We start from the raw sequence: 53,256 nt of genomic DNA on the forward strand, positions 1-53,256 counted from the left end.
CAACCGGATCCGCGCCCGGCTGTGGCTGGCCGGGTCGTTCGCCGAGGAGGCCGGTCGACTCGCCCTCCGCACCACCCGGGTGGTGCTGCGCGGGCCGTCCGGCGCCGAGGCCGTGGACCTCGACGCGTTCACCGCCGCCACCCCCGATCCGCTCGCCGCCGCAGAGGCCCGGCTGCTGACCCACCTGGCCGATGCCCACCCGGACGCCGTCGAACGCCTCACCCGGCTCGTCGAGCCCGCGAGCCTGCACGCCGCGACGCGAGTGGTGCCCCTCGCACTGGACCGGTACGGACTCACGCTGCGCATCGAGCGCAGCCGGAGCCACGCCGACGTACGGCTGCCGTTCCACCGGCCCGCCGACGACCTCGGCCAGCTCGGCGAGCGTGTCCACGCGCTGCTCGGCCGGGCGGCCACGGCCGCCTGCCCGCGCGCCCTACAGCGGCAGCGCGCAGACGGCGACGGGTGAGGGGAACGGTTTTCCCGCGAGCCGCAGTCCGCCGTCCTGCTCGTCCACGTGAAACACGCTCACGGTGCTGGAGCGCTGGTTCGCCGCGAACAGCAGCCGGCCGTCCGGTGAGAAGGCGATCTGCCGCGGGAAGTCGCCCGACACCGGCACGGTGTCCAGCAGCCGCAGCCGGGCGCCGTCCCTCTCCACGGCATAGCGCGCGAGCGAGTTGTGCCCGCGGTTGGCGAGATACGCGAACGCGCCGTTCGCCGTGACCAGGATCTGCGACGGGTAGTTGGCGCCGGAACCGGCGCCGGTGGACTGCGGCGCACCGATCGTCAGCCGCCCGGTGTCCCCGTCGTACTTGCACACGGCGACCGTGTTGTCCACCTCGTTGGCCAGGTACGCGTACCGGCCGCCCGGGTGGAACGCGAGGTTGCGCGGGCCGGCGCCCGGCCGGGCGTGCGCGCGCTCGACCGCGGTCAGGGTGCCCCGCCCCAGGTCCAGCCGGTAGCTGTACACGCTGTCGGTGCCCAGGTCGACCGCGAGGACGTGGTTGCCGTCGGGGCCGGTGACGAACTGGTGCGCGTGCGGTCCCTGCTGGCCGGGGCCGGGCGGACCGGCGTCGGTGACCAGGGCGGTGCGTTCGCCGAGGGCGCCCGAGGCGGCGATGGGATGCACCGCCACGCTGCCCGACCCGTAGTTGGCGGTGAGCAGCCAGTGCCCGCCCGGGTGCACCGACACATGGGCGGGAGCCGCGCCGCCGGTGCTGCGGGAGCCGAGGATCCGCCGGTCGCCGGTGCGGACGGCGGTCACGGTGCCGTTCGTGCGCTCGTCGACCGCGTACAGGGTGCGGCCGTCGGGATGAATGGCGAGGTAGGACGGGTCGGCGACGCCGCTCAGGGTGCCGGACCGGGTGACTGCACCGGTCGCCGGGTCGTAGCCGGCCAGCCCGATGCCGGTGCCGCCGCCCTGCGCGGAGGTGTAGGTGCCCAGGTAGAGGGGGCGGGAGCCGGACGGCTTCGCCGTGCGCCGGGAAGCGGCGGACGGCTCGGATCCAGGGCTCTCGGGCTCGCCGGCCGGCGCCGCCGGAGCCGGCAGTCCCACCGCCGCGGCGCCGCCCGCCAACGCCCCTACGAACCGGCGCCGGCTCCAGCCGCCGCCTGACGATTCCGCATCACTGCCCATGTCCGCACCTCGGAAGTTCGGCTCGGTCCTGACAGCCACCATCGCGCGGACCACCCCGCGAAAGCAAAAGCTGACCACCTTGCGAAGGCGGAACCGGCCATGGCCCCCGCCCGCCGGCCCGGGGTCACGATCATGGCCCGGCGACGCCTGATCACGGCCGAGGCCGGGCCGTCCGCACGGCCGCCCGACCCCGCGACCGCGGTGCGATCACGCCGCGGGGTACGGCCGTGCCGGCCATGCGTGCGCCCCGCCGCCCGGCCTCTCCGGTGTCCGCTGCCCGTCACCGCGGGCGTCCGCCGCCTGGGCGGCCGCGGCGCAGCCGCCGTGGCAGGCCCACCCGCTCCCGGACGCGGGGCAGCCGGTCCTGCTGCTCCCGGGAGACCCGGTCCAGCTCGTCCAGCAGGCGGCGCGAGCGGTGCCCGGTGTCCAGCTCGTCGATGATCCGGTCCACCTCGGTCAGTGCGGCGCCGAGCAGCTGCCACCGCCGCGGATCCCGCTCGGCCTCCTCCCGCAGCAGCAGGGCCACCTTGTCGCGGGTGCCCGCGGCCGTGCGCAGCCCGGCGGTCAGCCGCGCCTCCGCGGAGTCGGCGCTGACGCTCACATCGGTGGTCACCAGCACCGCGAAGCTGACCACCGCGTCGGCGACCTCGGCCAGCAGCCGCTGCACGGCGGCGCCGGCCTGCGGCGGGAACAGCGGATCGGGACCACGGGACTTCGCCAGGTCGGTGAAGGTCCGCGCCAGCACCCGCAGGACGACCGTGCAGATCTCCAGGGTGTCCAGACCCGTCCGCAGCACCACCCGGTGCAGCAGGCCCTCCTGCACGCGCGGATTGAGCCGCAGGCTCTCCTCGGCCTGCCGCAGGTCCGCGTCGACCTCGGCGACGTCGTGGTCGAGCCGACGCGCCTCGTGCAGCCGCTCGGCGGCCAGCTCCCACGGCACGCGTCCGGCGGCCTCCTCGCCCAGCCGCAGCATCAGCCGCCGCTGCCGCCTGGCCAGCTCCTCGATCGACTCCCCGGCCTCGTCCACCCAGACCGGGGGAGGCAGCAGCACATTGCACGCCAGTCCGACGACCGCGCCGATCAGCGTCTCCACCACCCGGGCCCAGGCCGTGTTCCCGATGGCGGTCACACCGAGCACCAGCATGGCGCTGATCGCCACCTCGGGTACGTACTCGTCCACCCGTACCAGGCGCCCGACGGCCAGCGCCGCCACGATCAGCAGGGCCAGGCTCCACCAGGTCAGCCCGACCAGCAGGCTGAAGGCGATGGCCACCAGGACCCCGGCCACCACGGAGGTCACCCGGCGCACGCCATTGGTGAGCGTGGCGTAGAGCGTGACCTGGACGACCAGCAGAGCGGTCAGGGGCGCGGTCAGCGGCACGGACTCCGGCCGCAGCCGCAGCGCGACGACGTACGCGATCGTCGCCGCGGCGGCCGATCGCAGCGTCTGGACGACAACGGGGTCGTGGCGGTGCTCCAGGAATCGCCTCGGCCCCGCACCCCATTTTCGTATGTATGGCATCTTTTGGGCCTTTCCCCGTGTGTGGGGTCGCCGAACGTGTTGTGACGCCGGGCCGGGGCGCGCGCAAGGGGGCCGGCCCCCGCCCGGGACGGAGGCAGGCCGGATGGCCGCGCGGCACCGCCGGACGCGAGCCTCACAGGCATGAGAACGAGCCTCGGACCCACCGGCGCGAGCCCCGAATGCGCGGAAGCGAACTCCGCGCACGCGGACGCCGACCCCGGACACCCGCAACCGAACGGGGCCCACCGGACCAGGAGACGGTCGCGGGCCCCGGTCGTACTGACCCTGCTCACCGGCCTGCTGGCGGCCACCGTCGCCGTGCCCGGGGCCGCTGTGGCGGCCCTCCCGCCGCCGGACCCGGTGGTCGCCGCCCTCGACCGCGCCGCCCACCCCCTGCGGACCGTCGAGCCCGGCGGCGGCACCGCTGACCTGCGCGCCCTGGACCGGATGATCGGCGGCGCCCGGGTCGTCGGCCTCGGCGAGGCCACGCACAGCTCGCACGACTTCTTCGCGTTCAAGGACCGCGTCTTCCGCCACCTCGTCGAGGAGCGGGGCTTTCGCACGTTCGCCCTGGAGGGCAGCTGGAGCACGGGCCGGCTGCTCGACGCGTACGTGCTGCGCGGCGAGGGCGACCCGCGACGCATCATGAGCGAGGAGTTCCAGCGTGACTACCTCTGGTGGAACAACACGGAGTATCTGCGGCTCATCGAGTGGATGCGTGCGTACAACCTGCGTCACCCCGCCGACCCGGTCCGCTTCATGGGCGACGACACGGCCTGGTCCGGGCCCGAACTGTACGACGCCGTCACGGACTACGTGGCCCGCACGTACCCCGGGCTGAGCGCCCGCCTCGCCGCGCTCTACCGGGGGCTGCGGCCCACCGTGGCCACCGGCGAGTACATCGAGGAGTACCTGAGCAAGCCGTACGCCGACCGCAGGGAGATGGCTGAGCGCACCGGACGGGCGCTGGCGTTGCTGCGGACGCAGCGCCCGGGCGCCGACCGGGCCGCGTACGACCTGGCCGTGCAGAACGCGGCGGCCGTCGACCGGACCGCCCGGCAGTACGCCTTCGACTTCGAGGACCCCGCTCAGGTCGCCGCGAGCATGCGCTACCGGGACGAGACGATGGCCGCCAATGTCGACTGGTGGCAGCGGCGCACCGGAACCAAGGTGCTGCTGTCGGCGCACGACGCGCACGTCGCCTACGAGCCCCAGGACCCCGCCCACTACCCGAAGATGCAGGGCGCCTTCCTGCGCGACCGCCTCGGCCCCGGCTACCTGAGCGTGGGCCTCACCTTCGACCGCGGCGCGTTCAACGCCACCGGACCGGACGGCGCCATCCGTCGCTGGACGCTCCCGGCGGCGGGCCCGGGCACCAACGAGGCCACCCTCGACCGGGTGCGGTACCGCGACTACCTGGTCGACCTGCGCTCCGTCGGGCCGCCCGCCCGCGCCTGGCTGGAGCGGGCCAGGCCGACGCGCAGCATCGGTACGGACTACCCGGACGGCCCCTACGACGTCGCGCTCGCCCGCAGCCACGACGTCCTGGTGCATCTGCACCGGGTGACGGCGGCCCGGCTGCGCCAGGAGTGACCGCGGCCCGGCCCCGTCCGCCGCGGGGCCCGCCGGGTCAGACCCCGAGATTGTCGAGGAACGCGGACAGGTTGCCCGTCATGCGGGCGATCTGTTCGTCCGTCGTGAGGCTCTCCTCGATGCGCAGACCGGATTCGGGCACCTTCCTGCCGCGCACGTACAGCGAGCAGGCCAGGTCCGTGCACATGTACACGCCGACCGAATTGCCCTCGCGGCCCGCCGCCCCCGCCTTGCGTGCCGTCATCAGCGAGACCCCGCCCCCGTGGTGGGTCGTCAGGCACACCGAGCACATGCTCCGGTGCAGGAAACCGCGCTGTGCGGACGGGAAACGCAGGGCGACGCCGGCCGGCCGGCCCTCCCGCTCGGCCACCACATAGCAGCGGTCGGGCGCCCCCGGATCGCGCCAGCCGAGGAAGTCCAGGTCGTCCCACGGTCGTTCGCCGAGATCACGGGGTACCGCCAACCGCTTGGCCTCGCCCTTCGAGCAGTTGACAAAGGAGTTGCGGATCTCCTGTTCGTCGAGTGGTCTCATGGGGAGTCCCTTCCGGAGGTACGAGAGGCATGAGGGCCGCGAAACAAAAACCTAGGGGCTCTAGGTTTTGGTCAGGGTAGGCAACCAGGGGCAGGGAGAGCCAATGGATTTCCGGTACACCGGCCCGGCGCGGGCGCAGGCGGCGCTGCGCCATGTCGCCCGCGGCTGCGCAGGCCCGGCTCTCCCCGCCGACCTGCGGATCACCCTGAACTTCCACCCCGACCGGCACTCCGGCGGCCTGCCGATCCTCGGGGCACTGGCCCGCGACGGCGTCTACCACTCGCAGTTCGTCACCGGCACCGGCAACGGCGGCCTCACCGCGTACCCCGGCGGCGACCGCACCCGCTGGGAGAGCCGGATGTTCGGCGGGGTCTACGACGACGCGCACCCGGCCGAACGACCCGTCTACGGCGGGTTGAACTTCCGGCGCCAAGTCGTGGGCGCCGCACCGCGGTTCGGCTCCTCGCACCTCCGGCTGACCGGCGCCGCCCTGGCCCGTGCGACCTTCTGCTACCCCGACAGCGCGGCCGGACCGAGCGACTTCGGGGTGGCGGCCGGCACCCATCTGACCGCGCTCGCCGAGAGCGACGTACGCGACGCCCTCGACGACTACATCGAGGCACACGTGCACGGCGGGGTGCTGCTCGCCCGGGACGTGGAGGCGCTGGTCCTCGACGCGAGCTACCGCGGCACCCCCGTCGAGGCCGCGGCCCGCCGGCTGCCCTTCCCGCTCGAATGGCACGCCGGCTACCGGCTCACGGTGCCCGAACTGCACCGGCGCGCCGCCTTCCGCGGGCGGCGGTACACCGACCTTGGCGCCCGGCTGGCCCGCGACGGGCTGCTCGATCCGCGGATCATCGGGGATGCTGCGCGCACCGGCCGCCACGAACCCCAGGACCTGAAGAAGGTGTGGCACACCCTCGCCCGGTTCGGAGCGCCGGAGGGTGCGGGCACCGCGCGTGCCCCGTCCCGGGCGCCGGACGGGACCGGCAGTTCACCCCCCACCTCTTAGCTCATAGCGTGAACTAAGGGTTGGGAGAATGTCGCGCCGGGCCCGTCCGCAAGGGTATGTTGCAGGTCGGGCTGGGTTCGAAGGGAGCGACATGGCGGGGCGGAACGGGCGCACGGTACGCGACCTCAGACGGGGCAACCGCACGGCCGTGCTGCAGCGGCTCTATTTCGACGGACCCCTCAGCCGGTTCGAGCTGGGCCCGGCGACCGGCCTCAGCTCCGGCTCGGTCAGCAACGTCGTCGCGGACCTGGTCGCCGACGGCCTGGTCGAGGAGGCCGGCAGCGTCGACTCCGACGGTGGCCGGCCGCGCACCCTGCTGCGCGTCGCCCCGCACAGCGGACACATGATCGGCGTCGATGTCGGCGAGACCCGGGTCCGGGTCGAGCTGTTCGACCTGGCGCTGACCGAACTCGCCCGGGTGGAGCGCCCGTTGGCCCCGCAGCGGTACGACGTCGACGTCATCGTCGGCCACGTCCGCGACGGTGTGGCCGAGGTCCTCGCCGCCGCCGGGACGGAACCCGCTCTGCTGCTCGGAGTGGGCGTCGGCGTCCCCGGCATCGTGGAACGCACCGCCGAGCGGGGCGCCGTCGTGCACGGCCAGACCATCGGCTGGGACGCCGTCCCGCTGGAGGCGCTGCTCCGCTCCGGCTCCCAGCTCCCGGACACCGTCCCGTACTTCATCGACAACGGGGCCAAGACCCTGGGCCAGGCCGAGATGTGGTTCGGCGCCGGGCGCGGCGCGCGCAACGCGGTCGTGGTCCTCTTCGGTTCCGGTGTGGGCGCCTGTCTCGTCACCCCGGAGGTGGAGCACGGCCGGGCCGTCGAGTGGGGGCATCTGACGGTACGGGTGCGGGGCCGGCGCTGCCGCTGCGGAGCGCTCGGCTGCCTGGAGGCGTACGCGGGCGCGGAGTCCCTGCTGTCCCGCTGGCGCGAGGAAGGCGGACGCCCGCCCGAGGGCACCGACGAGGAGACGGCGCTGACGGCGATGCTGGCCGCCGCGTACCCGCCCGGGGGCGGCACCGCCGACCCGGTGGCGCTCGCCGTCCTGGAGGAGACCGCCGAGTATCTGGGCGCCGGCCTGTCCGACCTGATCAACCTCTTCCAGCCCGAACGGATCCTGATCGGCGGCTGGGCCGGACTGCAACTCGGCTCGCGTTTCCTGCCCGCCGTCCGCCGGTACGCGACCATGTACGCGCTGCGCCACCCGGCCGAGAAGGTGACGGTCGACCTCGGCCGGCTCGGGCCCGACGCGGTCACCGTGGGCGCCGCGATCCTGCCCCTGGCCGACTTCTTCAACCGCGGCGGACACCGCGCACCACCCGCGGCCGAGGACCGGCTGCCGGCCTGGCGGGCGGCCCTGGAGGACCGGGCACCGCGCTGACGGCAGCGGGGGAGCGGCGGGACCGCGATGCTCCCGCGCACGGTCGTCGGCGGTGCCACGCCGTCGTCTCGGCGCGGCACCCGGGACAGTCCGGCCGAGCGCTCAGCCGGCGAAAGCGTTCACCCCCGTCAGCTCGGCGGACAGTGTCCACAGGCGGGCGGCCTGCTCCGGGTCGCACGCCCAGTCCTGCACACCGGTCCGCTCCCCGTCCGCGGGGGCCGGTTCGGCGATGTCGCAGTCCTCCAGATAGACCCCGCCCAGGCCGTCGAGGCGGGGCGAGGTGGCCGCCCACACCTGGGTGGCCGCTCCCTGCTCCGGGGTCTTGAAGCCCTCGGGGTTCAGCAGATTGCCGTGCTCGTCGATCCAGCCGCGCTCGATCATCTCCTCCCGGGGAAGGTAGCGCTGGAGCGGGGTGAGGATGCCGCCCGGATGCAGGGAGAACGCGCGGACCCCGGCGTTGCGCCCCAGCCGGTCGAGGTGGACGGCGAACAGCGCGTTGGCCGTCTTCGCCTGCCCGTACGCCTCCCATTTGTCGTAGTCCCGGCGCCAGTGGACGTCGTCCCACCGGATGCCGGAGAAGTGGTGGCCCCGGGAGGAGACGGAGACGACGCGCGCGCCGCCGCGCTCGATCGCCGGCCACAGCCGGTTGACGAGGGCGAAGTGACCGAGGTGGTTGGTGGCGAACTGAGCCTCCCAGCCGGGCCCGACCCGGGTTTCCGGGCACGCCATGATCGCGGCGCTGTCGATCATGAGGTCGACGCCGCGTCCGGAGGCGAGGAAGCGCTCGGCGAAGGCGCCCACGCTCGCCAGGTCGCCGAGGTCCAGCTCGTCCACCTCGACCCCGTCAAGGCCGACCAGCGCCTCCCGGGCGGCGGCGGGGCGCCGGGCCGGCACGACCACCCGGGCACCGGCCCGGGTCAGCGCCCGGGTGGTCTCCAGGCCCAGACCGGAGTAGCCGCCCGTGACGATGGCGAGCCGTCCGTTGAGGTCGATGCCCGTGAGGACCTCGTCCGCCGTGCTGGTGGCGCCGAAGCCCGAACCGATCTTGTGCTGTGCGGTAGTACTCATGCTCGGAACGCTACGAATTGGAGTGCTCTCGAAGTCAACCGGAACCCGTGCGGATCCCGGACGTCCGGGATCCGCGGCCCGGGGCGGGGCCGGACAGGGAAAGCCCCGGCCGCGACGGGGGAATCACGGCCGGGGCGGCCAAGCGGTGGGTGCGCACGGCGGTCGCCTCTCGGCGAAAGGCTCCACAGGGCTTCAGCCGAACGATCGTCCCTGTGGGCGGAAGGTGAGGCCCGGGGACACTGTTCCGTCCGCACCCACGGTTTGTTCAACGGGCAACGATTGTGGAGTGTTCCATCCGGAGGCCCTGCGTCATGGTGATCCGCGTCACCCTCGTGGCGGTCGTCGGTGCCGCGCCGGCCGTTCCGGAATCCTCCGGTTCTCCCCGGTCCGGGCCGGCGGTCACCCGGCGGGCATGGGATCCGCCGTCGCTCCGTACCGAGGGTCCAGCCGGGCGCGACGGCGCCGCACGACGCCGGGTGGGCGTCGTGCGGCGCGCGGTGGCCGGCTGAGCGGACCGCTCGATGGAGCGGTACATATCCGGCATATGCGATTTACGCTCGATGGTATGACCGAGATAGCGAGCCCCCATATCTCCACCCCTCGGATTCTGGTCCTCGGGGTGATGCGGGGCAGGCCGGGCAGCCTGCCGTTCCGCATCATGGAGATCGACGGTCAGGTGGTCGGCGCCGCGCGGGCCGTCACCGATGTCCTGGAGACCGCGGCCGCGTACGGCATCACGGTCCATGACCTGGACGATCCGGAGGTGGTCCGCTGGGTGGGCGGCGACAAGTTCACCTGGTGGCCGCACTGAGGGTGCGCCGGCCCGGCCTCAGCCGAGGGTCCACTTCTGGTTGGCGCCGCCCGAGCAGGTCCAGATCTGCAGCCGGGTGCCGTTGGCCGAGTTGTTGCCGGTGGCGTCCAGGCACTTGTTCGCCTGCGGGTTCACTATGTCGTGCGCCGCGGACACCGCCCACTTCTGGTTGGGGCCGCCGGTACAGTCCCACAGCTGTACGGTCGAACCGTCCGTCGTGCCGTTGCCGGTGACGTCCAGGCACTTGCCGAGCGCCCGTATGGTGCCGTCCGGACCGACCGTCCACTGCTGGGCGGCGGTGCCGTTGCAGTCGTAGAGCTGCACCGGCGTGCCGTTCGCAGCGCTCGCCCCGGCCACGTCCACGCACTTGCCCGCCAGGCCCTTGATCGTGCTGCCGATCGTGGTGTCGCTGGTCGTCACCGACACCGAGTCGACCACCAACTGCTGCGGGAACGAGGTGGAGCCGTCCGGGTCGCCGGGCCAGTAGCCGCCCACCGCCAGGTTCATGATCAGGAAGAACGGCTTGTTGAACGCCCAGGGCTTGCCGCTCACGTCGGCCGGCGTGCGCGTCTGGTAGACGTTGCCGTCGACCGACCACTTCACCGAGTTCGGTGCCCAGTCGATGGCGAAGGTGTGGAAGCCGTCGGCGAACACCTGTCCGTTCGGCAGGGTGTAACCGGCGCCGACACCGCCCGAACCGGAGTAGCCGGGACCGTGGAGGGTGCCGTGCACGGTGGAGGGTTCGTACCCGACGTTCTCCATGATGTCGATCTCGCCCGAGTTCGGCCAGCCGACGTCGCCGATGTCGTTGCCCAGCATCCAGAAGGCGGGCCACATGCCCTGCCCCCGCGGGATCTTCATCCGCGCCTCGACGTGGCCGTACTGCGCGGTGAACTTCCCGGAGGTGTTCAGCCGGGCCGAGGTGTACTGGCAACTTCCGTACCAGCACTGGTAGTTCGACGGATTCTCGCGCCGGGCCGTGATGACCAGGTGGCCCTGGCCGTCCAGGGCCGCGTTCTTGTTGCCCGACGTGTAGTACTGCCGCTCATGGTTGTTGACGTTGTCGCCGGTCTCGATCTGCCACTTCGAGGAGTCGGCCGCCGCGCCCGCGGGGCCGTCGAAGGTGTCGGAGAACGTCGCGGCGACGGCGGCACCGGCGGCGTCGGTGGCGCCGGGGGTGTCCGCCTGGGCCGGGCCGATCGCGGCGGACGCGACAAGCGCGGCGGACAAGACGGCGAGCACAGAGGTGCGGAGCAGGCGTGGGGGGGCCACGGCTCTCCCTTCCTTACGGCGGCCGGAACACGGAAGTGCCGGCCGCGGTGGGGGGGTGAAGGTGACGCCTCTTGATTTAAGAAGTGAGATAAGGGACCGTCAATACCTTGGTACGGACCAGTCTGGGGCGATCATGCGTACCGGTCGCCGGAAAACCGCCGCCACCCCAGGTCACGGCTCCGCGCGCGGCATGGGCCGTCCCGGGCCGCCGCGTTCGGGTAGCGGTTCGTCGGCCCCTCAGGCTCCCTTGCGCACCGCACGGGTGATCTCACGGCCGATCCGCGGTGTGACACGGCCGTCCGGGACGGGGATGCCGAGAGAGGCGGCGAGGCTCGCCCCGTGGAGGTCGACCGCCGACTCCATCAGCTGGGCCAGACTCGTCACGGCCGACCGGCCCCGGACCACGGCCGTGAGCAGCGTGCCCAGCCCCGCCAGCCCCAGTGGCCACCAGACGACTCCCGCGAGGGTGTAGAGAACGCCCCAACCGGCCAGCGCGGTCGACCTGCCGAACGCGTCCTTGCTCTCGTCCAGTACCGTCCGGGTCTCCTCCGGCAGCACCAGCCACAGCCGGGGCCAGCCGTATTCGAGGTCGAGTCCGTACTCGATGCGGACGCGGACGCTCAGCGCCGCGATGGTGTCACCCATGTGCGTCGGCCTGCTGGGCGGCGCCAGCGCGATGCGATTGCGCCGGTGCGCCAGGTCGGCCAGGGTCTCGTCCGACTGCCCCTGGCGGTACGCCTGTTCGTAGCGCTCGTGGGCGCGCGTCCAGCGGCGTCGGCGCCGGCCGGCCAGTGCCGCCCCGGTACGCCCCGGCCACCGGCCGAGCCACAGCCAGTGGACGGCCCGCCCCGAGCCCTGTGCCAGCAGCCCCGCCCAGGCCGACACCAGCAGAGCGGCCAGCACGGCGGCGGCCAGTTGCCCGGCGGAGGCCCTGCCCTGCTGAAGCCCGGTCACGAACTCCTCGTCGCCGGGCCATGCCCCGAAACGCATCCGCCAGCCCACCGCGCCCGAGGCGACGAAGAGGATCCCGGGCACGACGAGCAGGGACACCCATTTCCCGGCCAACTGCCTGGCCAGCTCGTTGAGGAAGGGCGTCACCGGGTGCGCCGCTCAGGCGTCGCCCGCGCCAACGGCCCCTCGAAGAGGTGACATTCGGGCGTCGCCACACCCGGCGCCCGTACCCAGTCCCGGTCGCAGCGGTCGGCCGGACAGACGTACAGTCCGTCGACCGGGACCCCCGGATCCACGCCGGGCACCCACACCACCGACCTCGGTCCGACGCCCGGAATGCCGAACTGCCGTCCCAGCTCGTCCAGTTGGGTCACCGCACCGTCGTCCGTCCGGAACCTGCGCACCAGCTCCGCGACCTCGTCCGCACGGCCCTGCGCCGCGGCGATACGGCGCAGGAGAGGGAGCGCCTCACACCATGCCGCGACATCTCCCCGACCCTCCATGCCCCTCCTAGCCGCTTCTTGACGCGTCCTGCCGCCTTTTGATGCTTCCGGAGCAGACGCGGTGGCGTCGCTGCATGATGGTACGGGCGCGACACGCCCGACAGCCACCACGGGGGAGCGATGGGGGAGATGGAGAGCCTGCCACTGGACGCCCTGCGGGCGCGGCTCGAACGATTCGCGGCCACCGCCGATCCACAGCAGGTGCTCGGTCCCGAGGCAGGCGCGGCGGCCCAGCTCCTCGCCGGGGCCCTGCAGACGTCCTGGAGCGACGAGGCCGCCCACACCCTGGGCTGGTTCCACTGGTTTTGCTGTGTGGCCCGGCGGACGTACGAGGGCCCGGACTTCCACCACGCCCTGGAGCTCTTTCGTCCGCTGTGGGCGCGGATGCCCGATGCGGTGCCGGCGGAGATCGGCGCCGTACTCGCGCGGGAATCCGCGCCAGGGGCACTGCTCGAAGAAGCCCTGCGCCTCGGTGACCAGGCGGCCGACCGCGCCGCCGACTTCCGGGCCACCGGCGACCCGGCCCGCTCCAGCGAGGCGGTCGGTCTGCTCCTGCGCGGCATCGGCATGCTGCGGGAGGTCGGAGCCCTGCCCGAGATGCTGCAGATCAACCTGGTGGAAGTCCTGCTGCAACGGCACGCGGCGGACGGGGAGCGCGACTCGCTGGAGGAAGCCGTCGGCTGGGCCGCGCGCACGATCGACTCGCTCGCGTCGGTCGCCGACGACAAGGCAGTGCCTCTGCTCGCCCCCCTGGGCGGAAATCTGCTCAACGCCTTCCGGGACGGTGCGGGCAGCACCAAGGGAGGCGATCCCCGGCTGCTCGCCCTGGGCGCCGCGGCCTGGGACCGGGTCCAGGCGAAGGCCGCGGACCCGCAGATCCGGCTACAGGTCCGGCTCCGACTGGCCGCGGCCCTCATCCAGGGCCACCTGCGCACGCCGTCCGCCGAGTGGGTCCGACAGGCCGGCGCGTACGTCGAGCGGGTGACCGAGGAATGCGATCCCGCCGACGCCCGCAGCCACGGCATCCTCGACACCCTCACCGTCGTCGTACCGCTGAACATCGCCCACGGACAGCCCGCCCTGCTGCGCGCGCGGGCCCGTGTGCTGCGCGCGCTTGTGGCGCACCCCGAGACGGACGACGGCCGACGGCGCGGCTACCGGACGGACCTCGGCCTGTGCCTCCGGATGGCGCACGACGCCCAGGGCGACCCCGCGGCGCTGGACGAGGCGGTGGACGTCCTGCGGGCCGCGCTGGCCGGCACGGACGGGACGGGGCCGGACACCGTGGGCCGGATGGTCAGTCTCGCCAACGCCCTCAAGTCCCGTGTGCACGACGGGGGGCGCGAGGCGAACGAATCGGGCGTCAGGACCGACGAGGGCGCGCGGGACGACATCGCGGAGGCCGAAGGGTGGGCCCGCCGGGCGCACCGGCTGGCTCCGGACGCATCCGACGCCCTGTCCTGTCTCGGCAACGTGCTGCGGGTGAAGGCGCTGCTGCTGCGTGACGTGGAGGCCATGCGGGAATCGGCACGCCTCAACCACGCCGCCGCACGGACACTGGATCCGAGCCGGCCGGCCCATGCGGTGCAGTTGCTGAACACCGGGCTGTCGTACAAGGAACTGGCGACGGCCACCGGTGACCTCGCGGACGCCGAGCACGCGGTGGCCGTACTGCGGACGGCGGCCGGGCACGCCGGTGCGCACCATTCCCACCACCTCCCCGTCCGCGTCGAACTGGGCCATTCGCTGACACTGCTGGCCGAACTGGGCGAGGACACCGAGGCCCTGGCCCAGGGCAGGCAGCTACTCGAAGCGGTCGCCGCCGAACTCCCCGTCGAGCACGTCGAAGCCCGCCGCGCGCAGGTCGACCTCATCGACACCTACCGCGTCCAGTTCCAGCTCACCCGGGACGACGCGGCGCTGGACCAGTCCCTGAGCCTGGCCCGGCGCTACCTGGACGACCCCACACTGACCGACGACGAACGCGGCCCGCTCCTGGCCCGCTGTGTGGGAGCCCTCACCACCGCGTACGACAGCACCCGGGACAGAAGGCTCCTCGACGAGCTGGTCCCCGTCTGCCGGTCCGCCGTGCGCTTCGCCCGGGAGGGCTCCTTCGACCGGTCCCGGTCCCTGCTGGAGCTGGGCGCCTGCCTGGCCTCCGTCCACGAGGTCTCCCGGGACAGCACGGCGCTGCTGGAGGCCATGGACGTGCTCGCGGAGGCGGCGGCCGGTCCCGAGGCGTGGCGTACGACCGCGGAGGCCATGGCACGGCTGGCGGAGGCGAGGCTCCAGCACAGCCGGCAGTTCACCCCCTTCACGGACCTGGCCCGCCGGACGCGCGACAACAACCCCCACCTGTTCACAGCCCTGTTCGCCGAGTCCCTCGCCGCGTACGAGCGTGAACTCGACGAGATCGTGGACCTCGGCCGGAAGTCCCTGGCGCTACGCGCCGCGGGCACCCGGGACCGCCCCCTCCTGCTGTCCTACCTGGCGGTGACGCTGCTGGGGCGGGCCCGGTACCGCGAGTCCGTCAAGGACGCCAGGGAAGCCGCCGAGCTGCTGCGGGAGGCGATCAGGACCGGGCCCGCCGACCATCCGGGCCGCCCGGTCTGGGGCACCAATCTGGCCGGGGCGCTGCTGGACATCCAACGGTACGAGGACGACGCCTCGCTGCTGGACGAGGCCGAGGCCGTGGCGCGCCAGGCCATGGCCGCGGCGGGCGCGGACGACATGGGGCACGTGCGTGCCCTGCTGGCGCTGTCCCATGTCCTGGCGCGACGCGACACCGGGGGAGAGGACCCGACGGGGGAGGTGCGCGAACTGCGCAGCCGGGTCTACCGGACCGCACACTTCCCCCTCCCGGAACGCATTCGTGCCGCCGAGACGGCGGGGCGAACGGCCCTCACCCGGGGCGACTGGGCGGACGCGGCGGCACATTTCGAGGCCGCGGTGGACCTCCTGCCGCGCCTGGTCGGGCACCGGCTCGCCCGGTCCGACCGCGAGCTGCTCATCGCCGACCAGCCCCTGCTGGCCTCGCAGGCGGCAGCCTGCGCGCTGCACCTGGACGATCCCCTGCGGGCGTTGGACCTCCTGGAACGGGGCCGGGGCATTCTGCTCGGGCAGCTCACCGAGACCCGGCGCGACCTGTCCGACCTGCACCGGCAGGCACCGCAGCTGGCCGCGGAGTTCAGCCGGCTCGGCGAGGCCATGACCACCCTCGGCGCGAGCACCGACCAGGATCCGGACGAGGTTCCCGGGCCCGCCAGGGACGAGCACCGGCTGACGGTCCGCTCCTGGGAGCGGGTGCGCGACGAGATCCGCGGCCTGCCGGGGTTCGAGAGCTTTCTGCGGCCGGGCGTACCCGACCTCGGCACGCTGACCGCGGACGGCCCGGTGGTGGTCGTCAACCTCGCGACGGTACGCAGCGACGCTGTCGTCCTCGCCGAGGGCACGGCGACGTGTGTGCCGCTGCCCCGGGCCGATTTGAGGTCGGCGGCGGACCAGCTCATGGCCTTCGGGGCGGCCGTCGGCGCGCTGCACGACCCGGACGAGCCCGCCGAGCAGCGGTGGGAGGCGGGCCGGGTCGTCCTGGACACGCTCGCCTGGCTGTGGGAGGCGGTCGCGGAACCCGTCGTCCGGGCGCTGGACCTCACACCGGGCGGCTCCTCGCCGCCCCGGCTGTGGTGGTGTCCCACCGGCATCCTGAGCTTTCTGCCGCTGCACGCGGCCGGGCGGTACACCGGCGACACCCCGCACGGCATCGCCGACTACGCCATGTCGTCGTACACCACGACCCTCAACGCGCTGCGCCCGAAGGACGCCGCCCCCGACGGCTCCCGCGGTTCCGGGCTCGGCAGCGACCCGCGCCTGCTGGCGGTCACCACACCTCAGGCGCCCGGGGCGGCGCCCCTGCGACACGCCGCGGCCGACGCGCAGGCGCTCGCCGGACTGTTCCCCCGGACCACCGTCCTGACCGGTGAGAGCGCCACCAAGCAGGCCGTGCTCCGGGAGCTGACGGGACACACCTGGGCGCACTTCGCCTGCCACACGCGGGCCGACCTCCTCGGCATCACCGCGAACGAACTGGTGCTGCAGGACGGCGCACTGTCACTGCCGGACATTTCGGCGCTCTCCCTCGACGCCGAGCTGGCGTTCCTCGCCGCGTGCGGATCCGCCGCCGGTTCGTACCACCTCGCCGACGAGGCCCACCATGTCGCCTCGTCGTTCCAACTGGCCGGCTTCACCCATGTGATCGCCACCCTGTGGGAGGTCGCCGACGGCGACGCCACCGAGTTCACCTCGGCCGTGTACGGCCACCTGGCGGACGGCGTTCCCCCCGCCGAGGCGTTGCACCGCGTGACCCGTGACCTCCGGGAGCGCTACCCGCGCAGTCCCTGGCTGTGGGCTCCGTATGTGCACCTGGGGCCCTGAGCGACAGGGCCGGCCCGGCGGGGTGCCCGGAAGGCGGCGTGCGAAGGGAGGGACGTCACGCGTCCGCCGCCCGCGCGTGCACCGCCCGACCGAGCCGGCGGCCGAGGAACAGGTAACCCGCCAGCGCACCTGCCGTGTTGAGGATGACGTCGTCGACGTCGAAGGCACGCCCGGTGACCAGCGCGCCCTGCACCAGCTCCACCAGGAGCATCACCAGCGCGGTGAGCAGGAGCACATGCAGGATGCCGCGGGCCCGCGGCGCGAGCACCGGAACCAGCACCCCGAACGGAAGGCCGAGCAGTACGTTCCCGCCGATCTGCTTGGCGGCGTCGCGCAGACCGGGCTGGTCCAGGTAGGCCCGCAGGGAGCTGCCCGGACGCAGATTGCTGTGCGTGAGGGATACCGACGCCGGGGACGGCACCAACGTCAGCCGCGCCAGGACGACGGCGAACGCCACCATGCACACGAAGGCGACCAGCATCGCCGCCAGCCGCACCGGCCACGGGAGCGTGCGCCGGTCCGCAGCGGACGGCCGCGCCGCGCCACCGGCCCGCCGGGCACCGCGGTGCGGCTTGTCGGCGCCCCGCGCCTTCGCAAAGCCACCGCCGCGAAGCGGTCGGAGCAGTCCCGCCAGGCCCCGGGATGCCACGGGACGCCGGGACTTGGCGGCAGCGGCGCCCTTGCCCCGGCCCGTGGCCTTGCCGGAACTCCTGGACGTACCGGAGTGCCTGGATGCACCGGAACTCCCGGACTTCCCGGAGCCCTTGGAGCCGGAACCCCCGGATGCACCGGAGCGCCCGGACCTGGCGGCGGCGCCGGTGCCGGTGCCACTGCCGGTCCTGCGACGGTCTGCTGAGGCGCCGGGGGAACGGGTGCTGCTTGCGGGGCGACGCCTGCCCGTCGGAGTGTCGTTTCCGCCGGTGCGCAGCTGTGCGGCGGTGCGGGCCATGCGGTCCTCCTGTCGTCGGCTTGCCTGCGTGGTGGGGCGGTTACCCCGGAACCGCCCCACGATGCGCGCGTACCGCCCGGCGGGTCGGCGCGGTCAGCTCCCGTACGTGATGTGCACCTCCGTGAATCCGAGGGAGCGCAGCAGCCCGCGGAGCATGGCGGTCGTGTTCGTCTCGGCCCGGGCGGTCAGCCCGCTGCCGCGGGCCGCCTCGCCGATGTGCCGCACGGCGAGCCGTTGCACGGCGTGTTCGCTGTTGGGGTTGTCGGAGAAGAAGTCGCCGAGCCGGTCGAGCAGTCCGCGCTGTTTGGAGACGGTGTACGAGTGGTCGGCGTCCAGGGACGGCTTCCCCAGCAGGGCGTGCGGCAGGTGGAGCGTGGCCGACGTGCGGTCCCCGTCGACCGTCACGTCCCGCTCGCCCAGCCGGCCGAGGTCGACATAGGCGTCCACGGTGCCCGTCCCGACGTACAGGGTGCGGGTGCCGCGGATCGCGTCGGGCAGCAATTTCGCGTCCTTCTCCAGGTCCACGACGACCTGGAAGGTGCCGGAGGCGGCGTCGTAGCGGCTCATGTCCTTGATGGATTCGAGCAGGGCCGGTCCCGAGCGGTCGCGCGTCTCGGTGCCGAACAGGTCCTTGATGCCGGGCAGCACGGCCAGCCGGATCCCGGCGAAGACCGCCGCGAGGACCAGGACGACGGCGGTCAGGGCCTTCGCCCAGCCCGGCATGCGTCCGGGCAGCAGCCTGTTGGAAGTCGTCATGTCGCCGTTCCCCTTTCCTGCCTTCCGTATGCCCTTCCAACCGCCTTGCCAGGCCGTCCAGTTGGCCGATGCGGTGCGGACCGGGGTACGCGGGGCGCACACCCACGCGGTGAGCCTCCGCCGACGCCCCGACATCCCCCTCCGCCCCGGCGGCCTCCTGAGGTGACCGCGGCCGCCCTCAGTAACCTGAGCCCCGCACCCCCGTGATGATCATGCGAGGAGCGGACCGAGACATTGCCGTCTTCAGTGGCAGTGCCCATCCCTAGCTCGTCCAGGAGGTCTGCGCGCACCTCGGTGTGCCGCTCAGCCCCACCCGGGTCAGCCGGTTCGCCAACGACTGTCTGGAGGTGCAGCCCGCGGAGCAGCGGGCCGGGCACGAGCGCAAGCTGCGGGTCCTGTCCATCGCCCCGGCGCTCGCCGACGCCGTGCGCCGCATCCACAACGGCGAGTCCGTCAGCGCCCTGTTCGACGCGCCCGGTACCGGGCCGTCACCGGACGCGCCGCAGCCGTACCGGCCCTGACGTGCGGCGGCGCGGCGCCGGGGTCACCAGGAGCCGGGCGCGGTCTCGGGCTGTTCCAGGACCGCCTCCAGCGTCGGGCGCGGGGGCAGCAGCCGGGCCAGGCCGGTGACCCGCAGGACCCGCAGGGTCAGCGGCTGGGTGCACACGAGGTGCAGCGTTCCGCCGTGGTCCAGCACCCGGGTGCGGGCCCGGTAGAGCAGGCGCAGCCCCGAGCAGTCGAAGAACTCGATGTTCCGCAGATCGATCACGATCCGGGCGCCGCGCCGGTCCGTCACCCGGTCCAGCCGCGGGGCCAGTTCGTCGGCCACCGCGATGTCGATCTCCCCGTGGAACTCCAGCACCGTGTGCCCGCGGTCCTCGCGGACGCGCAGGTGCCTGGTGAGCGGTGCGGATTCCTGCCGCGGTTCCGGGCGCACGTCGTCACCTCCCACCAGTGCCGGGATCCGTTCCCCGCTCTGCAAGTTACCCTCGATAGAACGAATTTGAGCATGTTCGATTGACATATGTCTTCGAGTTTGGCTGGACGGCGTCCAGTTCAGGCCGTGACCAGGACCAATTTCCCTGACGTCCGACCGGTTTCGCCCGACTCGTGCGCCCGAGCGGCCTCGGACAGCGGGAACGTCTCGGCGACCGTGGCCCGCAGCCGGCCCTCCGTCACCAGGGCGGCGATCGCCTGCATGCCCGCGCGGTCGGCGTCCACCAGGATGCGGGCCGCCCGCACGCCCAGCCGCGCGGCCTCGTCGTAGAACTCCCGCGTGCCGACCGGCACGATCGACACCACGATCCCGCCCGGGCGCAGTACCCGCAGCGACCGGACGGCGTTGTCGCCGCCGAGGGTGTCCAGTACGACGTCGACGCCCCGCACGGCCTCCGTGACGTCCGTGCTCCGGTAGTCGACGGCCTCGTCCACGCCGAGGCTCCGCAGGAAGTCGTGCTTGCCCGCGCTCGCCGTGCCGATCACGTACGCGCCCCGCGCCTTGGCGATCTGCACCGCGACATGTCCGACGCCGCCGGCCGCCGCGTGCACCAGGACCCGCTGCCCCGCAGCCAGTTCCGCCGTCTCCACCAGGGTCTGCCAGGCGGTCAGTGACACCAGCGGCAGCGCGCCCGCCTGCACATGGCCGATCCCGGCCGGCTTACGGGTGAGCGCCCGGACCGGGGCGATGACGTACTCGGCGTGCGAGCCGTGCCCGAACGGGTAGGGCAGCATGCCGAAGACCTCGTCCCCGGGCGTGAACGCGGCCACGCCGATCCCCGTCTCCTCCACCGTGCCGGAGAGGTCCCACCCGAGGACGAACGGCGGCTCGCCCAGGAAGCCACCGCCGGCGCGGTGCTTCCAGTCGGTGGGGTTGACCCCGGCGGCGCAGACCCGGACCAGTACCTCGTTCGGGCGCGGCGCCGGCCGCTCCAACTGCACTTCCTTGAGCACCTCGGGACCGCCGAGGACGTCCTGGCTGATGGCACGCATCGTGTTCACACCCCTCATGGTCACCCGGAGCGCCGCGGCACGCAGTCCGGAACGTTCCACCGGCGGGCCGCCGTGGGCCGGTGCTCCAGGGCGCGACGGGGACATCCACGACGGGTGCGTACGCGGGTGCCGTCTCCCGGACGAGTACGCGTACGCGACGGGTACGTCCGCGACGGCGCCGACGGCCGGAAAGCGCCGGGCCCGACCGGGTGGAAGCTGGGCCGGTCGGCACTCCACGGGCTGCATACCTGAGCGCCGGGCGCCGAGCGGTCCGCACCGTCGGAGGGACGCGGCGCAGGGCCGGCCGCCGGACGCGGGTCGCCGTGCCGGTGGCGCGCGTGGCCGATCCGGTGCTCGCCGTCGCCCGGGCCGTCGGTGGCCTCCTCGCGGGCTCGCCCGCCCCGCTGCCACAGCCCGCGCTTCCGGTCGCTCCGGGGCCGGTGAGTCCTCCTGGACGTGACCGGCGGCCGGTCGGCGGGGGAGGGAAGGAGAAGCCCCGCCGCGACGGGGGAACGCGGCGGGGCCTGACGCAGAAGGTGCCCGGGCCCGGCCCGTTCATGCCTGCCCGCGGCAGATTTTCCGGATGGTGCCGGTGAGCGGCCGAATTCAGCTCCCCGTGGCCGGTTCGAGGACGAAGACCGGGATCTCGCGGGACGTCCGCTCCTGGTACTCGGCGTACGGCGGGTACGCGGCCACCGCCCGCTGCCACCACTCGGCCCGTTCCGCGCCGGTGACCTCCCGGGCCGTCATGTCCGCCTTGACCGGCCCGTCCTGCAACTCCACGTGCGGGTCGGCGGTGATGTTGAAATACCAGACCGGATGCTTGGGCGCACCGCCCTGCGAGGCCACCACGGCGTACCGCCCGTCGTGCTCCACCCGCATCAGCGGCGTCTTGCGGACCTTGCCGCTGCGGGCTCCGCGGCTGGTCAGCACGATGACGGGCAGTCCGGTGTCCATCAGCGTGGTGCCCTGGGTCCCGCCGGAACTCTCGTACAACTCGACCTGCTCCCGGACCCATGCGGTCGGACTGGGTTCGTACTCGCCCTCTACAGGCATGCTGTTCCTCTCCTTGCCGGACACGGCTCGCTGACAGCTCGATTCAACACCGGTGATCACGGGATTCATCCGCACCGCACCGGGTCGCCGCCCGGCCGGGCCGGTCGACGGTACCGCCAGGTGGCGTACGGCGGTCGCCCTTCCCGGCGACTATTGTGGAATGGCTGATTCCAGTTCCCGGCGCGCCCCTGCGCGGGCCGGCAGCGCACGAAACGGAAGAATCGCTTCCCGGCTGGATTCCGCAGGTGACCGTTCGGCCGTACCTGGCGTCGCGCGATAGGTGCCTCGGGCATCTAATGAAGATCGGCACGACGCACTCTTCGTCTGTGAGGTCTTCGATGACGGAACTGTCGCAACCCGTCGCCTTCCCCCAGGACCGGACCTGCCCCTACCACCCGCCCACCGGCTACGACCCGCTGCGCGCCGCCCGGCCGCTGACCCGGGTCACCCTCTACGACGGCCGCCCGGCCTGGCTCGTCGCCGGGCACGGCCTCGCACGGGACCTGCTGGCCGACCCGCGACTGTCCAGCAACCGCACCCGCGCCGGCTTCCCGATCACGACACCCCGGTTCGCCGGCGTCCGTGACCGCAAGGCGGCCCTGCTGGGCGTCGACGACCCCGAGCACCACACCCAGCGCCGCATGATGATCCCCAGCTTCACGCTCAAGCGGGCCTCCGCGCTGCGGCCGAGCATCCAGCGCATCGTCGACGACCTGCTGGAGCGGATGATCGCCCAGGGGCCGCCCGCCGAACTGGTCAGCGCGTTCGCGATGCCCGTGCCCTCGATGGTGATCTGCGCGCTGCTCGGCGTCCCGTACGCGGACCACGAGTTCTTCGAGGAGCAGTCCCGGCTGCTGCTGCGCGGTCCCTCGGCCGACGCCACGCAGGACGCCCGGGACCGGCTGGACGAGTACCTGGGCGCCCTGATCGACCGCAAGCGCAAGGAGCCCGGCGACGGACTGATCGACGAACTGGTCGAGCAGCAGGCGCGCGAGGGCACGCCGGACCGCGACGAACTGGTCGCCCTGGCGATCGTCCTGCTCGTCGCGGGACACGAGACCACCGCCAACATGATCTCCCTCGGCACCTTCACGCTGCTCCAGCACCCCGAGCGGCTGGCCGAGCTGCGCGCCGACCCCTCCCTGGTGCCCGCGGCGGTCGAGGAACTGCTGCGGATGCTGTCCATCGCGGACGGCCTGCTGCGGGTGGCCACCGAGGACGTCGAGGTGGCCGGGACGACCATCCGAGCCGGCGAGGGCGTGGTCTTCTCGACCTCGGTCATCAACCGCGACGAGGGGGTCTACCCCGGGCCCGACTCGCTCGACTGGCACCGCTCGGCCCGCCATCACGTCGCCTTCGGCTTCGGCATCCACCAGTGCCTCGGCCAGAACCTGGCCAGGACCGAGCTGGAGATCGCCCTGGCCGCCCTGCTCGAACGGCTGCCCGGGCTCCGGCTCGCCGCTGTGGCGAACGAGATCCCGTTCAAGCCCGGCGACACGATCCAGGGGATGCTGGAACTCCCCGTGACCTGGTAAGAGGCTACGGCCATGCATATCGAGATCGACCGAGACGTCTGCATCGGCGCCGGCCAGTGCGCCCTGACCGCCCCGAGCGTCTTCACCCAGGACGACGACGGCTTCAGCTTGCTGCTGCCCGGACGGGAGGACGGCGGCGGCGACCCCCTGGTCCGGGACGCGGCACGGGCCTGCCCGGTCGGTGCCATCACGGTGACCGGCGAACCCGGCTGAGCCCACCTGCCCACCGGGCGAGCCCGTCACGGCTGCACGCATGGGTGTCCGTCGGCTGTACACCGGCGGGAGCGGCCGGCGGCCGGACGTGCAGGGCGAACGCGCGCTGGACCTGCTGGAGCGCCCCTGACCCGGCACCTCGTCCGGACTCAGCGCACCTCACGGACGTAACCGGCGCTGCCCGGTGTCGACACCGCGCGGTCCCGGCGGACGATGCTCAGGCGGTCGCCGAAGCCCGCGAGCGCCTTGCGCAGCCCGCCGTCCGTGTACTCGACGACCAGGACACGGTCGTCGAACGCGTCGGCGTAGGCACCGCACTCGTCCCACTCCGCGCACTCCTCCACCAGCGCGAAGTCGAGGCCCGTGCGCTGCCTGCGGTCGGCCAGCTCCAGCGTGTTCTTCTGCGCGATCGCCAGGTGCCGGGCGTGCGCGTGCCGGGACAGCAGCGCGATGAAAGCGGTTGCGTCGCCGGCCGTCAGCAGCTTCCCGGACCGGGTGTAACTGTCGTAGTTGTCCGGCTCGACGGCGTCGAAGCCCTTGTCCGCGCAGCCGTCGATCCAGCGGTCGACCCGCTCCGCCACCCGCCTGCGCTTGGCCGCGGTGGAGATGTCTAGCAGCGGCTCGCCCCAGTCCTCGTCGACGACCGGTTCGCCGTGCGCGTCCCGCAGCAGCAGGTCGGCCGGCCACGCCGCCGCCTCGTCCGGCTGGGCCTGGAAGGCGTTCACATAACAGATGTTGTAGAGGCCGGGGGCCGGTGACGCCGTGCGGTCGCGGCTGACGACGCGGACGCCGGCCGGGGGCGGATAGCCGCCGCCGATCTGGTAGTCGAAGCCGGCGTGCCGGGGCGGGAGCCGCACCGAGGACGCCGTAGGGTCCGGCCCGGGACCGGGCCGCGCGGCGTCCCCGGGGGACCCGCAGCCGGTCAGCAGCAAGGCAGTCGAGACAAGCACGGTGAGGATCCTCGCCCCGGTGGCCGGCACGGGACCTCCGGTGCGCACAGCACGCTTCGCGGGCATGGACCGCTCCAGCAGATCGCGGGTACGGCCCCGCCTCGGACCACGGCGGTCCTGGCGACTTCGGCCGGGCTGGGAACGTGTCCGTCACCGGCTGGGCGCACCTCTGCGTGTCCACGCCGCGCGTGCCGGACACGTGATCACGATCAAAGCCGCAGGACCCGAAGCAGTCAAGCCGGCCCCGGGTGACCACGTACGCTGCGAGAAGGTAACCGCCCCAAGGCAGGAGCAGCAACGATGCAGTACGTGAAGCTCGGTTCGACGGGCCTGGACGTCTCCCGGATCTGTCTGGGTTGCATGACCTACGGGCTGCCCGACCGGGGCACGCACGAGTGGACGCTGGACGAGGAGGCGTCCCGTCCGCTCATCCGGCAGGCGCTGGAGGCGGGCATCAACTTCTTCGACACCGCGAACGTCTACTCCGACGGCACCAGCGAGGAGATCGTCGGCAAGGCGCTGCGCGACTTCGCCCGGCGCGACGAGATCGTGCTCGCCACCAAGGTGCACGGCCGGATGCGGCCCGGGCCCAACGGGGGCGGACTGTCCCGCAAGGCGATCATGACCGAGATCGACCACAGCCTCAGCCGCCTCGGCACCGACTACGTCGACCTGTACCAGATCCACCGCTACGACCACGACACTCCGGTCGAGGAGACCATGGAGGCGCTGCACGACCTGGTCAAGGCGGGCAAGGTGCGCTACCTCGGGGCCAGTTCGATGTACGCGTGGGAGTTCTCCAAGGCCCAGTACACGGCGGAGCGGCACGGCTGGACCAAGTTCGTCTCCATGCAGAACCACTACAACCTGCTCTACCGCGAGGAGGAGCGGGAGATGCTTCCGCTCTGCGCGGACCAGGGTGTGGGCGTGCTGCCCTGGAGCCCGCTCGCCCGCGGCCGCCTCACCCGTGACTGGGGCACCGTCACCGACCGCAGCGCGACCGACGACTTCGGCAGCCGCCTCTACCTGGAGAGCGACCGCTCGATCGTCGAGGCGGTCGCCCGGATCGCCGCCGAGCGCGGTGTGCCGCGGGCCCGGATCGCCCTCGCCTGGCTGCTGCACCGGGCCACGGTGACCGCGCCGATCGTCGGCGCGGCCAAGCCGCAGCACCTTCAGGACGCGGTGGCCGCCGTGGAACTGGAGCTGAGCGACAAGGAGATCGAGGAGCTGGAGCAGCCCTACATCCCGCACGCCGTCAGCGGCCACTGACGGTCAGTGCGGTCCATGCGGCGCGAACCCGGTGCCGCACGGACCGGCGCCCTCGCTCTCCGGAAGCCGGATCCGCTCGCCAAAGAGGGACAGCGTCCGGTAGTGGGCGCCGATCCGCCGCGCGGAGCGGCCCACGTAGTGGCCGATGAACGAGTGGCGGAAGCGGTCGGCGGTGCGATTGGGCCCGGAGCCGTGCACCAGACTGCCGTTGAAGAACAGGACGTCACCCGCCGCCATGTCCACGGGCACGGCGGCGAGACCGGGCGGCGGGGGCACGTACTCCCGGGCGAACGACTCCCGGACGTCCGCCTCCTCGGGACAGAACAGGTCCATCCGGTGGGTGCCCGGCACCACTTCGAGGCCGCCGTTGTCCCGGTCGATCGCCTCGCAGGCGAGCCAGGCGGCCACGCAGGTGCCCGGCTCGACCCGCAGATAGAAGTTGTCCTGGTGCAGCGCCTGGCCGCGGGCCCCCGGCGGCTTGAAGTAGAACATGCTCTGCGCGGCCAGGACCTCCTCGTCGAGCAGCGCCTCCAGAACCGGCCGCAGCCGGGCGTCCACCAGGACCTCCCGGGCGAGCGCGCTGATCTCGTGCGGATGCATCACCCGCGGGTAGAGGTGCAGCGGGTCGGCCGGACCGCCCTCCGGGGCCGGCCGCGGCTCGAAGTGTCCCGGCACCGGCCCGGCCGCGTGCAGCGCCGCGAACTCGGCGCACAACCGCTCGGTGTCCGCGGGCCCGAACAGCCCGCGGACGACGGTGAAGCCCTGCTCCTCGAACTCCCCGAGCCGCCGCCGCAGGTCCTCGGGCAAGATGGGGGCGCCGGTGGCGCCGGTGTCCGTGGCTGTCATCGTCCACTCCTCGGTTCTCTCCCCGGTGCGGTGTTCCCGCCCGCCACGCTAGGCCCACGCAAGTGTCCGGAGGATGCCCATGACAGCTGTGGAACTGCCCGGGGCTGCCGCGCCCGGCACTCCCTCCCCGCCGCCCGGCGTTGTCGTGGTCGGCCACTTCGACCAGGACACCGGGTACAGCGTCAACCGGCCCGGCGGGGCGCCGAGTTGGCTGTTCACCTGGACCACGGGCGGGCGCGGACTGGTCGGCCGGGGCACCGCCGGGGTGTACGCGGGCGCCGGGGACCTGGTGGTCCTCGCTCCGGGGGTGGCGCACCGGTACGCGGTCGCGCCGGGCGCCCGGCACTGGCGCTTCTGGTGGACGCACTGCCCGGCCCGTCCCGGCTGGGCCGAGCGGCTCGGCCCGCACGCCGTCGCCGACGGGCTGTACGCCCTCACTCCCGCCCCGGGCGGTCTGCGCGACCGGGTCGGTGCGGCGTTCGGCCGGATGCTCGCCGACGCCCGCTGGACGGGAGCCGGGGCGCCGCCCGAAGCCGTTCCCGTGGAGGGCGATCCGGTCTCGGTCGCGCACAGCAGCGCGGCCCGGGACCTGGCCCTGTGCGCACTGGAGGAGATCGTGCTGCTCACGACCGGTCCGGCGGGCCGGCCGGCGGCGCCGGGCGGACTCGACGCACGGGTACGCCGGGCAGAGGAGCTGATGGCCGCCGACCCCGGGGCCCCGCACACCGTCGCCTCACTCGCCGCGGATGCCGCCTTGTCGCCCTCCCGGTTCGCCCACCTGTTCACCCGGCAGACCGGCCGTTCCCCGATGCGCGCGCTGCGCGAGGCCCGGCTGCGGCACGCGGTCCGGCTGCTGGAGGGCACCGACCTGACCGTGGAACGGGTGGCCCGGGCATCGGGTTTCCCCAGTCCGTTCCACTTCAGCCGGGTCTTCCGGGCGCGCTACGGCCTTCCGCCGGGCGCCTACCGGTTGCGGGCGCGTACGGGGACCTGACCAGGACACCGCCGAGCCGGCCCGCGCCGTGACGAGCGGGGGCGGCCGTCGGGAACGCCGGCCGGCCGTCACGAGGAGCCGGCACCGGCCCCGCCCAGGAACTCCGCCCAGCCGCCCGTCGGGGACTGCCCCGGGTCGAGTGTGCGCATCTGGCGCAGCGCCGCCGGGTCCTGCGCCTCCAGCCAGGCCACCAACTGCTTGAAGGAGACGAAGCGCACGTCGTCGAACTTGGCCATCTCGCCGATCGCCTCCTCGACGGCGTCCATGTAGATGCCGCCGTTCCAGCGCTCGAAGTGGTTGCCGATGAAGAACGGCGCCCGGTTGGACTCGTAGGCACGGCGGAACCCGGCGAGATAGGTGTCCCGGGCCTGGACGCGCCACGCCTCGTACTGGGAACGGTCGCCGGTCGGACGGCCCTCGGACTGGTTGGCCATCAGGTTGTAGTCCATCGAGAGCACCTGGAAGGAGTGCCCGGAGAACGGTATGGACTGCAGCGGGAAGTCCCAGATCCTGCCGCCCTGCACCTTGTTCGGCCAGATCTGCAGCCCGCCGGGGGAACTGGCGTCGTACTTCCAGCCGAGCGCGGCGGCCGTCGGCAGCAGCGCGGACTGGCCCTCCAGGCACGGGGTGCGGGCGCCGACCAGCTCCTTGCGGTAGTCGAAGGGCAGCGGTTCGAGGTCGGTGAAGCCCGTGTTCGTCTTCCAGTTCGTGACGAAGTCGATCGCCTGGTCGATCTCGCTGCGCCAATCCGCGGACGACCAGTTGCGTACGCCGTCCTCGCCGCAGAAGTGCCCGTTGAAGTGGGTGCCGATCTCGTGGCCCTCCAGCCAGGCGCCGCGCACCTGCTGGAGCGTGGCGTGGATGTGCCGGTCGGCGAGATAGCCGATCGCAGAGGCGCCGACGTCGTGCTGCGGCGGGTGGTAGAGGTGCTTCTTGGACTCGGGCAGCGTGTAGATGCCGCTGAGGAAGAACGTCATCGACGCGCCGTGCTCGGCCGCCACCTTGCGGAACCGGGAGAACAACTGGTTGCTGAGTTCGCCCGCGCCGTCCCAGGAGAACACCACGAACTGCGGCGGCCGGGTGCCCGCCGCGAGCCGGGTGGCCTTCGGCTGCTTCGGCTGGGCGCCGGTGTCCGCGGTGGAGCCGTCCCCGATCGGCCGCACCGGCCTGGCCTGCTGTGTGGCCGAGCCGCCCGCGGCGAGGCCGCCACCCGCGCTCCAGGTACCTTTCGAGCAGGCCGAGAGAGCGCCGAGGGCGCCCGCCGTCGCTCCGGCGGTCAGCATGCGCCTGCGTGAGATGCCGCTCATGTACGTCCCCGAATTCCTGTCACGGGCCCCGGGCAGGGCCCCTTCGCCGTGCGGTTGTCGGGTTCGATGTGCGGTCGCGGCACAAAGGTCGGGCCGGCCGGCATGTGTTGCCGCGCTGTGACAGTCATGGCGCGCTCATGACGAACCCCGCCGCCCGGCAAGCGGACGGCGGGGTCGGTGGGGGCGGGCAGCGGGGTCAGGCGCCGCTTCCGGGGGCGAAGACCGACAGGGAGACCGAGGACGCGTTCCCGGACACCGGCACCTCGCCGGCCGTCCACGCCACCTTCAGGTGGTCGTGCTCGTCGGGCGGGGTGATCAGCAGCGCGGCGGGCGTCGCCGTCCGTGCACCGCTGACCTCCGGGTTGGAGAAGGTCAGTCCCGCCCAGGCGCGCTGCCCCGGCTTCAGCGTCACCGTCGCGGGCGTGCCGGAGGAACGCCTGGGGTCCGGGCCGAGCTGTTCTCCGGAGGCGTTCACGAAGGCGGCTCCGGGGAAGCCGCGCACGGTGCAGGTGCGGGAGGACTTGTTGGTGAGCACGACCGGGAAGTTCTCCTGGCCGGCGCCCGGGTTGTTGCCGCCCACCGCGGCGCTCAGCTCGGAGGTGCGGCAGCGGGATCCGCCGTCCGTGGACGGCGGGGTGGGGGAGGACACACCGCCGGTGGCGGACTCGCTGTTCGTCCGCACGGGCGGCGGCGTCGCGGCCCCCGCGGGCGTGTCTCCGGTCGCGCCGCCGTCCGTCGTCGGGCTGCCGGTCGCGGGCGCCGCCGTGCCCGAGACCTTCTGCGGGCTGCTCTGGCCGCCGGTCTCGTTGCCGCAGGCGGCCAGGAGGCCCAGGACGGCGACGGCGGCCACGAGGACCGCCGCCCGGTGTGGGGTCTGGGACGTGTACGCCATGTCTGTCAACACTCCTGGGGTCTACGGGGCATGCGCCGGATGCGTGCCCGGGGCGCCGAGCGCCGTCATCACACTCCGATGCACGGGCCGCGGAAAAGGTTCGCCGCCTGCAGTCATTCTTCCCCGGCCCGCCGCGCTTGCCGCCGTCCTCTCAGGTGACCCGGAGCGAGCGGAGTATCCCGTCGGCCGCGTCCGCGCCCCCGTGCTCGCGGATCTGCACGTACACCTGGGGCTGCGTCTTACCGGCCGCCGAGGACAGGGCGGCCTCCGTGACCGAGCCGCCGCCGGAGCATTTGTCCCAGGTCCGGATCCGGCCCTTCCACCGCGCGTCGGAGAAGGCACGGCTGCCGGCGTAGTGACAGCCGATGTGGGTGAGGGCGTCCACCTCGGACGCCACCTCGCCGTGCTCGCTCAGGCCGATGAACACCCCGTTCACCGGGGCCGACAGGTTCTGCCAGCGGGACAGGTCGTCGGCGACGGCCAGCCCCGGTTCCCGCGCGGAGTCCAGGCCGAGCGCCTGCGGGTCCCAGCCGGAGTCGCGCAGCCGTCGGGCCCAGGCCGCGGGAACGTCCGTCACGATCCGGCCGGTGGCGTCCTTGACCTGCACCGTGTCCGGCGCCGACTGCCGGTTCACCAGCGTGACGGCGAGGGCCGCGACGCCGGCCGCGAGGACCGCGGCGCCGGCCAGCCCGAAGACGCCGGCCCGCTTCCTGACCACGGCGGGCGGTTTGCCCGGCACCGGCACCGGCACGGAGGGACGTGCCGCCAGCCGGTCCAACTGCTCCGCGAAGGCCAGCGCACTCTGCCAGCGCCGTTCCGGGTCCGGTTCCAGCGCGCGCATCAGGGCCCGCCCGACCTCCTCGTCGAGGTCCGGCCGCAGCTGCTCGGGCGGTACCACCTGGCCCGGTGCGGCCGGCACCGTGGCCGTCACCAGCTCGTAGCCGACCGCGCCGAGACTGTAGACGTCGGCGCGCGCATCGATGCCCGCGCCCATCTCGGCCTGCTCGGGCGGCTGGTACCCGGCCGACCCGGCGGCCTGGGTCAGCCCCGATCCCTGCGCCAGGTACTTGGCCAGCCCCAGGTCGGCCAGCAGCACCCGGCGGCTGCCGTCGGACGCGGTGCGCAGCAGCACATTGCTCGGCTTGATGTCGCGGTGCACGATCCCCGCCTCGTGCAGCGCCGCCGCGCCGCGCGCCGCCAGTGCCGTCAGCCGCAGTGCCTGCGGCACCGGGAGCGGACCCGCGGCCGTGAGATCGGCCAGGGTGCCCGCGTCCGCGTACTCCATCACGAAGTACGGTCTGCCGTCGGGCAGTTCACCGATGTCGTAGACCTGCACGACTCGTTTGGAGTCGGCCCGGCGCAGCAGCCGGGCCTCGGAGAGGAACCGGTCGTGCACGTCGAGCCGGTGCGACCAGTTGTCGGCGAGGACTTTCACCGCGACCGGGGCGTCGAGCTGGTCGTCGTGGGCTAGCCACACGGTGCCGAAGGCACCGGTGCCCAGGCGTCGTTCCAGAAGATAGCGGCCGATCCGTTCGCGGGGTTGCATAGGACTATCATGCCTTCCTTGAGATCGACTTCTAGGGGGGCCTCCCGTGCACGACCCGATGCTGACCGAAGACCTCGCCCGGCTCGCCGCCGCCGGCGATCAGGCGGCCCTTGACCGGCTGCTGGCCGAGGTCCGGCCGGAAGTCGTCCGGCGCTGCGGGCGCTTCCTGCCGTGCCGGGAGGACGCGGAGGAGGCCGCGCAGGACGTCCTTCTGCAAGTCGCCCGCAAAATCTCCACCTTCGAGGGCCGCAGCCGCTTCAGCACCTGGCTGTTCACGGTCGTCTCCAACTGCGCCCGGCAGAAGTATCGCGAGCTCAAGCGCCGGGCCGCCGAGCAGCCCGCCGTCATCGAGCCGATGGAACGGGTGGACCCCCGCACCACCAGTGTCATCGCCGGCTCCCGGCTGGACCTGCTGGAGGCGCTGGACCGGCTGGAGCGCGAGCGCCCCGACCTGGTCGCGCCGCTGGTCTTCCGCGACATCTGCCAGCTGGAGTACGCCGAGATCGCCGAGCGCATCGGCATCCCGCTCGGCACGCTCAAGTCCCGGCTGCACGAGGCGCGCAAGCAGGTACGTCCCTGGCTCATCGCCTGATCGTCCATCGGTTGATCGTTTGAGCCCTGGGCCGGGTGCCCCGGGTCGGGCGGCCGTCAGTCCTCCTCGGTCAGTGCCAGCTCCGCCCAGATCGTCCTGCCCTCGGCCGTGTGCCGGCTGCCCCAGCGCTGGGTGAGCTGGGCGACCAGGAGCAGCCCCCGGCCGCCCTCGTCCCAGGTCTTGGCACGCCTCAGGTGCGGTGCCGTGTGACTGGCGTCCGACACCTCGCAGGTCAGGTGGTGCGCGCCCTGGACCAGCCGCAGCCGGATGGGGTGCGCGCCGTACCGGATGGCGTTGGTGACCAGCTCGCTCACCACCAGCTCCGCGGTGAACACGATCCCGCTCAGCCCCCAGGCGTTCAGCTGCTCCACGACCTTCTTGCGGATCGGTGCCACCAGGGCCGGGTTCACCGGGATGTCCCACGCGGCCACCTGGGAGGCGGGCAGTCCGCGGGTGCGCGCCAGCAGCAGGGCCACGTCGTCCGGGGCGCCGTCCGGCGGGAGCAGGCACCGCAGGATCCGGTCGCAGGTCTCGTCCACGGAGTCCACGGAGCCGGTGCCGTCCCTGCGCGGCGCCAGAGCGTCGAGCAGCAGCCGCTGGGCAGTGCCGGAGTCCCGGTCCCGGTTCTCGATCAGACCGTTCGTGTACAGCGCGAGCAGGCTGCCGTCGGGCAGTTTCACCTCGGCCGATTCGAACGGCAGCCCGCCCACGCCCAGAGGCGGCCCGGCGGGCAGGTCCAGTTGGCGAGGGGTGCCGCCGGGCGGCACCAGCATCGGCGGAGGATGCCCGGCGCGGGCCAGGGTGCAGCGCCGCGACACCGGGTCGTAGACGGCGTACAGACAGGTCGCGCCGACCGCGCCGGGGCCGGCGTCGCCACCCGCCTCGTCCCCCTCCTCGGACAGCCGGACCACCAGGTCGTCGAGATGGGTGAGCAACTCGTCGGCGCCAGATCGATGTTGGCGAGGGTCCGCACGGCGGTGCGCAGCCGTCCCATGGTGGCCGATGCCTGGATGCCGTGGCCGACGACGTCTCCGACGGCCATGGCGACCCGCATCCCGGACAGCGGGATGACGTCGAACCAGTCACCGCCCACCCCGGCGCGGGCCGCGGGCAGATAGCGGTACGCGGTCTGTACGACCGCCGTGCGCGGCAGTGCTCGGGGCAGCAGGCTGTGCTGCAGGGCGAGGGCGGTCTCGCGTTCGCGGCGGTAGCGGCGGGCGTTGTCGATGCAGACCGCGGCCCGGGCGGTGATCTCCTCGGCCAGCAGGGCGTCGTCGGGGGTGAACGGACCAGGACCGCGGTGCCGGGTGAGGACCGCGACCCCGAGGGTCAGCCCGCGGGCCTGGATCGGCACGGCCATCATGGACTGGACGCCGTGCTCCTGGGACCACGGGGCGCGCGCCTGGTCCAGGGCCGGCCACCGGGACATCCGGTCGGACGGCAGCGAGCCCACTACCGCGCGGCCCGAGACGAGTGAGTCGGCCTGGGCGGTGCATGCCGCGTAGACGGTGACCTGGCCGGGGCCGGTCAGGTCGGGGTCGTCGGGCAGCACGGAGCGATGCGCGATGCGGCGCAGCGTGACCGGCGCGGTGACCGGCGGGACGATCTCGCCGCCGTGGTCGTGCCGGTCCACCAGGTCGATGGTGACGGAGTCGGTGAACGCGGGTACGCACACAGCCGCCAGTTCCGCTGCCGTCCGGGTGACGTCCAGAGTGCTGCCGATGCGCATGCTCGCCTCGTTGACCAGTTGCAGCCGCTCCCGGGCGAGGTAGTTGTCGGTGAAGTCGTGGGCGGCCACCGACACGCCCCGCACCCGCCCGTCGGCGTCGCGGACGGGGGCCATCCGGACCTGCCAGGCGTGCGCCCGGTTCGCGCCGCCGCCGCGTGCGTGGGCCTGCACGTTGCGGGGCCGCTCGGTGGTGAGCACGTCGAGGAGGGTGTTCTCCAGGTCGTCGCTCTCCGGATCGCCGCCGATCTCGGACAGCCGCAGGCCCCGCAGGCGCGCTTCGGGCAGGCCGATCACCTTGGCCATGGCGTCGTTCATCCAGCACAGCCGCAGCCGGTCGTCGTAGACCGCGATGGCGCACGGGGACTGGTCGAGCGCCGCGCCGGTCAGCGGGCGGCGTCGGCGGCGCCGGCGAGTGATGTGACGACGAGCCACTCGCCGGGCCGGCCGCCGCGCGGCGGCCGGTGGTGGGTGAGCAGCCAGACCGACACCGTGCGGCCGTCCCGGTGGCGCAGGTCGACCGTGCCGTGCCAGCGGGTACCGGCCGGCGCGGCCGGGACGCCGTCACCGGCCAGCAGCCGGGCGGCGCGGCCCACGATGTCGGCCGCGGTGTGGCCGAGCAGTCGCCGGGCGCCTGCGTTCCACTCGGTCAGGGTGCCGTCGGCGCCGATGACCGCGAGGCCGACTCCGTCGCCGAGCAAGGGCGGTTGGCAGGGATCGGCCGCCGCCCGGACCTGCCGGACGGCAGCCGGCCCCGCGTCCGTCGCGGACCGGGGGCGGGCGGGGTCAGGCCTTCCCCCGCTCGACGGGTTCCCCCGGCCGCTCGTGCGCGGTCAGGGTGTGGCGGCGGTCCGGGCCCAGCCGTTGCCGCACCTCGGCGTACCCGCCGTTCGGCAGCCGCACGATCACGCCGGTCTCCCGGCCGTGCGTCACCAGTTCCCGGTCCCTGAGCTGCAACCCCAGGCAGATGCGCCGGGTGAGCACGAACACGGCCGCCGGTACGGCGACGACGCCGACCCTGATCGCCCAGGTCACCGCGTTGACCGACAGGTGCAGCCGGGTCGCTGCGACGTCGTTGCCGCCGCCCGCGAGCAGGACCAGATAGAGGCTGATCCAGGCCGCCCCGACGGCCGTGCGCACCGGCCGGTTGCGCGGGCGGTCCAGCAGGTGGTGCTCCCGGCCGTCGCCCGTGATCCGGCTCTCCAGGAACGGATAGACGCCGATGAACACCAGGAGCAGCGGGAAGACGACCACCGGGATCAGCACCCCGAGGGCCAGGGTGTGGCCCCACAGGTTGATCTCCCAGCCCGGCATGATCCGCACCAGCCCCTCGGCGAACCCCAGGTACCAGTCGGGCTGGGCGCCCGCGGAGACCTGGTCGGCGCGGAACGGACCGTACGCCCACACCGGGTTGACGGTCGCGACCGCCGCCAGCAGCGCGAGGAACCCGGACACCAGGAAGAAGAAGCCGCCTGCCTTCGCCAGGTACACCGGCAGGAACGGGGCGCCCACGACATTGCCCTCGGTGCGGCCGGGACCCGCGAACTGGGTGTGCTTGTGGTGCACGACCAGCAGCAGATGGGTGACCACCAGCGCCGCCATCACGCCTGGGATCAGCAGGACGTGCAGCGAGTAGAAACGGGCGACGATGTCATGGCCCGGGAACTCGCCGCCCAGCAGGAACATGGACAGATACGTGCCGACGATCGGCACGGACAGCAGGGCGCCGTTGACGAAGCGCAGTCCCGTCCCGGACAGCAGGTCGTCCGGGAGCGAGTAGCCGAACAGGCCCTCGAACAGCCCGAGGAACAGCAGCGCCCAGCCGAACAGCCAGTTCAACTCGCGCGGTCTGCGGAACGACCCGGTGAAGAAGTGCCGCATCATGTGCGTCAGCATCGCCGCGACGAACACGAGTGCCGCCCAGTGGTGCAGTTGCCGCACCAGCAGCCCGCCGCGCACGTCGAAGCTGATGTGCAGCGTGGAGGCGTACGCCTCGGACATCCGGATGCCGTTGAGCGGGACGTAACTGCCCTGGTACGTCATCTCGTTCATCGACGGGTGGAAGAAGAGGGTGAGGTAGACGCCCGTCAGGACCAGCACGACGAAGCTGTAGAGGCAGATCTCCCCGAGCAGGAACGACCAGTGGTCCGGGAAGACCTTCCGCAGGTACCGCCTGGCGAGGGTGTGGAGGCCGAGGCGGCCGTCGACCCAGTCGGCGACGCGCTCCGAGGAGGACGGCTGCCCCGGCCGCCGGTCGTCGCTCATGACTCCTCCTCGCGGACACGGTTGGGCTTCTCGGGGCCGGTCACGATGCGGACCCCGGACCCCCGGTCGGCGTCGGGCGTGCGGTCCATGACCGTCACGGCGTGGGCGGCGCCGCCGTCCCGGGACGTCCACGACAGGCAGGTCTCCGGCAGGACGTCCTCGGTGTCGGTGGCGCTGTCGAGCATGGGGTGGACGAGCCGGAACAGCGGCTCGCGGTGGGCGACGGACGGACCGGTGGCCTCGTCGGCCGGAACGTCGGCCGACCGGACGGTGGAGTGACCGGCTGGGTTCTGCGTCATGCGTGTGCCTCCCCGATGGCGCGCTCACTACTGCGAGGCATTCGAGGACCGTGAATGTGACGTCGCGGAGCGGAAAGTGACGTACGTCTCACCGGCGTGGTGCTGCTTGTCCTCAGCGGGGCGCTTCTCGGCGGCGGTTCTCACCGGTGTTGTGCTGCATGCGCCGCGGCCGTCCGGCAGACAGGTCCCGGCCGGGGTGGCGGCGCGCCGGTGCGCCGCCCCTGTGGGGCTCAGGACGCGTCGTGGAACACCAGGCCCAGTGTGTGCCGGCGGCCGGAGCGCACGGTGCTCACGCCGTGCCGCATCGATCCGGCCGACCAGCCGCGCCGGGTCCGCACCGGCCGGTCCCGGGGATTCCGGTTACGGGTCTGCTGTGCGGACGGGCCCGGCACCGGCGGAGGTCGGACCTGGTGCTCCCCCTTCGTGGGTACCGCGATAGATAGCGCTTGACCTGCGGATATTTACCGCTGAGTACCCGAGCGGTACCGTGAGGTCATGCCAGCTCTCAATGTGGAGTTCAGCGAACGGGAGCTAGAGGATCTGCGGCAGATCGCCAAGGAGCGGGGGACGTCGATGAAGGCGCTCGTACGCGAGGCGGCCGCCGCCGACATTGCCCGGCACCGGGCGCTGCAGGAGGGCGCCGAGGCGTTCCGGAGCTTCTTCGCCGCCCACGCGGCCGAGTTCGCCGCCGCGTTCCCGGACGACGAACCGCCGGCCAAGGGCGTGGGACGGGCCGCCTGAACCGATGCCGCCCGTCATCCATGTCGATGTGCCCTGGCTGCTTCAGCGCCACGAGGAAGTACTGCCGGACCAGCCCACGGTCGCCGACTTCTCGGCGCTGGTCGCCGCCGTCGCCCGGCACCGGGTGGACCCGCCCAGGCTCGGTGCGGACTCCGACCCGGCCTGGCGGGCCGCCGCTCTGCTGCACACCCTCGCCCTGCTCAGGCCACTGCCGTCGGCCAACGCCCGGTTCGCCTGCGCCGCGGCGGTCGCCTACATGTTCGCCAGCTGCGTCGGCATCGACCCGCCCGACGGCGCTCTCGTCGACCTCGCCCGCGACCTGATGTCGGGGAAGACGGACGTGTACGGCGCGGCCGACCGGCTCCGCTCCTGGCAGCTGTGAGCCCGGCGCACCGGTGACCCGGAGCAGCGGTGACCGGGTGACCCGGTAGAACCCGGACGGGGACCGCCGGGCGGCAGCGGCCGGGGGGAATCGGCCCCCGGCCGCCGGCCCCCCGCCCCGGGCCGCCGACCGCGGGCGGGAGGAACGGGGTCGGCGGCCGGTTCACGCGGGAGAGCCGCCGTCCCGCGCGGGGCCTTCCAGGAGGGCCGGATTCCAGTGGACCACCCGGCCGGGTGCGCCGGGAGCGTGCGTGCCGGACCGTTGCGTGCACACGCTTCACACGGGGTGCACGCACATGCCCGAACGCGGTGCCCGGCGTCAAGATCCCTTGTCCGCGGGGTTTCTGACTTTCCTTCAAGGGGGCCGGCACAGCGACGCCGCGTCAGTCCGGCTCCGTCGGCGGACGGCGGATCACGTGCTCGACGCTGGGCCGCGGAGCGGTCCGCCGAGTGCGGAAGGCGTGCACCACGGGCACGAGTGGCCGGCTCCGTCGCGGGCGTCCGGCAGGGCCGGCGCGTCGGGCGAGGCGTCCGTGGTGGTCTGCGAGGGGACGAAGAGGGGCCGCCGTCTCCCTGTGGACGGCGGCCCCTCGGCCGGTGGCTCCGCTCAGCGGCTCCGCGGAACCCGTACGGTCGTCACATGTGCACCACGGGCGCGGCGCCGGGGACCTGCTGCGGCGCACCGCGGCGGAAGAGGAGCAGCGCGATCAGCGCACCCACCGCGAAGAGACCCGCGGACCACCAGAAGGCGGTGGTGTAGCTCTCGATCGTCGCCTGTGCCTGGACCACCTTGCTGGTGGCGTCCCGGCCGGCCAGGTAGTCGCTGGCCGCGCTCGCGGCGAGCGTGTTCAGCAGCGCCGTGCCGACCGAACCGCCCACCTGCTGCATGGCGTTGACGGTCGCGGAGGCGACGCCTGCGTCCTCGGCGGCGACCCCGCCCGTGGCCAGCTGCATCGCGGGGGGCATGACCAGGCCGAGGCCCACGCCGATCACGATCAGCTGCGGCAGTACGGCGGTGGAGTAGGCCGAGCCGATCCCGATGCCGGTCAGCCAGGCCATGCCCGCGGCGGCGACGGCGAAGCCCAGCGAGATGACGGTCTTGGGGCCGACCCTGGGCAGCAGCACCGTGGTGCCGAGCTGGGCGGTCACCATCAGGGCGCCGACCATCGGCAGGAACGCCACACCGGTCCTCGTCGGGCTGAAACCGAGGTTGAGCTGCAGGTAGTAGGTGAGGAAGAGGAACACGCCGAACATGCCCGCGCCGCTGATCAGCACCGAGATGTACGAGGCGGCCCGGCCGCGATCCAGCAGGATGCGCAGGGGCAGCAGCGGGTGCTCGGCGCGGGTCTGCCACCAGCCGAACGCGGCCAGCAGCACGGTTCCCGCGATCAGGAAGCCCCAGGTCAGCGGCGAATCCCAGTCGTGCGTCTCGGCGTTGGAGAAGCCGTAGACCAGAGAGAAGAGACCGGCGGCGACCAGGATCGTGCCCGGCACGTCGAGCTTGGAGCCCGCGCCGTCGCGGTGGTTGGTCAGCAGCACCGAACCGCCGATGAAGGCGACCACGGCGATGGCCACGTTGACGTACAGCGTCCAGCGCCAGTCGAGCGCGTCCGTGAGGATGCCGCCGAGCAGCAGTCCCACCGCACCGCCCGCGCCGGCGATGGCGCCGTACACGCTGAACGCCCGCGCCCGCTCCCGGGCGTCGGTGAACGTGGTGTTGAGCAGTGACAGCGCGGCGGGCGCGAGCAGGGCGCCGAAGGCACCCTGCAGGGCGCGGGCGATGACCAGCATGGTGAAGCCGTTCGCCGCGCCGCCCAGCGCGGAGACGGCGGCGAACCCGACGACGCCGACGAGGAAGGCCGGCTTGCGGCCGAACAGGTCGGCTATGCGCCCGCCGAGCAGCAGCAGTGAGGCGAAGGCGAGGGCGTACGCGGTGACGATCCACTGCCGGTTGCCGTCCGAGAAACCGAGATCCGCCTGCGCGGACGGCAGAGCGATGTTCACGATCGTGGCGTCGAGCACCACCATCAGCTGCGCGACGGCGATGATCGCGAGGATCCACCAGCGCCGGGGCGAGGGGGGTGCCGCGGACGGTGCCTCCACGGCACCCGCGAGGGCGTCGTCGGGCAGGGTCTTCTGAGGCATGGGAGAGCCGCTCCAGGGAAGTCGTTCCGGGTTTGACGAACAGAAGTTGAACGAAACTGTTTCGTACGCATTGAGGCTAGACCATCGTGAGCGAAACGGCAACGTTTCGATGAGGTGGGTGAAGTTTCGTATTCCTTGACAGGCATATAACTCTGGAGGCATATTGCTGCCATGTCCGACACCGTGCTCTGGTCCGCTCTCGCCGACCCTCATCGCCGGGCCATCGTCGCGCTCCTCCTGGAGCGCCCGCGGGCCGTCGGGGAGATCGTGGAGGCGTGCGGTCTGAGCCAGCCCAGCACCTCCAAGCACCTCAAGGTGCTCCGGGAGGTGGGACTGGTGCGGGTCCGGCAGGAGGCACAGCGTCGCGTCTACGCCCTCGACCCGGCTCCGATGGCCGCACTCGACACCTGGCTCGCGCCCTACCGCAGGCTGTGGAACGCCGGCCTGGACGCTCTTGGGCGCCGCCTCGACGAGACGTCGGACGACCGCACGCGACCCTCCGCCCCGAAGGACTGATCCACCATGCAGGCCGAACTCACCGGAACCTATGTGACCTTGGACGACGGCCGCTCCGCCGTCTGTTTCAGCCGCGTCTACGACCACCCCGTCGACCGCGTCTGGCGGTTCGTGACCGACCCGGACGAACTCGCCCAGTGGTTCCCCTCGCGCGCCGAGATCGACCTGCGGCCCGGCGGCACGGTCCGGTTCGAGGGCGACCCGAACCTGCCGGAGCCGACCGGCCGGGTGCTCGCCGTCGACCCGCCCCGCCACCTCTCCTTCGACTGGGGCGGCGACGAACTCCACTTCGACCTGGAGGAGGTCGACGGCCGGCGCACCCGCTTCACCCTCACCGACGTCCTCGCCGCCGAGAACACCGCCGCCCGCAACGGGGCGGGTTGGGAGGTGTGCCTCACCGCCCTGGACGCGCTGGCCCGCGGCGGGACCTTCACCGGCTCGCACGCCGGCATCAGTGCGCCCTGGAAGGAGTTCTACGCCGGCTACCGCGCGGCTGGGGTCCCCTCCGGCGCACCCGTGCCCGGACTCGACTGAACTGTCACGCCAGTTGCCGCCGCACCAACTCGTGCAGCCGGCCCCCGGTGTCGGCGAGCAGTTCCGCGGGCGGGCCCTGCTGGATGATCCGGCCGTCCTCCATCACGATGATCCGGTCCGCGTCCAGCACCGTCGACAGCCGGTGGGCGATGACGACACGCGTGGCGTCGAGCGCCCGCGTGCTCTCGATGACCGTGCGCTGGGTGTCGTTGTCCAGGGCGCTGGTCGCCTCGTCGAAGAACAGGATGCGGGGCCGCCGGATCAGCGCCTGGGCGATCATCAGGCGCTGCCGCTGCCCGCCGGAGACCGCGCCGCCGCCGGAGACGATCGTGTGCAGGCCCATCGGCATCCGCTTGATGTCCTCGGCGAGGCCCGCCAGTTCGGCCGCCGCCATCGCCTCCTCGGGCGTGTACGCCTCGGTCCCGCAGATGACGTCCAGGATCGACCCGGTGAACGGCTGGGCGTGCTGGAGCACCACTCCGCACTGGCGGCGCACGGCCGACTGGTCGAGCGCCGCCAGGTCCTGCCCGTCGTACAGGACACTGCCCGAAAGCGGCCGGTCGAATCCGATCAGCAGCCGCAGCAGGGTCGACTTGCCGCAGCCGCTGGGGCCGACGACCGCCACGAACTCGCCCGGACGCACCTCGAACGACACGTCGTCCAGGACGAGCGGTCCGTCGTCGGTGTACCGGAACGACAGCCGGCGGACCCCCACCGCACCCGACAGCGGACCGGGCCGGGTGTTCGCCGTGCGGACCTCCGGCGTCGCCTCCAGCACCGGCCGGATCTCCTCGAACAGCGGCCAGGCCGCCACCGCAGAGACGAACGAGCCGGTCAGCTGGGTGACCGAGGTGAGCAGCATGGTCACCGAGGTGTTGAAGGTGAGGAACGCCGCCGCCGACATGCTGCCCCGGGCCGGACCCGCCAGCAGCATGAACATCAGCAGGGTGCACACCGGCAGGTACACCGAACCCAGCACCGTGGTCAGGTTCTTGATCCGGCCCACGCGCTGCTGGAGTTCACGGCTGCGCGCGAACTCGCCCGCCCAGGCGGCGTAGGCGTAGTTCTCGGCCGCGGCCACCCGGAGCTTCGGCAGGCCGCGCAGCGTCTGGAACGCCTGGTTGTTCAGCTTGTTGCCGAGCACCGTCAGCCGCCGCTGCCAGCGCACCTGCCACAGCCCCAGGCCCAGGAACACGGCCGCGACGACCACTAGCATGCCCAGCGCGGCCAGCGCCATCGGCGCGCCGTACCAGAACAGCAGCGCCAGGTTCATCGCGCCCACGGTCCCCGACTGGGCGACCACCGGGCCGACACCCGCGAGTATCCGCCGCATGGCGCTGACACCCATGGCGGCACTGGCCAGTTCGCCCGTCGAGCGCCGGGTGAAGAACCCGGTCGGCAGACGCAGCAACCGGTCCCAGACGGCCGGTTGGAGCGTCGCCTCGATACGGCCCTCCAGCCGGAGGACGGTCAGGTTCTGCAGCAGTGTGAACGCGGCCGCCACCACGCCGCTGATCATGACGGCCAGACAGACCTGCACGATCAGCCCCTGCTGGGCCTTGGGCACGTACTCGCCGAGCACCCTGCCGGTCGCGACCGGCACGAGCGCGCCGATCGCGACCGTCACCAGGCCGGACAGCAGCAGCGCCAGCAGGTCGCCGCGGGTGCCGCGGGTGGTGAACCGCAGCAGGCCGAGCGGGCCGGGCATCCGGTCGGGCAGCGGGCGGTAGAACATCACCGCGCGCGGCTCGAACTCCTCGGCGTTGGCCTTCTCCACCGGAGTCTCCCGGCCGGTCGCCGGATGCACGGCCGCATAGCCGCCGCGCCGCCACAGCAGCGCCACCGGCGCCCCGGACAGCGCCCGGTGCCCGACCAGCGGCCCCACGTCGTCCCGCCACCAGCGGCCGGTCAGCCGCACCGCCCGGGTGCGCACCCGGGAGGCGAGGGCCACCCGCTCGACCGGGTCGAGCCGGTCGTCCCCGGTGCCTGACCGCGGCGGCTCGGCGAGCGTGATCCCGGCGGCCCGGGCGACCAGTTTGCAGGCGGCAAAGGTGGCATCGGCGTCGGCGGCCGTGGCAGGCTTCGCCGACGCCCGGCCGATGGAGGCGAGCAGGGTGCGGTCCGCCTGGGCCCGGGCCGCCTCACCCGCCTTGATCCCGGCGGCCGTGCGCGTCTCGTGGGTGCGCTCCAGCTGTTCGATCCAGCGGTCCAGCGCGGTCAGCAGCCGGTACTGCTGATCGACCATGCCCTGCCACAGCGCCGGGTCCATCAGCAGGTCGTCCGCGGCCTCCGTGCCGTACACCGACCCGTACTGCACACTGCCCGGCGGCACCTGCATCCAGAAGACGTCCTCGTCGTCCCCCGTCCCCGCCTGCGCCCGCACGGGGGTACCCCCGTCCTCGGCCGCCCGCTCGGTCGCCAGCGGCGCCTGGAACAGCACGGACAGACCGCGGCCGACCCCCAGGGCGAGGCCGTACTCCAGCGGGCTCGACGTCGGCGGCACGTACTGGGGGGTGCCGTACTCGTCGTACGACCAACTGTGCGTGTGCGGCTCCTGGTACAGCTCGCGCAGCCCGATGCGGCGCACCACACAGTCCCGCAGCGGGCGGGCCACCAGGGTGTGCCGGGCGCCCGTCACCGGGCCGAGTAGCAGCGCGCCCGCCTCCAGCCGGCCGAGGTGGTGCCAGTGGCCCTGCTGCTCGGCTTCCACCGCGAACAGGTCCAGGGCACCGGCCGCGACCAGCCACAGCGTCTGCGGGCCCGCCAGGTCCAGTCGGCCGAAGCCGCCGCAGTCGATCGGCGTGCCCAGCGCGCCGAGCGCGCCGAGGACCAGGTCGCCGCCGTACGCGTCCGTCATCTCACCGCTCCCTGACCAGCGCGGCGTACGCCCCGCCGCGGGCCACCAGGTCGTCGTGGCGCCCGCGTTCGACGATCGTGCCGTGCTGGAGCATCACGATCTCGTCGCTGTCACGCACGGTGCTGAGCCGGTGCGCGATCACCACGCAGGCACAGCCCCGCCGCCGCAGGTTGTCCATCACGGTCAGCTCCGTCTCCGCGTCCAGCGCGCTCGTCACCTCGTCGAGCACCAGCACACTGGGCCGGCGCACCAGAGCCCGCGCGATCTCCAGACGCTGCCGCTGACCGCCGGAGAAGTTGCGGCCGTCCTGCTCGACCCTGCTGTGGATGCCGCCCGGCCGACGCGCCACCACGTCGTCCAGGGCGGCGTCGCGCAGCGCCTCCACCACGGCCTCGTCCGGGACCGACGGGTCCCACAGCGCGATGTTGTCGCGGACCGTGCCCTCGAAGAGGAACACGTCCTGGTCGACGAAGGAGACGGACGCGGCGAGCGAACCACGCGGAATGCCGTCGAGGCGCTGCCCGTCGATGCGGATCACCCCCTCCCACGGGGTGTACAGGCCGGCGATCAGCCGGGAGACCGTCGACTTGCCGCTGCCCGAACCGCCCACCAGGGCGACCTGCCGGCCGGGGCCGACGGTCAGGTCGAAACCGGTGAGCAGGGGCTTGTCGAGCGGGCTGTAGCCGAAGGAGATGTTCTCCAGCTCCACATGGCCGTGCAGGCGGCGGGCCGGCTCGCCCGCGCCGGGACGGTCGTACACCGGGTCGGCGCGGAAGTTCTCCACGTCCTTCAGCCGGGCGACGTCCGCCGCGAAGTCCTGGATGCGTCCGGCCACCCCGTTGAGCCGGGTCAGCGGGGCGGTGAAGCGGGTCACCAGGGCCTGGAAGGCGACCAGCAGACCGACCGAGATATGGCCCTCCACCGCGCGCAGGCCGCCGATCCACAGGATGAGCGCGCTGTTGAACGTGGCCAGCGTCGGCGCGACCACGCCCAGCCAGGCGCCCGGCACGCCGAGCCGTTGCTGCTCCTCCAGAGTGGTCGCGTGCTGCCCGGCCCACTTGCGGAAGTAGCCGTCCTCGCCGCCGGTCGCCTTCATCGTCTCGATCAACTGCAGGCCGGTGTACGAGGTGTTGGTGAGCCGGGCGGTATCCGCCCGCAGCTTCGCCGTGCGGGTCGCGCGCAGCCGCACCACCCACCGCATCGCCACGATGTTGAGCAGCGCCACGCCGACGCCGACGAACGTCAGCTGCGGGTCGTACGTGTACAGCAGCCCCGCGTACAGCACGACCACGATCGCGTCCACGCCCGCCGTCGCCAGGTCCCGGGCCAGCGTCTCGGCGACCTGGTCGTTGGACTGCAGCCGCTGCACCAGGTCGGCCGGGCTGCGCTGGGCGAAGAACGTCACCGGCAGCCGCAGCAGATGGCGCAGGAAGCGGGCGCTGGACAGGGTCGAGGAGATGATCCGGCCGTGCAGCAGGTTGGCCTGCTGGAGCCAGGTCAGCATCAGCGTGAGCAGTACGCAGGTGCCCATCGACGCGAACAGCACGCCGAGCAGCGAGGTCTGTCCGCCGATGAGGAACATGTCGATGTACGTCCGGCTGAGCGCGGGCAGCGCCGCGCCCACCGCCACCAGCAGCAGACTGGCCAGCACCGCCGCCGGCAGGGTGCCCGCGGTGCCGCGCAGCCGGGCCGGCATCGCGCCGAGGATCCCCGGCCTGCGCCCGCCCCGGGCGAATCCTTCGCCGGGCTCCAGCACCAGGACGACCCCGGTGAAGCTGCCGTCGAACTCCTCCATGGGCACGAACCGGCGGCCCTTGCCCGGGTCGTTGATGTACACGCCGCGCCGGCCGAACCGGCGGCCCATGCCGTCGTAGACGACGTAGTGGTTGAACTCCCAGAACAGGATGGCCGGTGCCGCCACCTCGGCGAGCGCGGCCAGGTCCATCTGCATGCCCTTGGCGGTCAGCCCGAACCCGCGGGCCGCCTTCAGCAGGTTGCTGGCGCGTGAGCCGTCGCGGGAGACCCCGCAGGCGATGCGCAGTTCCTCCAGCGGGATGTGCCGGCCGTAGTGGCCGAGCACCATGGCGAGCGCGGCGGCGCCGCACTCGACGGCCTCCATCTGCAGCACGGTCGGCGTGCGGACGGCCTTGCGCGCGGCCTTGGGGACCGGCCGCTTGGCCGGAGCGGCGCGTCGTCGGCCGCGGGTTTCCTGAGCGGTGGTCACGGCAGCAGCCAATCGACGGGACGCTGGTCGGCCAGCCGGATCGAACCGGTGGCCAGGGTCATCGAGTCCAGGGCGTACGGCGGGCCGTCCGCCGAGGACCAGTGGTAGCCGCTCCTGGTCGCCGACGACGCGTCCAGCCGCACCAGCACGGCCACCGGCCGCCCGTCCTTGGTGAACTGCTCACCCAGCTGGCCGTCGCCGAGGAACGCCGCGATCGACTGCGCGGACTGGGCGGTGCGGTCCACCGACTTCACATGGCCGCGCAGCACGCCGTACTCCTGGGTGGACACCGACGACACGGTCAGGTCGACGGGGGCGTTCGCGGGGATGGCGGTGGCGTTCTCGGCGGGCACGTACACCGTCGCGTACAGCGGGTCCGAGGCGTGTGCGATCTTCTCCACCGCGGCGACGTCGGCACCGGTCTGGATGATCTGCCCGATGGTCGCGGCGAGCGTGGTGATCCGGCCGGAGGCGACCGTGCGCACGACCGATTCGTCCTGACCGGTGCGGACCTTCAGGACGGGGGAGTCGGCGGGCAGCCGCTGGCCCTGCCGGGCGAGTACGGCGGTGACCTGGCCCGAGACCGGACTCTGCAGGATGTAACTGCCCTGTCCGTGCGTGAGGATGGCGGGTGCGCCGACCGTGGAGGCGACCGATCCGGTCACCGCCCACACGGCGGCGGCCGCTACCACGAGGACCGTGACCAGGAGCGCGAGCCAGCCCTGCGGACGGGCGAGACGCACCGGAAGGTCCAGTTCCTCGGGTGACTGGAGCTTGGCGAGGGCCTGTTGGCGGAACTGCACGGAACTTCCCTCACCTGCGGAGAGACGCTGGCACGGCGGACATGGAACACCGCGGAGCCCCGGGGCCGCAGGACGGCTCCGGGACTCCGCGTCAACGAGGTGCGATCAGAGACCGGACACCAGGCCGGTGACCGGCTGGGTGTTCAGGCCGGTGAGGCCCTCGACGGTGCCGACGGTGGTGCCGACCAGACCGGAGACCGGGAGAACGTTGTCCGCCAGGCCGGTGGCGGTGGCGACGACGCCACCGATCAGGCCGCCGGAGACGTTGTCCAGGTCGGCGTCGGAGATCTCAGCGGTCTGGACCTGGGGGGTGGAGTTCATGATGGAACTTCCCTTCGTATGGGTATTCATAAGGGGGAGAGCGGCCCCCTCTGGGGACGGCCGCGACCGCGGACGCCGGGCGCTCGTTTCCGGGAGCCCTGCACGTCCTTCGCGGTGCGATGGATCAAAGCACGCGGGCTGCTCGCCCTTCCAATCAATCACCGTCCCCACCTGGGCACTTGGGTCACCTAGGGGCTCGTCCGGTGCAGGAGCGGGCACGGCTTGCCAGCGACTCCTTCACATGCCGCACGGCATCGGTGCGGCCGAACTCTTGCCCTCGCGTGGCCGAATCCGGCACTCCGCGCCAAAGGCACGGCAGGGGGCGCGCGGTTGTGCAGATCCGCGGGCCACCGTGACCCGCTTGGGCAATCGATGTGCAGATTCCCTGAACGGGGGAAGTTGCCGATCGAAAGGGAACGGATGGTCACTGATCCGCATCTGAGCGTGTTGATGGCGGGATCGGGTGCGTCGGTTCCGACGACGGACGGGTCGTGTCGGACGCCCCGCCCGGGCGCGTCGGCCCGTGCGGGCTGTCGCTCCACAGCTGCTTCGTCCGTGTCGCCCGTGTGGCCCGGTTCGGTTTGTGCCGGCTCGTATCGATTCGTGGGAGCGCGTTTCAGCCCAGCAGCGCGTACACCGTGCTCGCGCGGGCGGCGAGCGAGCCGGAGTCCGCGTCGGTCATCGTGATGTCCGCGAACGCCATCCGCCGCCCGATCTTGGTGAGCACCGCCTCCAGCAGGACGTCCGAACCCGTCACCGCCCGCTGGAAGGACGTCGACTGCTGCACCGTCGTCATCGGGACGAAGGCGCCGCGCGCCGCGGAGACGGCGATCACGGTCGCGGTGTCGGCGGCGGCCATCAGCGCCTGTCCCGACAGCCCGCCGCCCTCCCGGGACAGCCGCTCGGACCAGGGCAGGCGCAGGACGGCACGGTCCTCGCCCAGCGCCTCGACCGACAACCCGAGTTCGCGCACCCAGGGGGCGAAATTGGCGGAGAGGATCTTGTCGGCTTCGGCCGTGGTCATCGTCATACGGGGGATTGTTCCCGAGCACGCACGACGACACGCGAGACGGGCGGATCCGCCGCGGCGCGCGGCCGTCGGCCGACGCGGTGGAACACGCGGACGGCTCGGGCCGTCCGCACCCGCGTGCCGAAGGGGCCGGGATGAGCCGGCGGGGGCGGGCCGGCGGTAGACGGTGCACGCCCGGATCGGCGGGGGTGCGGGCCCGGTCGCGTCGCGTGCGGGACGCGAGTCGCGGGACCGGGTCGCGGGTCCGGGGGGTCGGGGGTCCCGGGGGGTCGCGGCTCGGGGGTCAGCTTTCCTGCCGCGCCCGCAGCAGGAGCACCGCCACGTCGTCGGCCCGCTCGTGCGAAGCCACACAGTGCCGTACCACCTCGTCCGCCACGAACTCCAGCGGCTGATCGCCCGCCGCCGCCAGCAGCCCGCTCAGGTCCGCCAGGGCGTCCTCGATGTCGACTCCGGGCGCTTCGATCAGTCCGTCGGTGTAGAGGGCCAGCAGTGAACCGCGGGTGAGACCGACCTCCGTACAGGGATACGTCGCCGCCGCGTCGATCCCGAGCAGCGGGCCGCCGGCCAGGTCCAGCACCCGCACCCGGCCGTCCGGCCGTCTCAGCAGCGGCGGCGGATGCCCCGCCCGGGCCATCACGGCCCGTTCCCGCGCCGGGTCCAGACGCAGATACAGACAACTCGCGAACAGTTCGGCCCCGAGGTCGATGACCAGCCGGTTGGTGCTGCTCATGACCTCCGCCGGCGGCTGGCCCCCGGTCGTGAACGCACGCACCCCGGTACGGATCTGCCCCATCAGCCCGGCTGCGGTCACGTTGTGCCCCTGGACGTCCCCGATCACCGCCGCCGGGAGCGGCCGGGTCGGCACCAGGTCGTAGAAGTCGCCGCCGATCTCCATGCCCTGGGTGGCCGGCAGATAACGGGCGGCCGCCTCGATGCCGGGCAGCCGGACCAGCGAGTGCGGCAGCAGCGCCGCTTGCAGTCCGTGCGCGAGTTGGTGTTTGGCGTCGTAGAGCCGGGCCCGCTCCAGGGCCTGCGCGATCAGCCCGCCCAGGCTGGTCAGGACGGCTCGCTCGCTCGCCGGGAAGACATGCGGCTGCGTGTAGGCGAGCACACAGGTGCCCACCGGCCGCCCCGAGGCGATCAACGGCAGAAAGGCCCAGGCGGCGAAGCCGTCCGGAGTCTCGTGCCGGCCCGGGTAAAGGTGCTCCAACTGCTGCCGGGATTCGAAGAAGGCCGGCACCCCGGTTCTGAGGACGTGCGCTCCCGGGGTGCGTTTCGTCAGCGGCACGCCGTCGAACTGGTCGGCGGCACGCGGATCCGGGTAGCCGCGCTGCCCCAGCACGTGCAGCCGTCCGGCATGGGAACCGAGGACGATCACGCCCTGGCTGCCCACGGCCGGGCAGACCTCGTCCGCGACGAACTGCACCACGTCCTGCACGCCGATCGCCTCGGTCAGCGCGCCCGCCAGGCTCAGCACCTGCGAGATGGTCACCAGCCGGGACGGCTTCTCGTCGCGCGGCGTGCGCTGCTCCAGCTCCGCCACCGCTCGGGCCTTGCCGATGAACACGGTCAGCCCTGTCGTGCTCGGGTAGAGGCGGAAGGACAGCCAGTCGCCCGGTGGACGCAGCGCCACGAACGAGGTGGGGCGCTGGCTGAGCAGCGCGGCCCGGTAGCGGTCCTCGTAGACGGGATCGTTCAGCCACGGCACCGAGGCCCACAGCCGGGCGCCGGTCAGACCGTCGGCGCAGGTGCCCAGCAGGTCGGCCGCCACGGCGTTGGCGAAGCCCACCTGGCCGTGCAGGTCCAGCGACACGAGCCCGTACGGCAGCCGGGCCACCATCCGGGCCGCTTCGACCGAGCCCAGCGTGCTCGCCACGTTCGGCTCCGGCACCGCCAGCAGGTCGGGCTCGTGCTGCGTGGGGCGGTTCTCCCGCGCGGCCCGCTCCAGCCGTGCCGCGAGCAGCCGGCAGGCCCGGGTCAGATGCTCCCCCTCGTGGCCGGCCGGCTCCGGCGGGTGCGTTCCCGGCCAGGTCACGAACAACGCGCCGTAGGTGGCGTCGGCGGTCGCCAGCGGCAGCGCGGCCAGGGAGAAGGCATAGGGGAGGACCACGGCGACGCGCGGATAGCGGCGTGCCATCTCCTCCTCGCCGCCCACCCAGACGAGCCGGCCCTCGCGCACCGCCTCGGACACCGGAAGCGGCGCGCTCAGCCCGATCCGCTCCCACGGCGCGAGGAACGCCCGGGGCAGCCCCGCCATCACCGCCATTTCGAGCACCGGCTCGTCGGAAGCCATCAGATAGACCGCGCCGGAGTGGGCCTGGACGTGCTCCATCATCGAGGCCAGCGACAGCGACAGCAGCGGGCGGCCGGACCACACGTCGGTCGATGCCGGGGCCGGCGGGGGTGTCTGCCTTTCGGACACTGCGGCCGCCTCCTCACGCCACGCGGCACACCGCGCATTCCGGGGTCAGGGCTCCCTCGCTGCGGCGCCCGGCGCAGGGTGGAAGCCGCCCCCGGCACCCGCTCCCGAGCTGGTGGAGATCGACGAGTACCCCGGCTCCGCGGCCCCATGCCCGCCGGCCGCCGCAGCCGAAGGCCGCGCGGCCACTCACGCCGCTCCCTTGCCGTACGCGTCTGCGAGCCGCCCACGCCGCCCGCGCCCCTCCGGTCACGGGGCGCGGGACACCGGTCGGCGCACGGACGGTCTCCGCACGCCGGTGACCGTCCGTGCGGCGCGCGCCGCACGGAAGCACCGTAGGAAACTCGTGTCCGCGGCTCCATGGAACGGTCACAGGGGCTGCGCGGACGCCCCATAAGCGCTGTAATGGCGGACGTGGTCACTGACGGCGCGGCGCTGCGCGGAACGAGGAGGGAGCGTGCCGAAACCGCCCTCGAAGCGCTAGCCGCCGACCCCCGGACCGCCCACCGGACCCACCGCGTGCTCGAACAGGCGCTGGTCCTCGCCGGTGCGGCGTTCGCCGGCCTGTACACCCTCAGTGACGACGGCACCGTGCTGTGCCTCACCGAGTCGGCGGGGCTGCCGCACACGATGTACGGACTGCGCGACACCCACTCCGTCTCCGGCCGGTCCCCGGCCGCCGAGGCGCACCGCACCGGGCGCCCGCAGTGGCTCGGCCCCGGGGAACCGGCCGACTCGCCCGAGGCACGCCGCCGCGCCACGTCCCCGGACGTCAGCCTGGCCGTCCTCCCGGTACGCGACGGCGTCGGCCTGCTGCTCGCCGTGACCGAGGCCCCCGGCGGCTTCGACCGCGAGGACCGCGCCTGCCTGGAACTGCTCGCCGCCGCGACCACCACGCCCGTCCCGGCCACGCCGGGGGAGACCGGGGACCTGCCCGCCGACGCCTTCAGCCTGGCCATGGACACCGGCCGGGTCGAGGTCGGCGAGGGCATCCTGGAGCTGTTCCGGATCGACCGGAACGCGTTCGACGGCCGGATCGAGACGCTGCTCGCCCTGACCGTGCCCGAGGATCTGCCCTCGCTGATGTCCGCCGTCGAGGCCGACCCCCTGTCCCTCGGCGAACGCGAGCTGGAGTACCGCATCCTGCAGCCCTCCGGCCCGCCGAAGTGGCTGCGGCTGCGCGGCCGGCTGTGGCCCGCGGGCGAAGGCCGTCCGGCCCGGCTCGTCGGCACCGTCGCGGACGCCTCCACGTTCCGCTCCGATCTCACCGACGTGGCCCGGGTGCAGCGGCTGGCCGCGTCCCTCGCCGCCGCGGGCACCGTCAAGGACGTCAGCCAGGCCGTGGTGGCGGCGCTGCGCACACCGCTGCAGGCCGACCGGATCGCCCTCGCCGAGCTGGAGAACGACCGGCTCGTGGTCACCGTCCTCGACCCGCCCGAGCCCGACGCCTGGCCCGAGCTGTGGCGCACGGAGTGGCGCACCGAGTGGCCCGACGCACCGGTGCGCTCCATGCCCACCCTCGCCGCGGCCCTGGGCGAGGGCCGTGCCCGGGTCTGGCCCGCCGGCTCCGACCTGGAACCCGCGCTCGCCGAGGTCGGGCCCGGCGGCCTGGCCGTGCTGCCGCTGCCCGCCGACGGCCGGATGACCGGTGCCTGCGTCATCGGCTGGGACCGCCCGCACGACTTCGGACCCGACGAGGGCGCCCTGCTCACCGCCTGCGCGGGCCTGGCCGGACACGCCCTGATGCGGGTCCGCGCCTTCGACGCCGAGCACGAACTGGTCGGCATGCTCCAGCGCGCGGTGCTGCCCCGCCGCCTGCCCCGGCTGCCCGGCGCGGTCGCCGTCGCCCGCTACCTGCCGACCACCGTCGGCCTGGAGGTGGGCGGCGACTGGTACGACGTGATCCCGCTGACCGACAACCACGTGGCCCTCGTCATCGGCGACGTCCAGGGCCACAACGCCGGCGCCGCCACCCTCATGGGCCAGATGCGCACCGCGCTGCGCGCCTACGCGGCCGAGGGCCACCCGCCGGACGTCGTCGTCTCGCACGCCAACCGGCTGCTGCTGGAGATGGAGACCGACCTCTTCGCCACCTGCTGCTACGTCGATGTCGACCTGGAGGAGGGCTCGGCCTGGTTCGTGCGCGCCGGTCACGTGCCGCCGGTGCTGCGCCACCCGGACGGCGGCACACAGGTGCTGGAGGTGGCGGGCGGCCCGCCGCTCGGTGTGGTGGCCCAGGCGGAGTTCCCGATGACCCCGGTGCGGCTGCGGCCGGGCAGCCTGCTCGCGCTGACCACCGACGGCCTGGTGGAGTCCGCCGAGACCGACATCGACGCGGGGCTGGCCCGGCTCGCCCGGGAGCTGGGCGCCGCCGACCCGGCCCGTCCGGGCTCCGTCGCCGACGCCCTGCTCGCCGGCGCCCACCGCGACGACGACGTGGCCCTGCTGCTGATGCGCTACGACGGCATGGCCGTGCGCCCGCTGCGGGAGAGCTGGACGGTGTGGCGGGTGCCGGAGGCCGCGCGGCACGCCCGGCGCTTCACCAGGCGCACCCTGCGCTCCTGGGGGCTGCCCACGGACGCCGTGGACGCCGTCCTGCTCGTCGTCTCCGAACTGGTCACCAACGCCCTCGTGCACACCGGCGGCCCGGTCCGGCTCGGCCTCACACTGGTCGGCACCCGCTGCCGGGTCGCCGTGGCCGACACCTCGCCGCGCACCCCCGTCAAGCCCACCAGCCTCGGCTGGGAGGCAACGGGCGGCCGGGGCATCCTGCTGGTGGAGGCCGTGTCGTCGGCGTGGGGGACGGTCCCGGCGGGCGGCGGCAAGCAGGTGTGGGCCGACGTCATGATCGGCGACTGACCGCCACACGGGTACGGGTAGGGGCCCCGCCCGGCAGGTCGCGGGTGTGGCGCGCGAGCCGTGCCTAGGGTCCTTGCCGTGTCGCACACCTTCGAAGAACTCGTCGCCAAACGGCGCGCTGCCGATGCCGCCCACGCCCAGGTGGAGGGATTGCGGGAGACCTATGGGCCCCCGGCGGAGGCCCAGTTGACCCCAACCCAGGCGGACACCTACGAGACGGCCGTGCGCGCCTGGCGCGACCTGGCCCGGGACCTGCGGACCGCGCTGAGCGAGCACGCCCGGGACGAGGGCCGGTCCCTGAGCGAGATCGAGGACGAGGTGCAGCGTGCCGTGGCCGAACCGGAGGACGACTGAAGGTGTCGCCCCAGTGACGGAAGCCGTACGCGCTGCTGGATCACCCTCTCCCGAAAATCTGCCGTAGTACACAGGACGTACTTTCTTAGAGGATGTCTCATGTGGTGAGTTTCGCGAGCTTCTTGTAGCAGGTGAGGGCGGCTGCGAGGCCGAGGAAGGCGAGGAAGTGGGAGCCTTTT

43 protein-coding genes and 3 pseudogenes (1 of these 46 cut by a window edge) are annotated in these 53,256 nt (G+C 73.1%); 18 read left to right on the plus strand and 28 right to left on the minus strand.

Features of this window, described 5'->3' with window-relative positions:
• Nucleotides 1-466, plus strand: partial view of a DUF2470 domain-containing protein gene (locus ACFYPJ_RS27715; RefSeq protein ID WP_389022604.1) — the 3' portion only. Its footprint begins 260 nt before the window's first position; only the last 466 of its 726 coding nucleotides appear in the window; its start codon lies beyond the left edge, outside the window; its stop codon occupies nucleotides 464-466.
• Here ACFYPJ_RS27715 and ACFYPJ_RS27720 read toward each other — a convergent pair.
• A complete protein-coding gene (locus ACFYPJ_RS27720; protein WP_389022608.1) occupies nucleotides 434-1,633 on the minus strand; it encodes a lactonase family protein in 1,200 nt (399 codons plus the stop codon). The two genes, ACFYPJ_RS27715 and ACFYPJ_RS27720, sit on opposite strands and share 33 nt — an antisense overlap.
• Nucleotides 1,634-1,913: 280 nt before the next feature.
• Complete coding sequence (locus ACFYPJ_RS27725; protein WP_389022611.1) at nucleotides 1,914-3,155, minus strand: aromatic acid exporter family protein; 1,242 nt, start codon at nucleotides 3,153-3,155, stop codon at nucleotides 1,914-1,916.
• Nucleotides 3,156-3,296: 141 nt separating this feature from the next.
• Between ACFYPJ_RS27725 and ACFYPJ_RS27730 the strand changes: the two genes are divergently transcribed.
• Complete coding sequence (locus tag ACFYPJ_RS27730; RefSeq protein ID WP_389022614.1) at nucleotides 3,297-4,748, plus strand: erythromycin esterase family protein; 1,452 nt, start codon at nucleotides 3,297-3,299, stop codon at nucleotides 4,746-4,748.
• A gap of 37 nt (nucleotides 4,749-4,785) precedes the next feature.
• Here ACFYPJ_RS27730 and ACFYPJ_RS27735 read toward each other — a convergent pair whose 3' ends face one another.
• Nucleotides 4,786-5,280, minus strand: coding sequence for an FBP domain-containing protein (locus ACFYPJ_RS27735; protein WP_389022617.1), 495 nt, complete (start codon nucleotides 5,278-5,280; stop codon nucleotides 4,786-4,788).
• Between the two features lie 103 nt (nucleotides 5,281-5,383).
• On the opposite strand from ACFYPJ_RS27735, the gene ACFYPJ_RS27740 reads away from it, so the two are divergent.
• Nucleotides 5,384-6,292, plus strand: a complete 909-nt coding sequence (locus ACFYPJ_RS27740) for a DUF3626 domain-containing protein (RefSeq protein WP_389022620.1) — start codon at nucleotides 5,384-5,386, stop codon at nucleotides 6,290-6,292.
• A 91-nt stretch (nucleotides 6,293-6,383) separates the two neighbouring features.
• Nucleotides 6,384-7,673, plus strand: coding sequence for an ROK family protein (locus tag ACFYPJ_RS27745; RefSeq protein ID WP_389022623.1), 1,290 nt, complete (start codon nucleotides 6,384-6,386; stop codon nucleotides 7,671-7,673).
• Nucleotides 7,674-7,775: 102 nt separating this feature from the next.
• Here the strand turns inward: ACFYPJ_RS27745 and ACFYPJ_RS27750 are convergent, their stop codons facing one another.
• The gene (locus tag ACFYPJ_RS27750) at nucleotides 7,776-8,741 is read right to left on the minus strand and encodes an SDR family NAD(P)-dependent oxidoreductase (RefSeq protein WP_389022626.1); all 966 of its coding nucleotides are present in this window, start codon (nucleotides 8,739-8,741) and stop codon (nucleotides 7,776-7,778) included.
• Nucleotides 8,742-9,306: 565 nt separating this feature from the next.
• Between ACFYPJ_RS27750 and ACFYPJ_RS27755 the strand changes: the two genes are divergently transcribed.
• Nucleotides 9,307-9,552 carry a hypothetical protein gene (locus tag ACFYPJ_RS27755; RefSeq protein ID WP_389022628.1) on the plus strand — a complete coding sequence of 82 codons (246 nt, stop codon included), beginning with the start codon at nucleotides 9,307-9,309 and terminating at the stop codon, nucleotides 9,550-9,552.
• An 18-nt stretch (nucleotides 9,553-9,570) separates the two neighbouring features.
• Here the strand turns inward: ACFYPJ_RS27755 and ACFYPJ_RS27760 are convergent, their stop codons facing one another.
• The 3 genes from ACFYPJ_RS27760 to ACFYPJ_RS27770 form a co-directional block, all read right to left on the minus strand.
• Complete coding sequence (locus ACFYPJ_RS27760) at nucleotides 9,571-10,824, minus strand: ricin-type beta-trefoil lectin domain protein (RefSeq protein ID WP_389022631.1); 1,254 nt, start codon at nucleotides 10,822-10,824, stop codon at nucleotides 9,571-9,573.
• A 237-nt stretch (nucleotides 10,825-11,061) separates the two neighbouring features.
• Nucleotides 11,062-11,922, minus strand: coding sequence for a hypothetical protein (locus ACFYPJ_RS27765; RefSeq protein WP_389022634.1), 861 nt, complete (start codon nucleotides 11,920-11,922; stop codon nucleotides 11,062-11,064).
• The gene (locus ACFYPJ_RS27770; RefSeq protein WP_389022637.1) at nucleotides 11,919-12,278 is read right to left on the minus strand and encodes a hypothetical protein; all 360 of its coding nucleotides are present in this window, start codon (nucleotides 12,276-12,278) and stop codon (nucleotides 11,919-11,921) included. Before ACFYPJ_RS27770 ends, ACFYPJ_RS27765 begins: the two co-directional genes overlap by 4 nt.
• A 129-nt stretch (nucleotides 12,279-12,407) precedes the next feature.
• Here ACFYPJ_RS27770 and ACFYPJ_RS27775 point away from each other — a divergent pair, with 129 nt between their 5' ends.
• On the plus strand, nucleotides 12,408-16,709 hold the full coding sequence (locus ACFYPJ_RS27775; RefSeq protein WP_389022640.1) for a CHAT domain-containing protein: 4,302 nt from the start codon (nucleotides 12,408-12,410) through the stop codon (nucleotides 16,707-16,709).
• A 55-nt stretch (nucleotides 16,710-16,764) separates the two neighbouring features.
• On the opposite strand, the gene ACFYPJ_RS27780 is transcribed toward ACFYPJ_RS27775, so the two are convergent.
• Both ACFYPJ_RS27780 and ACFYPJ_RS27785 read right to left on the minus strand, forming a co-directional pair.
• Entirely contained in the window at nucleotides 16,765-17,205 is a 441-nt protein-coding gene (locus tag ACFYPJ_RS27780; RefSeq protein ID WP_389022733.1) for a VanZ family protein, read from the minus strand.
• Nucleotides 17,206-17,751: 546 nt separating this feature from the next.
• On the minus strand, nucleotides 17,752-18,414 hold the full coding sequence (locus ACFYPJ_RS27785) for a DUF4230 domain-containing protein (protein WP_389022643.1): 663 nt from the start codon (nucleotides 18,412-18,414) through the stop codon (nucleotides 17,752-17,754).
• Between the two features lie 212 nt (nucleotides 18,415-18,626).
• On the opposite strand from ACFYPJ_RS27785, the pseudogene ACFYPJ_RS27790 reads away from it, so the two are divergent.
• Nucleotides 18,627-18,767 (plus strand): annotated as a pseudogene (locus ACFYPJ_RS27790) (ribose-phosphate pyrophosphokinase-like domain-containing protein); the annotation flags it as partial.
• Nucleotides 18,768-18,958: 191 nt separating this feature from the next.
• Here ACFYPJ_RS27790 and ACFYPJ_RS27795 read toward each other — a convergent pair.
• The 3 genes from ACFYPJ_RS27795 to ACFYPJ_RS27805 form a co-directional block, all read right to left on the minus strand.
• Complete coding sequence (locus ACFYPJ_RS27795; protein ID WP_389022645.1) at nucleotides 18,959-19,351, minus strand: anti-sigma factor antagonist; 393 nt, start codon at nucleotides 19,349-19,351, stop codon at nucleotides 18,959-18,961.
• 119 nt (nucleotides 19,352-19,470) lie between these two features.
• A complete protein-coding gene (locus ACFYPJ_RS27800) occupies nucleotides 19,471-20,421 on the minus strand; it encodes an NADP-dependent oxidoreductase (RefSeq protein ID WP_389022648.1) in 951 nt (316 codons plus the stop codon).
• 588 nt (nucleotides 20,422-21,009) lie between these two features.
• On the minus strand, nucleotides 21,010-21,459 hold the full coding sequence (locus tag ACFYPJ_RS27805) for a nitroreductase family deazaflavin-dependent oxidoreductase (RefSeq protein WP_389022650.1): 450 nt from the start codon (nucleotides 21,457-21,459) through the stop codon (nucleotides 21,010-21,012).
• 338 nt (nucleotides 21,460-21,797) lie between these two features.
• On the opposite strand from ACFYPJ_RS27805, the gene ACFYPJ_RS27810 reads away from it, so the two are divergent.
• Together ACFYPJ_RS27810 and ACFYPJ_RS27815 are read left to right on the plus strand one after the other, a co-directional pair.
• Nucleotides 21,798-22,994: a cytochrome P450 gene (locus tag ACFYPJ_RS27810; RefSeq protein WP_389022653.1), complete on the plus strand. Its 1,197-nt coding sequence runs from the start codon at nucleotides 21,798-21,800 to the stop codon at nucleotides 22,992-22,994.
• A gap of 12 nt (nucleotides 22,995-23,006) precedes the next feature.
• Entirely contained in the window at nucleotides 23,007-23,207 is a 201-nt protein-coding gene (locus tag ACFYPJ_RS27815; protein WP_389022655.1) for a ferredoxin, read from the plus strand.
• A gap of 149 nt (nucleotides 23,208-23,356) precedes the next feature.
• On the opposite strand, the gene ACFYPJ_RS27820 is transcribed toward ACFYPJ_RS27815, so the two are convergent.
• On the minus strand, nucleotides 23,357-24,223 hold the full coding sequence (locus ACFYPJ_RS27820; protein ID WP_389022658.1) for an endo alpha-1,4 polygalactosaminidase: 867 nt from the start codon (nucleotides 24,221-24,223) through the stop codon (nucleotides 23,357-23,359).
• Nucleotides 24,224-24,457: 234 nt separating this feature from the next.
• On the opposite strand from ACFYPJ_RS27820, the gene ACFYPJ_RS27825 reads away from it, so the two are divergent.
• Nucleotides 24,458-25,426, plus strand: a complete 969-nt coding sequence (locus ACFYPJ_RS27825) for an aldo/keto reductase (RefSeq protein ID WP_389022661.1) — start codon at nucleotides 24,458-24,460, stop codon at nucleotides 25,424-25,426.
• Between the two features lie 3 nt (nucleotides 25,427-25,429).
• On the opposite strand, the gene ACFYPJ_RS27830 is transcribed toward ACFYPJ_RS27825, so the two are convergent.
• Nucleotides 25,430-26,272: a phytanoyl-CoA dioxygenase family protein gene (locus ACFYPJ_RS27830; RefSeq protein ID WP_389022664.1), complete on the minus strand. Its 843-nt coding sequence runs from the start codon at nucleotides 26,270-26,272 to the stop codon at nucleotides 25,430-25,432.
• A gap of 79 nt (nucleotides 26,273-26,351) precedes the next feature.
• Between ACFYPJ_RS27830 and ACFYPJ_RS27835 the strand changes: the two genes are divergently transcribed.
• Nucleotides 26,352-27,266 carry a helix-turn-helix domain-containing protein gene (locus ACFYPJ_RS27835; RefSeq protein ID WP_389022667.1) on the plus strand — a complete coding sequence of 305 codons (915 nt, stop codon included), beginning with the start codon at nucleotides 26,352-26,354 and terminating at the stop codon, nucleotides 27,264-27,266.
• A 68-nt stretch (nucleotides 27,267-27,334) separates the two neighbouring features.
• Here ACFYPJ_RS27835 and ACFYPJ_RS27840 read toward each other — a convergent pair whose 3' ends face one another.
• From ACFYPJ_RS27840 to ACFYPJ_RS27850, 3 genes are all read right to left on the minus strand, one after another.
• Entirely contained in the window at nucleotides 27,335-28,573 is a 1,239-nt protein-coding gene (locus tag ACFYPJ_RS27840; RefSeq protein WP_389022670.1) for a hypothetical protein, read from the minus strand.
• 196 nt (nucleotides 28,574-28,769) lie between these two features.
• Complete coding sequence (locus tag ACFYPJ_RS27845; protein WP_389022673.1) at nucleotides 28,770-29,465, minus strand: DUF4232 domain-containing protein; 696 nt, start codon at nucleotides 29,463-29,465, stop codon at nucleotides 28,770-28,772.
• A 151-nt stretch (nucleotides 29,466-29,616) separates the two neighbouring features.
• Entirely contained in the window at nucleotides 29,617-31,011 is a 1,395-nt protein-coding gene (locus tag ACFYPJ_RS27850; protein WP_389022676.1) for a serine/threonine-protein kinase, read from the minus strand.
• Between the two features lie 58 nt (nucleotides 31,012-31,069).
• Between ACFYPJ_RS27850 and ACFYPJ_RS27855 the strand changes: the two genes are divergently transcribed.
• Nucleotides 31,070-31,603, plus strand: coding sequence for an RNA polymerase sigma factor (locus ACFYPJ_RS27855; protein WP_389022736.1), 534 nt, complete (start codon nucleotides 31,070-31,072; stop codon nucleotides 31,601-31,603).
• Between the two features lie 56 nt (nucleotides 31,604-31,659).
• Here the strand turns inward: ACFYPJ_RS27855 and ACFYPJ_RS27860 are convergent.
• From ACFYPJ_RS27860 to ACFYPJ_RS27875, 4 genes and pseudogenes are all read right to left on the minus strand, one after another.
• Nucleotides 31,660-34,030 (minus strand): annotated as a pseudogene (locus ACFYPJ_RS27860) (SpoIIE family protein phosphatase).
• 85 nt (nucleotides 34,031-34,115) lie between these two features.
• Entirely contained in the window at nucleotides 34,116-35,594 is a 1,479-nt protein-coding gene (locus ACFYPJ_RS27865) for a cytochrome bc complex cytochrome b subunit (protein ID WP_389022679.1), read from the minus strand.
• Nucleotides 35,591-35,893, minus strand: a complete 303-nt coding sequence (locus tag ACFYPJ_RS27870) for a hypothetical protein (RefSeq protein WP_389022682.1) — start codon at nucleotides 35,891-35,893, stop codon at nucleotides 35,591-35,593. The genes ACFYPJ_RS27865 and ACFYPJ_RS27870 overlap by 4 nt, the downstream gene beginning before the upstream one ends.
• A 230-nt stretch (nucleotides 35,894-36,123) precedes the next feature.
• A pseudogene (locus ACFYPJ_RS27875) lies at nucleotides 36,124-36,243 on the minus strand (2OG-Fe(II) oxygenase); the annotation flags it as partial.
• Between the two features lie 145 nt (nucleotides 36,244-36,388).
• Here ACFYPJ_RS27875 and ACFYPJ_RS27880 point away from each other — a divergent pair.
• Together ACFYPJ_RS27880 and ACFYPJ_RS27885 are read left to right on the plus strand one after the other, a co-directional pair.
• Complete coding sequence (locus ACFYPJ_RS27880; RefSeq protein ID WP_389022685.1) at nucleotides 36,389-36,634, plus strand: hypothetical protein; 246 nt, start codon at nucleotides 36,389-36,391, stop codon at nucleotides 36,632-36,634.
• Between the two features lie 4 nt (nucleotides 36,635-36,638).
• Nucleotides 36,639-37,016, plus strand: coding sequence for a toxin Doc (locus tag ACFYPJ_RS27885; protein ID WP_389022688.1), 378 nt, complete (start codon nucleotides 36,639-36,641; stop codon nucleotides 37,014-37,016).
• 635 nt (nucleotides 37,017-37,651) lie between these two features.
• On the opposite strand, the gene ACFYPJ_RS27890 is transcribed toward ACFYPJ_RS27885, so the two are convergent.
• Entirely contained in the window at nucleotides 37,652-39,160 is a 1,509-nt protein-coding gene (locus ACFYPJ_RS27890; RefSeq protein WP_389022691.1) for an MFS transporter, read from the minus strand.
• A gap of 171 nt (nucleotides 39,161-39,331) precedes the next feature.
• Between ACFYPJ_RS27890 and ACFYPJ_RS27895 the strand changes: the two genes are divergently transcribed.
• Nucleotides 39,332-39,676, plus strand: coding sequence for an ArsR/SmtB family transcription factor (locus tag ACFYPJ_RS27895; protein ID WP_389022693.1), 345 nt, complete (start codon nucleotides 39,332-39,334; stop codon nucleotides 39,674-39,676).
• Between the two features lie 6 nt (nucleotides 39,677-39,682).
• Nucleotides 39,683-40,210, plus strand: a complete 528-nt coding sequence (locus ACFYPJ_RS27900) for an SRPBCC family protein (RefSeq protein WP_389022696.1) — start codon at nucleotides 39,683-39,685, stop codon at nucleotides 40,208-40,210.
• Nucleotides 40,211-40,214: 4 nt separating this feature from the next.
• Here ACFYPJ_RS27900 and ACFYPJ_RS27905 read toward each other — a convergent pair whose 3' ends face one another.
• From ACFYPJ_RS27905 to ACFYPJ_RS27930, 6 genes are all read right to left on the minus strand, one after another.
• Nucleotides 40,215-43,067 (minus strand): NHLP bacteriocin export ABC transporter permease/ATPase subunit, encoded by a 2,853-nt coding sequence (locus tag ACFYPJ_RS27905; protein WP_389022698.1) that lies wholly within the window; start codon nucleotides 43,065-43,067, stop codon nucleotides 40,215-40,217.
• A gap of 1 nt (nucleotide 43,068) precedes the next feature.
• The gene (locus ACFYPJ_RS27910; protein ID WP_389022701.1) at nucleotides 43,069-45,291 is read right to left on the minus strand and encodes an NHLP family bacteriocin export ABC transporter peptidase/permease/ATPase subunit; all 2,223 of its coding nucleotides are present in this window, start codon (nucleotides 45,289-45,291) and stop codon (nucleotides 43,069-43,071) included.
• The gene (locus ACFYPJ_RS27915) at nucleotides 45,288-46,094 is read right to left on the minus strand and encodes an HlyD family efflux transporter periplasmic adaptor subunit (protein WP_389022703.1); all 807 of its coding nucleotides are present in this window, start codon (nucleotides 46,092-46,094) and stop codon (nucleotides 45,288-45,290) included. The genes ACFYPJ_RS27910 and ACFYPJ_RS27915 overlap by 4 nt, the downstream gene beginning before the upstream one ends.
• Nucleotides 46,095-46,199: 105 nt before the next feature.
• Complete coding sequence (locus tag ACFYPJ_RS27920) at nucleotides 46,200-46,415, minus strand: type A2 lantipeptide (RefSeq protein ID WP_389022706.1); 216 nt, start codon at nucleotides 46,413-46,415, stop codon at nucleotides 46,200-46,202.
• Nucleotides 46,416-47,031: 616 nt separating this feature from the next.
• Nucleotides 47,032-47,445: a PaaI family thioesterase gene (locus ACFYPJ_RS27925; RefSeq protein WP_389022709.1), complete on the minus strand. Its 414-nt coding sequence runs from the start codon at nucleotides 47,443-47,445 to the stop codon at nucleotides 47,032-47,034.
• A 283-nt stretch (nucleotides 47,446-47,728) separates the two neighbouring features.
• Nucleotides 47,729-49,867 carry a SpoIIE family protein phosphatase gene (locus ACFYPJ_RS27930; protein ID WP_389022712.1) on the minus strand — a complete coding sequence of 713 codons (2,139 nt, stop codon included), beginning with the start codon at nucleotides 49,865-49,867 and terminating at the stop codon, nucleotides 47,729-47,731.
• A 402-nt stretch (nucleotides 49,868-50,269) separates the two neighbouring features.
• Here ACFYPJ_RS27930 and ACFYPJ_RS27935 point away from each other — a divergent pair, with 402 nt between their 5' ends.
• Nucleotides 50,270-52,723 carry a SpoIIE family protein phosphatase gene (locus ACFYPJ_RS27935; RefSeq protein ID WP_389022715.1) on the plus strand — a complete coding sequence of 818 codons (2,454 nt, stop codon included), beginning with the start codon at nucleotides 50,270-50,272 and terminating at the stop codon, nucleotides 52,721-52,723.
• A gap of 78 nt (nucleotides 52,724-52,801) precedes the next feature.
• Nucleotides 52,802-53,077 carry a hypothetical protein gene (locus tag ACFYPJ_RS27940; protein WP_389022718.1) on the plus strand — a complete coding sequence of 92 codons (276 nt, stop codon included), beginning with the start codon at nucleotides 52,802-52,804 and terminating at the stop codon, nucleotides 53,075-53,077.
• The last annotated feature ends 179 nt before the right edge of the window (nucleotides 53,078-53,256 follow it).

It is taken from the genome of Streptomyces sp. NPDC006012 (assembly GCF_042871185.1).
Classification (GTDB): Bacteria; Actinomycetota; Actinomycetes; order Streptomycetales; family Streptomycetaceae; genus Streptomyces.

Bases quoted from the DNA above. Each gene is read 5' to 3' on its own strand.
- ACFYPJ_RS27725 (WP_389022611.1), bottom strand. From the start codon at position 3,155: ATGCCATACATACGAAAATGGGGTGCGGGGCCGAGGCGATTCCTGGAG.
- ACFYPJ_RS27870 (WP_389022682.1), bottom strand. From the start codon at position 35,893: ATGACGCAGAACCCAGCCGGTCACTCCACCGTCCGGTCGGCCGACGTT.
- ACFYPJ_RS27825 (WP_389022661.1), top strand. From the start codon at position 24,458: ATGCAGTACGTGAAGCTCGGTTCGACGGGCCTGGACGTCTCCCGGATC.
- ACFYPJ_RS27810 (WP_389022653.1), top strand. From the start codon at position 21,798: ATGACGGAACTGTCGCAACCCGTCGCCTTCCCCCAGGACCGGACCTGC.
- ACFYPJ_RS27785 (WP_389022643.1), bottom strand. From the start codon at position 18,414: ATGACGACTTCCAACAGGCTGCTGCCCGGACGCATGCCGGGCTGGGCG.
- ACFYPJ_RS27885 (WP_389022688.1), top strand. From the start codon at position 36,639: ATGCCGCCCGTCATCCATGTCGATGTGCCCTGGCTGCTTCAGCGCCAC.
- ACFYPJ_RS27745 (WP_389022623.1), top strand. From the start codon at position 6,384: ATGGCGGGGCGGAACGGGCGCACGGTACGCGACCTCAGACGGGGCAAC.
- ACFYPJ_RS27835 (WP_389022667.1), top strand. From the start codon at position 26,352: ATGACAGCTGTGGAACTGCCCGGGGCTGCCGCGCCCGGCACTCCCTCC.
- ACFYPJ_RS27925 (WP_389022709.1), bottom strand. From the start codon at position 47,445: ATGACGATGACCACGGCCGAAGCCGACAAGATCCTCTCCGCCAATTTC.
- ACFYPJ_RS27905 (WP_389022698.1), bottom strand. From the start codon at position 43,067: ATGACGGACGCGTACGGCGGCGACCTGGTCCTCGGCGCGCTCGGCGCG.
- ACFYPJ_RS27845 (WP_389022673.1), bottom strand. From the start codon at position 29,465: ATGGCGTACACGTCCCAGACCCCACACCGGGCGGCGGTCCTCGTGGCC.
- ACFYPJ_RS27855 (WP_389022736.1), top strand. From the start codon at position 31,070: ATGCTGACCGAAGACCTCGCCCGGCTCGCCGCCGCCGGCGATCAGGCG.
- ACFYPJ_RS27755 (WP_389022628.1), top strand. From the start codon at position 9,307: ATGACCGAGATAGCGAGCCCCCATATCTCCACCCCTCGGATTCTGGTC.
- ACFYPJ_RS27730 (WP_389022614.1), top strand. From the start codon at position 3,297: ATGAGAACGAGCCTCGGACCCACCGGCGCGAGCCCCGAATGCGCGGAA.
- ACFYPJ_RS27850 (WP_389022676.1), bottom strand. From the start codon at position 31,011: ATGCAACCCCGCGAACGGATCGGCCGCTATCTTCTGGAACGACGCCTG.
- ACFYPJ_RS27840 (WP_389022670.1), bottom strand. From the start codon at position 28,573: ATGAGCGGCATCTCACGCAGGCGCATGCTGACCGCCGGAGCGACGGCG.
- ACFYPJ_RS27775 (WP_389022640.1), top strand. From the start codon at position 12,408: ATGGAGAGCCTGCCACTGGACGCCCTGCGGGCGCGGCTCGAACGATTC.
- ACFYPJ_RS27815 (WP_389022655.1), top strand. From the start codon at position 23,007: ATGCATATCGAGATCGACCGAGACGTCTGCATCGGCGCCGGCCAGTGC.
- ACFYPJ_RS27770 (WP_389022637.1), bottom strand. From the start codon at position 12,278: ATGGAGGGTCGGGGAGATGTCGCGGCATGGTGTGAGGCGCTCCCTCTC.
- ACFYPJ_RS27900 (WP_389022696.1), top strand. From the start codon at position 39,683: ATGCAGGCCGAACTCACCGGAACCTATGTGACCTTGGACGACGGCCGC.
- ACFYPJ_RS27805 (WP_389022650.1), bottom strand. From the start codon at position 21,459: ATGCCTGTAGAGGGCGAGTACGAACCCAGTCCGACCGCATGGGTCCGG.
- ACFYPJ_RS27720 (WP_389022608.1), bottom strand. From the start codon at position 1,633: ATGGGCAGTGATGCGGAATCGTCAGGCGGCGGCTGGAGCCGGCGCCGG.
- ACFYPJ_RS27890 (WP_389022691.1), bottom strand. From the start codon at position 39,160: ATGCCTCAGAAGACCCTGCCCGACGACGCCCTCGCGGGTGCCGTGGAG.
- ACFYPJ_RS27740 (WP_389022620.1), top strand. From the start codon at position 5,384: ATGGATTTCCGGTACACCGGCCCGGCGCGGGCGCAGGCGGCGCTGCGC.
- ACFYPJ_RS27750 (WP_389022626.1), bottom strand. From the start codon at position 8,741: ATGAGTACTACCGCACAGCACAAGATCGGTTCGGGCTTCGGCGCCACC.
- ACFYPJ_RS27735 (WP_389022617.1), bottom strand. From the start codon at position 5,280: ATGAGACCACTCGACGAACAGGAGATCCGCAACTCCTTTGTCAACTGC.
- ACFYPJ_RS27865 (WP_389022679.1), bottom strand. From the start codon at position 35,594: ATGAGCGACGACCGGCGGCCGGGGCAGCCGTCCTCCTCGGAGCGCGTC.
- ACFYPJ_RS27935 (WP_389022715.1), top strand. From the start codon at position 50,270: ATGGCGGACGTGGTCACTGACGGCGCGGCGCTGCGCGGAACGAGGAGG.
- ACFYPJ_RS27920 (WP_389022706.1), bottom strand. From the start codon at position 46,415: ATGAACTCCACCCCCCAGGTCCAGACCGCTGAGATCTCCGACGCCGAC.
- ACFYPJ_RS27895 (WP_389022693.1), top strand. From the start codon at position 39,332: ATGTCCGACACCGTGCTCTGGTCCGCTCTCGCCGACCCTCATCGCCGG.
- ACFYPJ_RS27880 (WP_389022685.1), top strand. From the start codon at position 36,389: ATGCCAGCTCTCAATGTGGAGTTCAGCGAACGGGAGCTAGAGGATCTG.
- ACFYPJ_RS27830 (WP_389022664.1), bottom strand. From the start codon at position 26,272: ATGACAGCCACGGACACCGGCGCCACCGGCGCCCCCATCTTGCCCGAG.
- ACFYPJ_RS27800 (WP_389022648.1), bottom strand. From the start codon at position 20,421: ATGAGGGGTGTGAACACGATGCGTGCCATCAGCCAGGACGTCCTCGGC.
- ACFYPJ_RS27820 (WP_389022658.1), bottom strand. From the start codon at position 24,223: ATGCCCGCGAAGCGTGCTGTGCGCACCGGAGGTCCCGTGCCGGCCACC.